A 55,683-nucleotide genomic window follows, 5' to 3' on the forward strand; every position below is an offset into this window, starting at 1 on the left:
TTGCAGGGCAAGCCCGTTTGCGGATCGTCCCAGAGCCAAGCCTGTTCAACCTGCCCTGCTTCCAGCACCTTGCTGGCAAAGCGGTTTTGACGTACCGCATCCCGCATGGCGTACAATTGCTTTCGGATAGCCTGCGGAATGGCCTGCGGCTCTCTGCCTTCCAGCAGTAGCGCGTGAAACAAGGTGCCGAATACCTGTGCCGCTTGATTGGGCTTCTCTGTTTTAGTCGAAAAAAGCTGATTGCGATATTCGGTCAGATCGGAGTTGGCATATCGGGGTAAGCTGCGGTAATCCATAATCAGAGAAGGGTAAGGCAGGCCAGCGAATAGCTGGCCTGCCGGATGATTAGAAGGAAAGGATGGTAAAGAATGGTTGTGTGTGAATGTTGCCCAGCCAGCGCACCTGGTCACGTACCTGCTCAAGTGTCGTGTGCGGCTCAATGGTTTCGCCCTCGTCATCCGATCCGGCCAGTATGGCTACACCGTGAATGGGCTGCCCGTAGCTGCCATAGGAGAAGGCAGGTAGTTGCGGCTCGGCGTATAGGGCTTCATCATCCACAATCAAGGCATCGCCGTTATCCTGTCGGGCGCAGAAGTCAATGCAGCGGCAATCAATAATCTGGTACAGGTCAATCAGGGACGCGCTGGTTTCAACGTGTTCAATGGTCTGCGTAGTCGGGTCAATCTTGATAAGCCTCATCGGAGTTAGCAGTTTGAGAGAAAAATAACAGCCCGGACTGGCGTGTCCCGGACTTTTACCCGCCGGGCCAATCGGGGTACTAGGCACTGATGCATTTTACGCTTCGGCGTTCCGACGGCAAACCGGACAGAGTAAACGGGCCTTCTTGCGATTCTTCAGCTTGCGTTCAAGGTCTTTGCCTCCTGCCCATTCGCGCACAATGGAAAAGGCAATCCCCAACCCTACGGCATGAGCCAGCATCTTGGCTCCCTTCTTCTTGCGGTGGTAGTACAAACGGGCTTCCACATTAGCGGCCCAGCCGATGTAGTGCTGAGCGTGACCCGCAATCGGGGTTTCCAAGTGAATCAGATAAACCGTGCCTTCCATACCTTCCACCGCCTTGATTAACAATAGAAAGGTACGATTATTTTACAAAAAAACCTAGTAAAAGTGTTTAAAATAATGTAAAAAGTTGTGACTTTTTTAGGCGTGGGCTGTCTACTGCTGTCTATTATCTCTTCGTTTATCCCCTTTCACACTGAGTTCATTATTTTAGTGGCTATCGAGATAGTGGTATATACAGCCTCAAATGCTTTTAATTTACTAAGCAGAAGCCAGCCCACTTGGGCTGGCTTCTCTCATTGGGAGCTTATTCATCCGCTACCGGCCCTTCCGGTAAAGCGGCAGGCGGCTCGGGCAACCCTTCCCCGTTGGCGTAGGGATGGTAATAATTATGGGCGGTGGTGATGTTGGCAATATCGCTCAGGGTTTCCTGCCGGTAAATAGGCGTTTCCTGCGCGAACTGCTTTAGCTCGCTGGTCGTCTCCACATCCGCCATTTTATAGCTGAACGTGGCAATGTAATACACGCCCTTCGGCTGAACTTTGGTGTTCTCCTTCTTCTCAGCTACGGCGGTAATGACCACATCGGCCAGCGTCAGATCGTCATAGAACAGGGGTTCAATCAGCCGAAAAATGTTGTCCACCGAAAAGCCGTGAAACAGCACCGCCGATACGGCTCCCTTTCCGTCAATGAAGAACAGTTCGGCCCAGTTCTTCACCCCCATGTTCAGAATGTTGTCCGTGAAGATACGCCAGGCAATGGGTTGGAAGGTGAGCGAGCGGCCCAGCTTCTCGGTGCCGTTGATGTTGAACACGCCTTCCTTGGCATCGAAGCGGTACTGCCGGGGATGCCCTTCGAGGTACTTGTACTTGCTGACAATCTGGCCGGTTACCTCATGAATTTTCTGGTACGGCTTCAGGGTGTTTGCACTTGTTGCTTCTCCGGATGTGTTGGACTTTGCCATAAAGAGTAAAAAGTTTGAAATCGGTCGGCCGAAGCCGGGAATAAAAAGCGGCCCAGTCTATGCCCGCCGGGCCATCGGGCAACTGGCTAGCGGTAGGACTCTAAGACCTGTTCAATCATCTCATCATACATCTCCTGTGAGATAGCGTTGGCGGGAAGCTCAACGCCGTTCAGTCGCACTTTGGTAATCTCTACCTCTGGCCCGTAACCGGGATAATCGTAGTCGGCTGGTTCGCCGGGAGTGTAGGCGTACTCAAAGTCAAAGGGTACTTCTTTTTCCAGCGTCATCGGGCTCAAATGCTTGATTAACAGTATTAATATATTCCTTTTTTACATAAAAACCAAAAATAAATACCGAAAAAAACGTAAAAACAGGGCAAAAAAAGAAGCTGTTTTTGGGGTGTTACCCTTTTATCCCCTTTCCAAAAAATAGCAATGCCAACGTGCTCGAATTGATAGAAGGAGATCGGTTCCTTTGAGGAGTAAGAAGCAGGACAGTTTGTATAAAGGAAAACCCCGCCTTTCTACGAGCGGGGTTGTTCAGTCAGAAAGGATGCTGTGTCGTTCAGCGGAACAATCAATTCCGCTTCGGCGGACAGATCGTTACTCATTGATTTATCAGGCGAACATAGTGTGTATCAAGTGTACCGGGAATAAAGAAACCCTGCCGCTGCAAATAGCGAGTGACGGCACCCGAATTCCACCGGGGCGACCAGTAGCGTGTTGCCGGATAGTGATGCCATCCAGTAGCGGAAAGTTCGCCGTTGTCCCAAACCGTCAGTGTCAGCCGGAGGTTGTTGTCTCCCTCTATATAATGGGCGTTTATATAATGGGCGTTGACCTCTAGCTTCTCCTCATCTTTCCGGCTGATACCAAACAGCGGCTGATCCTGGGCTGACCGGTTAAACGCCAGCCGGAGGCATTCGTACAGCTGCTCGTCGGTTAGTCCGGGGAGCAGCTTGAGGTAAAGTTTTACGTCACGGATCACGTCGGGTGTTTGGGCTAACCCCTGTAGCATCGTAGCATTAACGATACCATTCTGCCGGGCCACTGCTCTTCTCCTTGGGGATCATCCAGCAGAGACGAACGCTCATACGTGCATTCAGCACCCCAGTACGCAGCGATGTCGGCAACTGGTATGAACGTGGTTTCGGAACGGGCTTCCATGACTCAGGTGACAATAATTACGAAATACTAAATCTATTTTACATAAAGGGGTCGGAAGTTATCCCACCCCTTAGCGACGGTACCACGTAAACGTTACATCAAATCCGGGCTGGTGTTCTCCGTATCCGGCTTTTGTAGGATTTTCCGACGGTTGTTGAACTCATTCTGCTCGAGGACATAAAGTTCGCACGTAGCCGGATACTTGTCACGCAGTTGCTCCATTTTCTTCGCTGCCAGTTTGTAGTTTTTAAACTCCTGAGGCTGCTGCTCTCCTGGCAACGATAGCTTACACATGCTTCCATCAGCGGCCAAAAAGAATTCCTGGCCACCCCCATCTTCAAGGTTTATAACATAGTTCATCGGTGCGCACTCCGGGTCTAGGGTTGGAGCGTCACCCGCAAAGGTAATTGGTGAAACGCCATTCACTTCTACATAACCCGTCAGGCTGAACGGATAAAACATGAAGTCATCGTAAAACCTCGCATTTTCGGTATATATGGCCTCTTTAACGTGGGTAAGGGTACCGCCAAAACGGTTAACCTGGCTCAGGTCAAAGTTGACAGGCAGCAATTCAGTCGGGATCAGGTACGCTGAGCAATACGGTAGATTATCCTGCTCATAAATAAGCTCCTCAGCCAGCTTGCCTAATCCATACTCTTCCATCACCGATAAAAAGAGGTCGAGGTCCGTAAACTTTAGCGCTTCCCGTTTCATTACAGTTTTCGTTTAAGCTGGCGATCTGGTTCCTGATTTTTGATCACCGGTCCGGCGGGACCCGGTCTGGTGTCCGGATTCAGGGGCTGTTTCTCGTGGCGAAGACTCTCCGGTTCTTGTGCATTTCTGGCCTGCCTTTCAAGCTGAATCGCCTGGCTGAAAGCAGGTGTTTGCTCCGCCTTGACGCAGGCCCCATGCTCTAGTTTAATCTCCGCCTGCGTTTTAAGAAAGCCGAACGGCTGACGCTCGACGAGCAAGAGCCGGCCGGTAACCTTTTCCGTTTCGGCCACATTCCGCACCTGCTGCAGGGAGCGGGCCATTTGAACCGCTGAATTACCGTTCAACAGCACCTTGCCGGCATCGTTCTGAATGGCATAGCGAAACTTATTACCTTTCTCGACAGCTTTGGTCAGATCCAGGTTAAAGTCTTTGCCGCTGGATTTGTCCACGGCAATCTTTTTCTCCATTTGGGTCACCTCCAGCAACAGTCGGCTCATCATTGACAGGGCCTGGGCTGACTCGGGGATGCTAATCTGAATCTGCTGGCCGCTGCGGCCGATATTGATCAGCTGAGTGCTCAGCTCCTTTTGTCCGAGCGAGTCACCCTCCGAGCGGACAAACTGAGCCTGCACATTTTTGTTAAACAGGTCGATTCGCTCCAGGATTGTATCGCGGCCGGTTTTGTAGGTTGACTCCTCCGGAAGCAGATACGCAACGCGCTCGGGCGTGGCAACCGTTGGTGTCATCGGAAAGCGGGTAGCCGTAAGCTGCTGGACAAACTGAAGATCAAACCGGTGTCCCTTGGCATCGTTATCAAAGCCTAATCGGATCTGCCAGTTATCGGTTTTCTCAAAGGAGCCGATATACCGGGTAATGGTGTTAACCTGCTGGCCGGTGAGCTGGCCACCGGTTGAGAAGTACACCGAATCAAACTCGTTATCACCCCGGATGCAGCGTAATTGCTGGTGGGACAGCACATCGATGGCGCTTTCCATGATATGGAAGTAGGTCGCTTTAGGCGGAGGGTTCGACACAAAAACGCTGCCGTAACGGTCGCTGCCAGGCGCGTGCAGTTTGATGCTCTGGTTACGGAGCTCCAGTCCGGTGACCTCCGTCGACAGCCCGTTGTAATACGGGAAAGCCACGTTCGAGAAGGTGATATACTTCCGATCCGGATTCTCCTTCACCGATTGGTAAGGTTCGGTATGCCCCGTTTCGGGATTCAGGTAAGCGATCTGCGCCACGATCTTACCTGCAAACTCAGGCCGGTTAAGGGTTTGCGGAGCTATATGCCGGGTTGTTAAATAATTATCCGGCTCCAGCGGCCGGATGTCGAACTGCTCTTTGGTAAAGGGCTGTTTGGTGACTGGTTCGCCAAGCCGGCTGGTCACTTTACGGTTTTGGCTGACCTGGTTCGGATCAACTTTCAGATAATCATACAGCACCGCCGTGATGTTTCGAAACTCGTGTTCACTGGGGTGGTTAAACCTTGAAAATACCGTTGATAATCGGTTTCGTATAAAATCAATGATGGTACCGGAATCGGAGAAGTCACCAGCCCGCTGGTAAACCTGCTGGGCTGGCTCCTGCGGGTTCTTAATGATAATGGTGTCGTCATAGCCAGCATGGACCAGTACCGGCCGGTTGCGGCCTTTTTGGACCTGCGGTTCATAGCCATAATGAACGGCTAATTCAATGATCGATACGTTCGATCTCAGCTCCTGAACAGGAATTAAGTTAGGGAATCGCTCCTTTAGTTCATCAAACTTTGTCATTGGTTTAGTCGAAAAGAAATTACCCGATGTGGTGTTTAGTGGTGTTTGATACTTTCTGATCGGGCTTCTCCTCTACTAATCGCTGCATCTGCTCCCGCTGAAAATGGCTGACAGTTGTTTGGCCGGTGGCCACTTCCTGACTCCTGGTTAGGTCAGTCTTGGCACCTTCGTTGTTCTGGGCCAGTTGTTCCCCGTACCGCTGATCCGGTTGTAACTGAACACCCAACGGGCTGATGTCGGAAAACTGAAGTTCTTTCTGGGCGGCTGAGATGCTGACCATTGCCGTGAAGGACTCGCCTTGCTTATCCAGCAGGCCACTCAGCCGGATCGCATGCCCGTTGGCCAATTGCATCTGCTGATCCCGCGTCAGGTCAATACCCAGTAGCTTGGTCGGTAGCATTTCCGGCCGCAGCCGCCACAGTTCTACCGTGTTGGTCTGTGGATCCACCCGCAGGTAAGTTGGCACATAATCCCCTTTATCGGCCAGTAACAGTGGCCGGGATAAGGCACCCTCCTCAACCAGCTCTTTTTTCTCCCTTTCCGACAGCTTCACACCTCCTACTTCATCCGGAATTGTCAGGTTACGCAGCGCCGGCGTGATGCGAATGTCCGGTCCATTTTCAGTCAATACAATGCGCAGACGACCTTCCATTTTCAGTTCATCAGTTAACCAGATGGTGGCCAGTTCGGTCTGCCGTCCGCTGTACAGGGCTTCCTTAAGCTCAGGAAGTTTTGCCAGATGCTCCGGAGGATAGCCTAATTGAGCTAGTTTCGCTTCGATCTGAGCCTGGTAGGGCTCCAACTGCCGGCGCATAACGGCCGCAGCTTCTTCGACACTCAAAAAATTATCGCTTTGCGCAAATTGCCAGGCCTGCTGCCCCTGTAGGGGCGTGGGGGCGATGTTGTCGAGTCCGTCAGCCTGCTGGCGGGCGTACTGTACTGACTGTTCCATAGTTACACGCAGATTGAATTAGAGATAAATGACTACTTCGGTAAATGTAATGAATTCGTTTTTCGTAAATACACATTATGCATTTTTGTTTCAAAGAAGATACACAAGTAGCATATTGTAGTTGTTAGGGTTACTAATATAACCTCACAGCGCGATGCTGGTATTGATTGGTCGGGCGATAAAAGGGCAATAAAAAAGAGCCCCTTTGGGTGGACTCTCGTGTTCTGGTACACTCAGACCAAATTAATGTAGGTCGAACTCGGACGGAATCGGTGTCTCGGATTCGGCCGGTGGAATAATTTTATCGTCGAGGGGCATATAGCCCATCTGACGAAGCTGCTCGCTTAACTCATGGTACTCATCCTGCAGGCGCTTACTGAATGTCAAAACCTTGTTGCTAATCAACAGCAGGTCATTCCCCGAGGGGAGTACCATGGGGGCGCTGCTATTGTCGGACAGTAGAATCCAATCGAGATTATAACCTTGGGATCGATAAAAAGTCAGCACATTGATCAGGGTTTCCCAACTGCCTTTTCCATTTTCCAGACGCTGCATTTTGTAGATCGGGATACCTGCCTTGTCGGAAATATCCTGAAGCGTCAGGTTTGTTTTCAGGCGCTCGCTCAGGTGTGCGCGGAGACTAACTAATCTTTGTGCTACCAGATCTTCGATCATTTCTTGTATTTAATAGTAAGGCGTTCAAGTTCCGATTGAACAAGATTGGCAATATCCTCTTTAATTTTCAAGTAATTAGCGTGGACTTTTGTATCCAATCCCGAATCGTGGGGGGTAAAATTAGTAAAGTTGGGTAACTCCCGAACCCTTTGTTCGCTTTTGAAGTCGGCTTCGTCAATGGTCACCCGGGCGTGAAAGGCTTTGCGCTCACTTTCCTGACCGGCATTATCGGCTACAACGCCTACTACCCAGCCCTGAGAGAGCATGCCGATTTTAGCAGCCGGAGCCATAAAATTCAACTCCGTCGAAATGCCATGACTAGTATCTTCCGATTGAATGTTGAGACTTTGCTTGCGCTGCACATTTTTGCCTAACCGGTTCTGCATGGCTTCGGCCGTCTGACCCGTCACCTGGCCACTGATGACGTTGCCGCAGGTGTTTTTAATAGAATCGGCCTCTATCTTACCATAATCTTTCTCCAGCTGGGAGTAATCCTGCATGCCGATAGTGACGGCTACCCGGTTGCTGCGGCCGGTGGCAATCAGCTTGGCAATCCCTTTAAAATAGATGGTTGGCAACTCATCGACGACAATTGATGAAGGATGTTGCCCTTCTTTGTTAATCAAACTCAGTATCCGGAAGTTGAACAGGCCAAGTGCTGCACCGTAGGTATCTTCCAGTTCACCATTGTTACCCAGGCAAAGAATTTTGGGCGCTTTGGGATTATTAATGTCAAGTTTGAAGTCGTTCCCGCTCATGGTCCAGTAAAGGGCCGGGCTCGCTAACCTTGCCAGCCCAATCTGAGCCGAGGAAATCTGCCCTTCCAACTGGTCCATGGCTCCCCCCTGATAGGCCGACGCAAAAGGAGCCATATAGGCGGCAATGTCAGGCCGGTCCATCAGGATCGGCAGCAGTTCCCGATAGTTACGGCTGACGAGCTCTACCAGGTGTGGAAAAGTGCAGTACTGCCCTTTATCGTATTGACGTAAAAACCAGATTAGCGCCGTGACGTAGTTAATCGGCGATTCTATAAAATATTCGCCCTGTTTGGTGATCCACGTTTTGTTGAGATTCAGCAGCACCGTGCGGGCACTTTGAAAGGCGTGGTCGATACGGGGTAGGTAATCCGGATGGAGCGGGTTGCACCGGTGCGATTTTCTGGGGTCGTCAAAATTGATGCAGTAAAACTGAATGCCTGCCGGCAGCTTTTTCTGATGGCGGAGCATGGCGTTAAAGGCTACCAGCGATAGCGTTGGAAATTTATAATCATACACGTACATGGAAAAGCCTTTAGCGATGTGCTGACGGATGACGCTGTTGATAATGCCGAAGGACTTTCCCGATCCGGGCGTACCCGTGACCAGAGTACCCCGGAAGGGGGCCGACAGGTTAATCCAGCCGCTGCGGGTTTTGCCCTGGTAGGTATATTGGGTTGGCAGGTTTACGGAGTACTCGTTATCCAGTTTACGTTCCTCTTGCGGAAAGGTTTCATTTTCCTGATTGAAGACATCACCCCCCAACGTAAATCCCAGGAGCCGGTTAATGCCTTGTGTCCCCTTTAACAAATACAGCATGCCGGCGAGGCTGGCCACCAGGTACAGGCCGCTGACGGCCGTCAGGTCCATTCTTGCCAGCAGCCAGGCGCTGTTCTGGCGAAGCATCAGCGTACTGCCCAGATAGAGCGTCAGCCCGATGCCAATTGCCCGGATCACCTGAGAACCCCTCAGGCTGGTCGACTTTATACCCCGGCTAGCCGTGCCGTAGGCTCCGATGCAGGCTCCAGCTAGTAACTTCAGGGTCCAGGGTGTGGCGAAAAGTTTGGAGTTAGTCGTTACCTTCCCCAAAATTTGGTCCGATACGGGTGAGGCAAAGCCGTAACCGGCAAAGAAAGAGTGGAGCTCTACGTAGAAGTGCAGCGCCAGCATGGCCAAGCCTGCCCACAGTAGCATCTCCTGTTGTTTGTTGAGTTCACGTCGTTCGTCTCTCATGATAGTCTGGGTTTTTGTCGTGATTTTTTGAGCATTCGTTTCAAGTCTTGTTCACTACTCTGGCTGTTCTCCTCTGCGTTGAGTGCCCGCAGCATTTCCCAGATCAGGCCGTTATGCGTCGGAATGGTTGTCTCCTGGTTGGATTCGGCTTTCTTTTGGGCCAGGTTTGGCGCGTTAGGCGCTATCTCCTGACTGGCTGTGTCTTTTGTTGGGCGCGGCTCATAGGGTTCTCCAAGCGCTATTTTTAAGTTGTTGGCAGTATAATCTTTACCCAGCTCGCTACCGGTGTAGATCGTCCGGCGTTTGGTATCCAGAAAACTGACGCCGAACAAATTTCCATAGGCTCCCTGATGTGGCAGGATCGCCATCCCCAGCCTCTGAAGCTTCCGGTGAAAGTCTCCCCAAGAGCGGCTCTCGTCGAGCCTGAGACCAACTAGCCGGCGGAGGCTGGCCACTTGGTCCCCTTTGATTTTCTTGCCGGCGTTCATCCGTCGCTCCACGGTTTCCCAGGTTGGTCGGTAAGGCAGGCTGCTGGCTTTCATGGCCGGTCCGACGGGCTTGCCTTCCTTATCAATGGCCGAGTACTTCAATCCCCTTTTGCCACCCTCCAATGTAACCTCAACAGCCTGGACGTTAAAAATCTTGAGCAGCTGGTTATACTGGGCAAAAGTGCTGAAGCGAAAGTCTTTCAGAATGCCCTGTACCACGTTAGAGATGTCTCGTTTCAGGTCACCTTCGCCGTAGTGTACCGGTCGGAGCTCTGCCCGCTGCGGTCGTAGAGCAGCCTGCTCGGCAATCTGCAAGCCAAAGTCTTTTTCAATCTGCTGTCGAAGGGTGTTCGACTTTTCCCGCTCGAACTTATCCGAAATTTTCTTGCCGGTTTCGTCTACCCGGACCGAGACAATGTGTATGTGCGGGTGCTCGGTATCGTGGTGCTGATAGACGGCGTAGGGCTGACGGCCGTATCCCATGCCCAGCATGTATTGGTCCGCGATTGCCAGCAGGTCTTCGGGTGGCACCACCTCCCCTTTCGCCAGCGCCAGGCTTACATGAAACGTTGGTAGCTTTACCCGTTCGCTCAGGGATGCCCGGTCTTCAAGTTTGCCGGCAACCATGGCCGGCGTGAGCTGTTCGCTCGACAGCCGAATACCTTCGAAGTTTCGGACGGCCAGGCGCTGGGCCTCTCCTTTTCCAACCTTCTGCTCGTTGTAAAAAACGGCTCCCCCCGGCGAGCCGCCACTGCTAATCCTGGTAATCATAGACTGGCTGATTAATGGAATGGTTTGTGCCACAAACAGCGCTCATCATCTGCCGGAACTGCGCTTCCATCTCCTGAATTCTGGTCGTTATCGCGGACACTTCCCGCTGCAAATCGTGGTAGTCTGTCGTGCTGTTAATGCGCCGGGAAGACTGATTTATGTTGACGCCAATGCGTAACAAATCATTCCGCATTTCACGCATTAACGACAGAGCGACGTCCTGATAGGTCTCCGTTTCGGTCTTCATGGGCAGCGGTTTTTCCAGGCAAACAAAGCGGATAAAGGTGGACATATTCGGCGTTGCCGTTTTTGATTTCAGCTTTTCGAGTTCCTTATATTCATCATGTCGAAAGCGGACCTGAACGAACCGGTCGCGTTTTTCCTGCTCTGGCTTCTGGGGTGCTCCACCCCGGTAATGTTTCTTTTCCATACGTGATTTGGGTTTAAGCGGACCGACTTCGGAGGCCCGCAGGTTCAAGCCCATCAGGGGATGGACTCCGGTTTTTGTCATGACAAAAACACATCTTGCTTTTGCTTTTGCGGCCACGCAAACTTTTTATCGTCTGTGTACCGGATGATTGTCGCCTAAAAAGACGGTTATAAAGCTATAGGACTAAAGTCTTATAGGTTTCTAGCCCAACAAAAGGTGTTAGTACACGTTCCATTCCATGAGCCTATAAACTCATAGGGCTATAAACCTATAATTCTATGAGTCTATAGGTCTATGAAGAATGAAGACTTCAAATGCTTGAACCTATAAGCTTATAAGCCTATAGGTTCATAGTTGACAGATGAGTCAATTGAGGTAATCTCTAAAACCCTATAATCATACTGGTGCATACGTCTTTATGATTATGAGCCTACAGGTGCTGAGGTCTATAGATACTTATATCTAAACACCTATAGACCTTTATGTCTTTAGTTCTATATAGACTTATAAGACTTTATTTATAAAAGCCTATGAAATTAAAGGTCTCTAGTTTTATAGTTTGAAAGATATTTTTATAATTGCCCTTATATTCAAAAGCAACCTCTTCATGTCAACACCTACCTCCCAGCCATTGGCTGAAGGGGCCTATTCCGGCCCGCCTGTTGTCCTCGCTTTCGCTACCCAGAAAGGGGGCATGGGAAAAACCACCTTATCTGTTCTGGTAGCTTCCTGGCTGCATTACCGCCGGCATATACCTGTTGCCATTCTCGACGTGGACAGCTCTCAGTTGTCGGTCTATAACCTGCGCGTTCGGGAAACCGAGCAGCTCGACGAAGAAACCAAAGAGCGGTTTAATCGCCAGGATGTGGACCCGTACCCGATCCTTCGTGGAGAGCCGGCCGGGGTGCCGCAGATGCTTCAGCAGATACCGGCCGACGTTCGTTTGGTGCTGATTGATCTGCCGGGTAACATCGACGTGGAGGGCTACGAGACGGCGCTGAGCAAAGTCGACTACCTGTTGGTACCGATGGAGACGTCTGAATTCTCGGTCACCACGGGATTCAGTTACCTGATGGCCATTCGGCAGGTTGACCTGCTGCCGGTCGATCGTTGCCGAGTAGTCTGGAACAAGTACAAGGACTCTCGGGATGGTGTTCTGGTGGACATGCTGGAGGAGCGCTTTAAGCAGTTCGGGTTTACCTGTTTGCAGAGCCGGATACCTCAGCGGGACTCTTATCAGGACTCCGCTAACCGCTCAACCCTGTTTCCAATGCCTACCCAGTACCTGCGTAACTCAGGACTGAAGGATCTTTTCACCGAAATAGAAAGCCTGCTTCCGGTTTCCACCCTTTCAACACCCGTAGAAAATGACTAAGAGCCGACTATCCACTGTTGCCAAACAAAACATTACCGATCGAGCCAGCAAACTAGCCAATGGGCTCCTGCCGGCAATGCCTCCGGTCGTAGCGCCTGTCCAGCAGGAAGCCAAAGTACCGATTTCTACGCCGACTGTGGAGCCAGCTCCAGTAGTTGAAACAGAAGCAACACCTGATGCTATCCAGTCAACGCCGGCGGTGGAAGAGCAGCCGGCAACCGAAGTGCCCACTGCTGCTAAATCCAGGCCTGAGCGTACGCGCCGGTCGTCAGCGCCGATGGATCTGACTGGGATGGTTAACCAGCCTGTGCCGGCCGATTTGCGCTGCACGAAGATGATCATGCTGACAGATGAGCACCATAAGCTCATGCGGGATCTAAGTTACATCCACGGTAAACCGATGACGGTCGTGTTGTATAATCTGCTGGAGCCTTACCGTCAGGCGTTCGAACGTGATAAACAGAAAGGAGCCTAAGTTATGCTCAGTCAATATTCATGGTGGGATTTTGTCAAATTCATCCTGCTGCTGGCACTCCCATACTACGGTTACGTGCTGTGGAAATATTACCGGCAGGATATCCGGGAGTGGCTAACCAATCGAAAACAACCTACGTCACCGGCCCAGGCCGTGACTGATTCCGATGAGGAGGAGGGTAGCCGCAGCCTTTACCCGGTAACCGGCTATAGCGACGAAGCTCCCGCAGAGGCTGATGGGTCAACGCCAGCCGCCGGCGCGACTGACCAACCGGTTCAGGGAGCGCCCAGCCAGGCTGGGCAGGCGCATCGGCAGGAAGCCTGGACCGAATCCGAAGACATCGACATGAGCGGCCCGGCTGTTGCCGGTACCGAAGATATCTTCGGATTACCCATGGCCGTAGCTGGCGAGAACCCGCAGGAGCAATCCGTCGACGAGCTCATCAGTGCTGCTCAGCGGTTAACGACTAATGAGCAGGGTGGACTCTCTCCGGTCAATCCGGAGGATAAGCCGGCGGCCCGCATAGCCAAGGTGCTGAATAATCAGCTAGGCCTCGACATTCTGGGTGATATGCCCTTTAAACGCTAACTGTCATGAACCTGATGACACTCGATTTCTGGGGAATTGCCGTACTGGCTCTATTTGCCAGTCTGCTCTTTATCGGTTACCGGCTGACGCTGCGGCTAGCCAGATGGTCGGAAGACCTGATTGGTTCGCTGGTTCAGATGAACCTGCACGGTCTGGCCAGGACCTTGCTACAGGTCCTGATTGCCTACGATGAGCATACCTACCAGGGCTCCCGCTTTATCTGGTGGAATCAGGTCCGTGTGCGATTCGCCCTGCTATGGGGAGGCACGCTGCTGCTGACCGGTCTGGTACTACTGCTGCAGATCCGCAGCATTGTCTGGATACCGCCGGCACTGGCCTTCATTGCTTACCGGCTGGTGGTCGCCTGGCAAAACCCGACCCGGCCCCCGATCCATACGCAGGATCCAGTGTTAAAGGATTTGATACAAGATGTCAATGAACCCGTTCGGCCTGGACGCCAACGGCGAACTCAGCCCATAATCCGGCGGTGGGATTATTTGGACGAACTTTTTGCTGAATCCGTCTAAACATACCGTTCCCGGAAGTTCTTAGGCCAGACTAAATAGTCTGGCCTTTTTTATTTTCTGTCAAAAGTAACACATTCTGCATTTTATATAATATATATTAGCTAATTATGCATTTATATGTATTTACATTAAATTTTACTACAATATTTTCAAAGATTTAAGTTTTTTAATCATACATTCATTTAATTTTTTATCATCTTAATATGTGAAATGTTAATTAACATAAATAGCTGTTAATCAATTTATTGAATTGTTAATTGTAGATTTTGAATATTTTATTCGAGGTAATATACAGTAATAGTTTTTTTAACATTACTTTAGATGCATAAAATGCATATTTACAATTATCGGAAGCTTAATTTACTATTTCAACCCTATTTCCTTATGTGCAATCGTATGAAAACTTCGGTTCTTCGGGCAGCCATGGCGCTGTGCCTGATGGGTGTTAATGGATTAGTGCTCGCTCAGCCGGGTGCCGGCAACGGAGCCGGTGCGCTGAGCACAACGGCGACAACAATTCGGAGTTACGCCACATCGGCACAAACGATCGTGCTGGCTTTAGGCGTAGTTATTGGCCTGGTGGGAGCCGTCCGGGTCTACAGCAAATTTCATAACGGTGATCCGGATACTATGAAAGCGGTGATGAGCTGGTTTGGCGCAGCATTGTTCCTGGTGGCGGTCGGTACCATTCTGACAAGCTTCTTCGGCTAATGCTCGAAATCAACAAAGGCATTGGTAAGCCCGTAGAGTTTCGGGGACTAAAGGGTACGTATCTGTACCTGGCAGCAGGCATTGTTATTGGCAGCTTGCTACTGGCTCTGGTCCTCTACGGGTTTTTAGGTCTCAACACCTACCTGGTTACTGCGATTACAATGAGTTGTATTCTGGGTGGGGTTTGGTACTGCATGCGGCTATCGGCTAAGTACGGCGTGTCGGGTCTGCTGAAACTGGAAGCGACCCGGAATCAACCAAAGGCAATTCTGATTTCATCCGCCAAACCATTTGCTACGCTCCGTGAAACTAAACGCCCGAAGTCTCGAAATGGCGCTGCCCTTGTTGGCCGTCGAGAATAATTGCATCGTCTCCAAAATGGCCGATATCACTGTCGGCTTTCGGCTTCACCTTCCGGAGATATTTACCCAGTCGGCCGAGGATTACCGGCAACTGCACGGGGCTCTGGTTAAAGCCATTAAGCTCCTGCCGGTGGGCACCATCATCCATAAACAGGATTGGTTTACCGAAGAAAAGTATCAGGCCAGCCACGATCAGGGCGAAGACAGCTTTCTGACACAAGCCTTTCAGCGTCACTTTGTCGAGCGGCCTTATCTGAATCACGTTTGCTACCTGTTCATCAGTAAGCTGCCCCGGTCGCGCCAAAAACAGAAAAGCAACATGCATAGTCTGACGCGCCGGCGGCTGGTACCCAAAGAGCAGATCATTCCCCGCGAACTGCAACCTTTTTTTGATACAGTGAGCCAGTTTGAACGGATATTGCTCGATGGGGGTATCAAAGCGGACCGGCTGATGGATGAGGAGTTGGTTAGTGGGAAAGGGGATAAAGGGATTATTCCGAATTATTTCCGGCTCCAGCCCGACGGTAGCCAGAAAGTCATTCTCGAAGACTGGGACATCGACGGCCGGGTGCGCATCGGATCTAAAGATGTTTTATGCTTTACGATATCGGACGCTGAGACGCTTCCACAGGCGGTTGATGTGATGGCCGGTTACGGGCCCCTGTCTTCGGATAGCACCCAGTTCGCTGTAGGGAATGTGTTGCCGGTGGGGCTGATGTTGCCCTGCAATCACGTTTACAATCAGTACATCTGTCTGGATGAAGCACAGACCGTGCTGCGGGAGTTCGAACAGACTGCTCGCAATCTGAACTCCCTCTCTCAGTTCTCCAGTGAGAATGGAATAAACCGGGACTGGACTACCCGCTACATCCAGGAGGCCATTCAGCAGCAGCGCACCGTTTGCCGGGCGCATTTTAACGTGATGGTGTGGACTGAAAAACCGGAGCAACTGGATTTCCTCCGGGCCCGCACTTCCTCGGCGATCGCGCAGTTGGACTGTTTACCCAAACAGAATACGATGGATGCCGCACGGTTACTGTGGGCCGGAATGCCGGGTAACGCCGGTGACCTACCGTTCGACGAAACCTTTTACACCTTTGCCGAGCAGGCGGTATGCTTCTTCAATCTGGAGTCTGCCTACCAGTCGTCATTGTCACCCTTTGGCATCCGGCTCTGCGACCGGCATGGCAAACCGGTTTGGGTGGACCTCTCCGACGAACCAATGGAAAAAGGCTGGGTGACCAACCGCAACAAGTTTGTGATTGGTCCGTCCGGATCGGGCAAGTCGTTTTTTATGAATCACCTGGTGCGTCAGTATTACGAACAGGATACGCATATTCTGCTGGTCGATGTGGGACACAGCTATCGGGGACTGTGCGATTTGATTCAGCGAAAAACCCGTGGCAAAGATGGGGTGTATCTAACGTATGAGGAGAACAAGCCTATTACCTTCAATCCCTTCTACGTCGAAGATGGTGTCTATACCATCGACAAAATTACCTCCATTAATACGCTGCTGCTGACGCTGTGGAAGAAAGAAAACGAAAGCTTTTCCCGGACCGAAGAGGTCGCCTTAGGTGATGCGGTAGAGGAGTTTATCAAGCGGGTTCGCAAAGGGCTGGCCGAGGCATCGTTTAATGGCTTTTATGAATACTGCAATGCTGAAGACGGATTTCGGGCGTACCTGGCCGAAAAGAAATACGAAGCCCGGTATTTCGACATTGATCAGTTTATCATCACCATGCAGCCATTTTATAAGGGCGGCAAGTATGACTACCTGCTCAACTCGACGATGAACGTTGACCTGCTCAATAAGCGGTTTGTGGTTTTCGAGCTGGATAACATCAAGGATCACCCGATCCTGTTTCCGGTGGTGACACTCATCATCATGGAAACCTTCGTGGCCAAGATGCGCCGGCTGAAAGGAATCCGCAAAATGATGGTCATTGAAGAGGCCTGGAAAGCGATTGCCAAGGACTCCATGGCAGATTATATCAAATACCTGTTTAAAACCGTCAGAAAGCACTTTGGCGAAGCGCTGGTGGTCACCCAGGAAATAGATGATATCATTGGCAATACCATCGTCAAGGATGCCATCATCAACAACTCGGATTGCAAAATCCTGCTTGATCAGTCCAAGTATCAACACCGGTTTGAGGAGGTTCGGCAGTTACTGGGTCTCTCCGACAAACAGAAGCAGCTGATCCTATCCGTGAACCGGGATCTGGATCCACGACGCAAATACAAAGAGGTGTTTATCGCGTTGGGTTCCCGTGCCAAAGTCTACGCGACCGAAGTAAGCCTGGAAGAGTATGCGGCCTACACCACAGAGGAACGAGAGAAAGTCGAGGTGCAGCAGCGCACGGCCGGCAACGGCGGTGACATTCAGGTGGCCATCGTGGACTTCGCCGACGCACGTCGGATGAAAACTGTGCAACCGGTCTAACACGTACACCTAAACCTTTCCATGATATGATTTTACTCCAACAGCCGGGAGCCGGCACGTATGTCGACTATGGCTTCTACCAGAAGTTTGAGTCGATGGAAGCGGCTATTAAAACCGCGTTTACCGAGGTACTCCAGGGCATGGGCAACCTGGGTGATGTAGCCTCGGCCATTGCGGCTATAGCCGCTACCTTTTATATCGGATTTCGCATTCTGGGCCATTTCGCCCGGGCCGAATCCATTGATGTCTATCCCTTGCTCAGGCCGTTCGCCATTGGTTTTATCGTGCTCAACTTTACCATGGTTACTGACTTCCTGGGCGCACTGATCCGACCGGTGGAGGTGGCCACCCAGAACATGGTCGACATTCAGGTGACGCGCATTCAGCAACTGGAGCAGATGCGTCAGCAGAAGATTCAGGAGCGCATGGCGCAACTCGACGCCGAAATGGGGGAGGAGCTGAGTAACTGGTCGATTGGTCAGTATCTGACACTGGTTATCGAAAAGCAGCGGCTGTATATCCGCGAAGGCTTCGACCTGTTTCTAAAGAATATCTTCTACGCGCTTTTTCTGGCAGCCCGCCTGGTGGTCATGACTGTAAGAGCCTTCTTCCTGATCGTGCTGACCATTATCGGCCCGCTGGCCTTCGCCATTTCCATCTTTACCGGTTTTCAGGACAGTCACCTGATGTGGATTGCCCGGTTCGTGCAGATTTCGCTCTGGCTGCCCATGGCCAATATCCTGGGTACCATCGTGTCTTACCTGCAGGGTAAGGTTATTACGCTTCAGTATCTGGAGTTGACTAATAACGTGCCGGATGAGGCCCAGAGCGGACCGCTAATCTACATTGTCTTCATGATCGTGGCCACGCTGAGCTACTTCACCATTCCGACCATTGCGTCCTACATCATCTCTTCGTCGGGGGTTGCCGGCGCGCTGCAGCGGATGACGAGTTTGTCGACGGCCATGGTAATGGGATCCATGGGAACGGCTACGAGCCCAATGGCCCGGAACGCGGTCAACGGTGTCATGCATGGGGCTGGCCAGGTAGCCGGCGGTGTCGGCTCGGCCGCGATGATGGGGGCAGGCCTGGCCTATGCAGCCGGATCGGCCGCAGCTAAAACGGCCGCTAACTACGGCTCCTTCTACGGGCAAGCCGCCAAACAGGAATTCAACAACATGCGAAACATTACCAAAACGTCTGATTAGTTATGGCCTCCAACGATCAAACCTTTTTCAAGTCGCTACGAAATCTGGAAACCTCCTACCGCAACATCCGGATTTTGGCCTTTACCAGTGTCGCACTGTTCTTTCTGATCACCGTGTCTAGCCTGGTATTTGCCTACCGGGTAAAGACGGATTCGGAGAGCCGCATTTACGTGGTCGAGCAGGGGAAAAGCCTGATTGCAGCCCTACGGAATGATGTACGGGAGAACCGGCCGGTAGAAGCCCGCGACCACGTTCGGCGGTTTCACGAGTTGTTCTTTACGCTGGACCCCGATGCACACGCTATCGAAGAGCATATCCGGGAAGCGCTTCCATACGCAGATGAGAGTGTCAGCCGGCTGTACCTGGATACCAAGGAGAAAGGCTACTACAATCAGCTCATTCAGGCCGCGGCTTCGCAGGAGATTCAGGTTGACAGCATCCAGATCGATCTGAACCAGTACCCGTATCAGTTCCGCACCTTCAGCCGGCAGCAGATTATCCGCCTGACCAATATCACCGTACGCCGGCTGGTAACCACCGGGTACCTGCGCAACGTCAGCCGTTCGATGGAGAATCCCCACGGCTTTCTGATTGAGAAGTTTGCGGTATTGGATAACACGGATCTGGAAGAACGCATGCGCCAATGAAATGGATCCTTACTCCAATTGTACGTCTGGGCGAGTACCTGATGAGCCTCTCTGACCGCACCCGGCTCAGACTGGCCATCATTGCTCTGCTGGTCCTGGGTGGGGGAGGGGTCTATAAGTTCACCCGATCAATTCAGCGCATGCAGGAGCCCCTGCCGAAAGCGACGCCCGAGCAACTGATCAAGCCGATGGAAAGCCTCTTCCGGCAAACTACAGAATCGCTGCTGCAGCAACAGGCATCCCGTCAGGCAACCATTCACCAATTGGATAGTCTCAAAGCGACCTACTCCAGCCAAACTCCGCATAAGCCATGAATACAGCCCTTTCGGCAACGCATACAGAAGTTGCTTTTTTCCGGGAGCGCAAAGCGATGCTGATGTACCCGGTTATTATTGTGCCTTTTCTGATGGCCCTGTTCTGGATTCTGGGCGGGGGCAAGGGCGAACGTTACCTGGCCGAAGAGGCTGCGGCCGACAGGCCCGGAGCCAGCGGATTCAACGCCAGCGTGCCCCAGGCCAAAAACAGCGTTATTCGGACGCGGTCGGTGGAAACTCCAGGTTACGGTTCCGCTCAGGGTGGTCAGGTCCTGTCCAGCTTCACCCATACGCGTCAGGATTCCATTGCACAGGGGTTAAAGGCGATTCCGGCCAGCAGTCCAGCACCGCCAGAAAGACATGCCTCCAGTCTGGCCGCTACGCCGGCGGAAACCAACTTACCAGTACCCGCGATTACGCCGGGCGTCGTCACGCCGGCGGCTCGTCCGGCGCAACGGGCATCCCAGACCAATCAGGCGGCACTGGCAGCGACCTCCGGAGGAAACCGATCCGGAAAAAGCTACTACTACCGCCCCCCTCAGCAAAGCGCTGCAACATCCGAAACCTATTCCGCAACTCAGGCTCCTCAGTATGTCGTCGAGGATATTCATCCTACTCAGCCATCACCGGCAGACGGAGGCCGGCAGTCTGACCAATCGGCTACGACTACGGTTCGGCTCAGCGATAAGCTGGCCACGAGCCGGCTGTCGGATGGGGCAGACAACGAGAGTCCGTTCTACACGGCTCCTACCGGTGGCAATCGCCCCCAGCCAACTCGCGCAGTGCTGAATCCAGGCGAGCATTCCCGCCGGCACATCGCCTGGATGATACCGGTTGTGGTGCACGAAGACCAAGCCATCCGGGAAGGCCAACAGGTCAAACTCCGGTTGCTGAAGGAAGTGACCGTTGAAGGTGTAACGGTACCGGCTAACACTATCCTGTACGCCGTTGGCCGACTGGCCGAGGATCGGCTGATCCTGACCGTGCGTAGCCTGCAGCTGGGAAGTCAGTTGATTCCGCTGGATCTGGATGTCTATGATACCGACGGTTCACCAGGGGTGAATGTGCCCGGTCTGTCGCGTCAGGTGGGCGGCCAGATTCAATCGTCCGCAATTCAGGGCGTCAACCTGCCCGGCGTAGGCGCGTTGGCTAATTCTGTACTCAATTCAGCCCGTATGAATGCATCCAACGCTGTTCGGCAGCCGATGATCCGGCTGCGGGGCGGCTATAATCTTTACCTGAAAGCACAATGAAAACCACAGTACTGTTTCCCTTCCTGCTGAGCGTATGCCTGGGAGAGGTGTATGCGCAGGTCAACTATGTGCAGCCGGGCGTCGGTACGCCGGGCGTCGCCATGCCGGGTCGGTACGCCGATGCAGTCGCCACACCAGTTGGTGTATCGACTTACAGCCAGCCCATTGACCCGGCAACCTTCCGCACGTCGTATGCTATTCACGTGAGCGACACGAAAACCACGCATTTGATCTTTCCTCACGAAATCAAATATGCCGACCTGGGCAGTAAGGATATCTACGGAGAAGCTGTCGAAAAGGCCGGCAACGTATTTCGGATCAAATCTATGAACCGGAGCTTTCTGGGTACCAGCCTAACGGTGATCACCGCCGATGGTAAACTCTATAGCTTCCGGGTGCAATACGATCAGGATCCGTTGGTGCTGACGTATGACCTAAGTCGGCTAAGCCAAACGCCCGAGGTGCCCAAATCCGCGAAAGTGGCTTCCGGATCAGTTGCCAAACTGGCCGATAAGCTAAATACCTTGGGCACGCAGGCCCTGGAGTCTCGCCGGCGTATCAGGCACGTGGGCTACCAGACGCAGGGGATGAAGCTGTATTTGAAGAATATCCTCTATACGGAGGATGTGATGTTTCTGGTGCTGGGCCTGGACAATGACTCCAAGCTGGACTACAACCCCGATTTCATGCGGTTGTACGTGGCGCAGTTGAAGCGGGCGGGCGAGTCGTCAGCCTCACAGGAGGTCATCGTCGAGCCGATCAAGATCTTCGATGACGGTCAGCCAACGATACCTCATCGCCAGACGGTAACGCGCGTACTGGCCATCAACCGGATGACGCTGGAAAAGGACCGCCGGCTAATGGTGCAGGTCAACGAAAAGGAGGGAGCTCGACTGCTGACGCTGCCCATAGGTCCCGAAGAACTAGCCTCCGCCAAACCCCTATGAGAAACGTCGCCATCAGCCTGCTCTTAATTGGTCTGTTGGGGCTGGTTTCCCTGCCTGTGAGCGCACAACTTCACCAGGCAGGGCAGTCTGCTGTAGAGCTGTCAGGCGGTTTCCTGGATGGATTCAGAAAGCCAGTTCAGGATAACTTCGGGTACTTTGCCGGGATCGCCTATAGCCGGTATCGTTCGCGGTATACCTACTGGAAAGCCGGGGCGCACCTCAACGCAAAACAGTATGCCTACGACATCAACCGCGTACCTCTTAACCAGTACCTGGGCGAAGGGGAGATCTATACCCGGGTAGTCGGGCGAGTCAGTCGGAGTGTGGTGGTTAACGCAGGCCTCGGCGTAGCGGGTGGCTATGAACAGATCAATGGCGGCCAGCCGTCGATTGATGGTGCCCGGATTATTAACCGCTCCAGTTGGGTGGCTGGGCCAACCGTAGCACTGGAGGGCGAGTTCCTGGCAAGCGACCGGCTGATCCTGCTGGCCAGAGCCAAGGAATATTACCTGTTCCGGTCTAATGTGGTGCGAACCCGTTTCAACCTGGGTATTGGTGTCAAGTTTATTCTTCCAACCTCTACTGACGAATGAAATCGCTATTCACTGCCTTATTACTGCTGGTGCTGGCCACGGCCTGTCAGCAGGAAAACCTCAGCATTGAAGCACCTTACCGGGTTAAGATCAATGCCTATACGAGCAACTATGTCATGCAAAGCCGGCAGGCACATCGAATCATACTCGACCTCAAAACTGATTCGTACTACCGGCAAACGGGCTATCAACTGGTGTATTACCAACAGGCTGGGCTTGGCCGCCTGTACCGGGACTCTGTGGCCATTCTGCAGCGCGTACCGGTGGCCTTGCCGCTGGGTCAGTCCGAATGGTTGTTTACCCCTGAATCAACGGGGGTATGTCAGGTCATTCTGATTGCACAGCAGGAGCGGGGCTATACTCGCCCGGATACTGTGAGGCTCAACTTTCAAATTGTTCCATAATCCCTTTTCCCGTATTGTTTATGAAACGCTTTTGTATTCTCTTTCTCATACTGGTGGCGCTGTCTACCTCTACCATAATGGCACAGGATGGCGGAGGCACCATTATTAACCTGAAGGGCGATTCCAACACCGAACAGGCCGCTAAACTTGAACTGATTCGGGTGCTACAGGAACGGCTCAACAAACTGACGGTAAGTCAGCTTAACGCCCGGATCATTGTGTCGAAAGGTGTGGTAAATTATTACAAAGTCGGTGAAATTATCCAGATGCAGCAATCCATCTATGCCTATCGCTCCAAATACGTGGGCATGGCTCAGAAGATTGAGAACGGCAATGCGGGTTTTTCGGCCCATGCCGGCAACGGGTTCACCTATAAATACATTGTGCAGCTCAACACGGCGCTGGATAAGGCAAAGTCTATTGGCGATCAGTTGGCCGTAGTGCTCAAGTCCGGCCAGCCGATTCTGTTGCCACCACTTCCGACGTTCAGTATAACTGGGGGAAGCGGTGGCAATGAAGCCAAAGAGATTACGGATCGAATACAGGCGACATTATCAGCCGCCGGCGTCAATTCACAGGAGGACTGGGATAAACTATCGCAGGCCGATCGTGACGCGCTTAGCCAAAAGATTGAGGAACTCAATAAACAGTTCTTCGAAGGCTTGAAGAAGGCAACGGCCGAAGGCAATAAGCAGGTCGTGTCCATTGTCGGCAATGTGGTGGGTTCGCTGTTTGGGGTACCCAACGCCGGCTCGATGCTGGTGGGACTGGCCACCGGTAACGTGAATGCTTTGGCCGGCCTGGTGGGCAGCATCGTCGATAACTTTCAATTACCCGTCGACTATTATGATTCCAATACACTGAAGCTGACGGATTCGGAGCGGTTAAAGATTATTGACGAGCTGCACGTAAGAATGTCGGAGCTTTACCAGCAGGTCAGTGCGCTGGGTGCGAATCTAAGCTCGGAAACCAATAAGCGCTACAACGAACTAAGCCAGCCGCGCAACGAAGCGATTCTCTACGGGCCGAAGAAATAAGTGTCATTCTCGCTTATTAAATACGTTTATAGGGCCTGTAGCTGGAAAAGGAGGTTAAGTGTACGGAAAATTGCAGAAATCGTATTAAACTTTCCAAAACGCGTACTTGAATACTATGAAAAGCATCAGGAAAGGAGTGTTGTGGATTGTGCTGGTAGCCAGCTTCTGGGCTTGTAATAAAGGGAAAGATCCGGAGCCGGCACTGCCCTCATATCTGAGGGTACCGGCGTCAATGGATAGCTACACCGGATCGGGCCTGGTTACAGTGGAGGGGAGCGGACTAAGAATGCGGGCTGAAGGTCCCGAGCAGTTTAATGCTTCGACGAAAACCTATTCAGGTGTATTAGGCGATATAAGCCAGGATGATATCTATATTAATTTCACCGTTGGCCAGCCGCGGCCGTATCAGGAGCGGACGTCGGTACCCAATCAGTACTGGGCGTACGGATCACTCCGAATTATGAACACCCTGACGCCGGGAACCTACCGAATGGGCATCCAGGAGTCACCCGGGCCCAGAGGTGAAATTGCGGATCTGACGATGAACTTACCCGGCCCCCAGGTGTATGTGACCAACTCGGGTAGTTTGACGATTACCGAATCTACCGTCATCAAAACAGAAGGCAGCAGTACGCTCCGACGGGTGAAGGGTACGTTTCAGGCGGTCATGTACGCCGACGGCATTGGCATTCCGACATCTGGACGCAACCCCAATATAAGCGGCACGTTTGATGTACTGCTTCTGGCTAATAACTGACGCTAATACCAAGGACGATATCAGGCTCGTTTGATGTCACACTGTTTGCCATCGGGGTGAACGTGCCGGAGTAGAACCCATAGGTAACAGGTAACGGGCACGGGTAATATGTTGACGCTGTTAAATCAGCCTTGCGATCTCGTAAACTCACAAATGCGCCCCCTCGTATAACCGGTAAGTGGTTAGCTAAACAAGTCTAGAAGTTGAATAAAGGCGGCCAATCGATAATGGAATTGGTCTGATGTGCTAAATTTGGGATTGAAAAGTAAATGGGAGGGCTGCGGAATTTATCCGATTAGTGGATTCACGGAAAACTATTTACGATCAGGTCAAGCTCCTGACGGAATATCTTCAATCATTTGCTAGATTTTCTTTAAATACAGTCTAAACGTAGTTCCTGTATAACAAGCTATAGGCGAATTACTGCACATTCAATACCCTCCCATAAGGCTCGCTTTTGTCAACCACGTTATTCTGCGCATCCAGCACCTGTAGAATGGCCGTATATAAACCGGGCGGTACTGTGGCAGGAATCGTAAATGAACCCGGAAAACCAGAATTCGAGTAATCATAAGGAACTACGCTCGCATAATAGGAAGCATTATCATTAACCGATACGAGCTTTAGGGTAAGATGCTGCGAAAGCTTGTCCAGTATAGCTTTCTCCTGATTTGAGGTAAAGAATAAAGCCACTCCACGCTGTGCCATGACTGGTTCCAGCAGCGAACAAGGATTGGCTTCTTGAACGGAATTTGTAACAAGTGTACCTATAACAGGGTGTGGTTTATCGTCTTTAAGCACATTGAGCCGTAGGCAATCAGGCTGTTTCACCCCTTTGAGGTACACACGCAATACGTACTGACCTGGCGCAAGAGATGAGGGAACAGGCACCTGAATCTGTCGGCCATAAGGCTCAAATACCAAATTCAATAAAGGGTAAGTTCTTCCCTGACTATTTACTAAGTCGAAGCTGAAATCACCTTCAAATAGATTGTAACCCTCAACCGTAAAGGTATTTCCTATGGGTATTCGATAGCCAAAGTATTTTTGTGCTTCATACTTAAACTCAGGCGTTCCTTTGTAAACTAAAAGCGGTTGAGATACCTTTAATATCGTACCATCCTCAAGAAGTAATTCTATTTGATATGTACCAGGTCGGAGCTTCTCGTTGTAAAGGTGAATGCCTAACCTATTAGCAATACGACTAAAGTGTACACCCAACTCCATGTCATCAAGAGGAGTCTTTTTAATAATTATCTTTTCGCCTGAACCCTCAAAGTTCAAGTGCGCTTCTTTAGGCAATTTATTACCGTATAAATTTACCATCGGAATATCGATGCCATATGGGTTTGGATTTTCTTCACCACGAATGGTATAAGAGATCGGTTGTGATAATAACGCTACCTTAATGGGATCTTGGGCAAATGTTTTTACAGTGTAAATGATTGTGTTCAGGCTACCGGACACATCTTTCTTGTCTTTTAACACAATATTGAAGCAGGCGTCACAGCCGAACGCTCTAGGCGCTATATAATCGTTTTTGCCAACCCATTCGGCATTGTCGGTCAGGTCAAGAGCTATGCCTATTCTATCTAAAAGAATGGATGGCATTTTAACCGAAACTATCCTGGTTTTTTGATCAATTGAAATATTTTCCTGTGGGATACCCGCAAAGGAGATCGACTTTAACCGGGGAAGGCCATCGAACAAACGGTCGGGTTCAGGCTCTATACGTCGGCAGGTAATTAACATACCGGCTATAAGCAAAACGCAATATAGTTTGATAAATACCTGCATAGCTGGGCGTAGATAAAGTTCATAGCTTGTTAGTCAAACTACCGTTTAAGAATTGAATTTGATCAGTTCTTATAAAAGTAAATCACGCGACCAAATTCAACGCTCAAACGGTAGTTTACAGATCGATCACTGCACTTTCAACAATTTTTTAGTGATGCCTAAACCATTTACATTTAATCGATAAAATAATATGGACGAAGGCGAACTATCCAGCGAGATAGGATACTTAAAGGTACCCTTAATGTGCATGCTATCGGTCACTTTTTGCAAAATTCGCCCACTCTCATCAATGAGTTCTAAACGAACCCGACTATCGGCTGGAATAGTGAACTCAATGGTTAAATCTTTATCAAAAGGAACCGGGTAAGCCTTGGTTTGGATCCCTTCCTCTTCTTCAGACCAATTCGCAAAAGCTCCTTCCCGACAACTCCCGCAATTTGTATAGATTGTCTGCGAAATTGCCCACTTGCCATTTGAACTCTGTACTAAACAGGCATAAGATCCACCCGTGCTACCAGAGTAACTGAAACTTGTACCAACTGGCGAATTTGTGTTGGCCGATGACATGTTAATCCAGCGGTAAGCGGAGTACGTTCCCTGGCATGTTAAAGTCCAATTACTACCAACTTTGGACATTGTAATTGTTGGTGGTGTGACTCCACCTATTGGACCGGAAGTCGCATTACCTATAGCAGTATTCCAGAGATTTCCAAGTAAGGATACTGCATTATTCCGATCTTCTCTGAAATGTACTTTGTCAGTTATATCCCTATACGAAGTACCATATCCATCAGTTATCACACCTTTGTAGTTGTAGTCTGAAGGATCATAACTAGAATTTGATACAATATCATCCTGTGCGGAAGTGACATCTGTATTGGTTTCGTATCCAGTAGGATTGGCCCCTTGAAAAGATGCTTCAGAAACCAGCCAACGTAGAGAACTGCCATAATCAGTTCTAGTCTGAGCTATCAGGTCTAATAAATTTTGTCGATAGGTTGATCTGTTCGTCCGACCTGAAGGATATTCGTTATCTGCCTCACCTTGATGCCATAAAAGAGCATTTACACCAAAAATTGCAGCATAATACTGTAATGTTGTTTTCAGTGAAAAATATGGTTGTGCAGGTCCAGAATAACTTCCGCCACACCAAACAGACCCAGTATACTGATTTGTCGTATTTGTGCCATTAGCACTTTCTTTCCAGTTTAAGCTACTTGAACCTCCATGGGCAGCATTAAAAAAAGCGATAGGTTTCCCACCAGAAGGGGCTCCACTCTGCAATTGTTGCCCTAAATATGCCCAGCACCATGAATTAGTGCCATTTGGCCCTATACTATTGTATGTACTGAGTGCTGTCATAACGGGATAAGGGGGCAAATTGTTATTGCAGCCATCGGTGTAATTATGGCTGACAATACCATCATAAGTAGTATTAAGACTTGGCAGGCTACTACTTCCTCCTTGAGCATTCGATTGGCCTGAGATCACAAAGACATCGCCAACACCAAAAACAACTGAATTAGACGATCCGGCACTACTGGTACTTATATTCCAAACCCGGACAGCAACCGAATACCATCCAATTGGTAAACTTAACGTTGTCCGGAATAAACCATAGGTTGGGTTTGTCGTTATGGTCGTCCAGGTCTGCTGAGTAGAAAGATAGTGGCTGTCACTAACATCTAACCGGTAAACTTCATACTCAATTCTATAATTGGACAACGATGAACCAATGTATTGTCCTGCTAAAACAACCGATGTATTTGTTGATGTAGATTGATACACACCCGCTACCGGCAACGAAATAGACAATTGAGCCAGGGAGCGTATAGCACAGGCCAGAGCCATTCCTAACAATATAAACTTTTTCATAGTTTGAGTCATCTAATTGGGTGTATATTTTATTTTGTTACCTGTGAGGCAAAATTTGCAACATTGATTAATGGAATATGGGCGTTAAAATGCTGGTTAAGCACCTTTATCGTTTCGTTAGCAATAACCGCATTGCCGATAGCGGAGGGATAGAGGCCATCGGCTGAAAAAAAGTTGCCCTTAGGCGTTCCATCAATCGGATACCCATCATCCGTAACAAAGCCACCCTCATAAATTTTTTCGTAAAGCGATTCCAGGTCTACCACAAGTAATCCATTTTTGCGAGCTTCCTGACGAATTCGATTGTTGTATAGTGCTGGTGATCCGCCTTCAATTTCACCTTGATCGGCTACATCCACATCGGATAACTGATACTCTAAGCCGTTCGGAGACTGTTTGGCCATGTTAAAAAGTGCCTCAGTTGCCTTGGTTGGTAAGAAAATCATATTGCCCCGAAGGAGTTCATACCCCAAAAGACCTTCCCGCGTTCGGGTAATTTTAGCATTTTTAGCAAGCTGGTTAAGCTGACTGATTGAGTACCAGTTAAAATAGGCCAAATGTTTAAAATGGGGTAACGTAAACACAACACCTGCGGCCCCGTTACTCTGTGCTTTCCGGGCAACTACAATCGATAAGGGAGGAGTTTCTGATGAGGCCATTGGCCAACTAATATTAACATGTTTACTTTTGAGATTTACATCGATCCAAGTATCAAACCCAAAAGCAGCCAATACAAGAGAGGGCTGTTTCGCCTTCAAGCTTTCGTCCAGCATTTGCCAGTAGGTATACTTGCTTTTATCAACCTTTGGCTTTAATCGCCATAAGAAGATCATATCATCGGTCCACCGGCGACCATCTTCAACATATACCCAACCGTTATTGTTTGGAGATAACGTACCGCCCATCCCTGCCCAGTCGGCTTTAGGTAGAGCCATATTGCTGACCTCATCTCCAACATAAGGCATAAGCTCAGGTATATCCGAGGAGTTGACGATAGCAGTATTATTCGTTACTTCCTGCCACCTAGGCCCTGTAGAGTTAGGAGAAGCTATCAGATAGCCTGTTCCATTACCATGTTCCGTATCAAATAAAGGAGATCTAAAATTTGTCAAACCCATTTGGTATGCCACCAAGTTAGGAAAGGCAGTTTGCTGGCCCGCTCTGAACAAACCTCCATCCCGCCAACCGGCCGCAAGACCATCGCCAAATACTACAAGTGGAAAGGCTTTGCCCGCTAATTGCATCTTACCCAAATCAGGAATGTTTGTAGGTTGGCTTGGAGGTAAGTTAAACTCCCTCACTTGTACTTTCTTATTGCCTGTAATGAACTCCGGTTCAATCAATCTTTTTAGGAACACGGGCTTAGAGGCTGTTTTCACCTTTGTGCTATCCCACGTATCAGCAGGATCACCGAATTTGTTTTCTTTTGCATACATTCCTTCGCAAATAGCCATACCTGCCAAAATAGTTGCTATGTATGCTGGTCTACTTAACATAATAAATTTTTTCATAAAGTTTAAATTTAAAATTTATACTAAAAATTATATGGGTAAGCAATCAACAGAGAATCACAACTATCTATGGCAAATCACCACTAATAGAAGTAATTTACATGAGTTTTTAGCTACCAATAGTACATTTGGCGATCTTCTTCACATGCAGAAATTGTTGATTATGGACGAAGAACTTAGCTCAAAAAAATCAGAATAGTATTCCCGAATTGAGCGCTATATTTCGGGAATTAATTCAAAGTCTTTTGATCTATATTTATGTAAACTATAAAAATAGGTGGCACAATTTAAAAGAGACTTTAGTGTTTTGAGTTTATAATCGATTGTTAAAAACCTCTAAAAGAAACAAGGTTGAAAGTTATATTTTAAAATGAATTGATCTTTTTACTGGTTTAGCCATTCAATGCGCTAGTAGGGTCACAAATAGTAGGACAGGGCTGACCAAATGCCAGTACCCCATCAGTATCACTGGTGGGCAGGATGTCGCGTCCCTCGGCATCCACAGCTACCAACAGCAATTGGGGATTGGTGTCCTGCTGACCGTAGTAGATGCGGATGGCGGTCCCCCGGCTAAGGAGCTGTTGGAGCAACTCCGCGCTGAAGAGTTCGGCCCGGACGGCATCGGGATGCTCGGCCCGGTAGCGGGCGGTCAGTTCTTTGGCTTCGGCCACCGGGATAAAGCGGCCTGGGGAGGAGATAAAGTTGGTTCCCATTGGTTTATTATTTTTCTAAATGGTAGGAAGGAGTGCGCCAGCTCCGAGATGATGACTGGCATAAACCTAATCGGCTGGGTATTGATGTCAAAATATTTTCGACCAAAGTGGGGTTAGAAACGATAAGGACCGCTTTAGAATCGACAAAGCTACAAAGCTGTTTCCTACCCTGTGAGGGAGTGACGAGCGAGTCGGGTTTGGTGGCCTCGTTGCAGAGGATGATAGACCAATAGGTCGTAGGTGCGCTGATGCGAAGTAAGTAGCCGATTTACTTAAATGTAAGCGAAACTAACAATGCAGTGCCTTTCAGAAGCTACGTATAGGCTCTGGCGTCAGTTTTGATATCCGTAAGAGTAGCACTATTAGTACTACTCCCCAAAAATTAGACCAATCGCAAAGTTGAACTAAAACATGTAAACTAGTGGTCTGATGAAAACCAAACCTAATCGGTCTGCCGAAGCAGCAATACTCCTCCAGCACCGAAGCCAAGCAGACTTTAGCCGAGTCAGACACCCGCTTCGAGGTGCATGTCGACATGATCATTAAGTAGAATCGGAATGCCGACGTAGCAGGACTTTCTGGAGCGGGCTCCCTAACTCTAAAATCAAGCTAAGTCGTAATATAAAAATGTTTATTACTACTTTAAAAAAGAGAAGCGCCTATTCTTCTTAAAAATTATGTAGTATCAAAATTAATTATAAAATATAACTGTTTGGAACATATTATATTCAAAAAGCATTCGTTATATATTTTAATTACCTGTAGATAAAACCCAATTTTTAAAATGCCAGCTAAGTAAATGTTTCAATTATCAACCTTTTTTGCTTATGAGAAAAAATAACACTACGATTATGCTGCTGTTTGTGCTAATTACATTATTCTACAGTTGTAATAATGAAAAGATTGTTTTGCCAGTTCCGTCTTCCGCAATTGAGGGCGTTTATTATGCAGAAAGCTATTACTCTAAATCAGGTGAGGGTATGACCTACCCTATTCTAGGAAAAACTATGATATTAAAGTTAACGAGTGTTAGTAAGGACTCCGTAAAAGTTGAACTTGAAGCCACTCCTAATGGAGATTATTCACCAGGAAGCAACCGAAATTTTGAACGACTTTTCATCAAGCAAGAAATCGAAGCACAACTTATTGCTAAAAAGATGGTTAACTGTATTGGTTATAGTATTGACTTGCCAATCAACCAGAACAATACGATAAATTATGAGAAGTTAAGGCAAATATGTGGAACTGGCTATTCTATTTATTACTATTTTATAACTCCTAATAGCAAAGTAGAAGCCACAGTTCGTTTTATTAAAATGTAACTATCATTCGAAACCTTAGGGAGATTAGTACTTTTCGAATCTAAAGATATGTTCTTTCATTAACTTGGAAGACGTCATACAATGCTCAGACTTGAGAAATTAAATCAGTATTAGTTGCCTGATATTTGCAAACACACATAGCCATACACACCCTAGGAGAGTATTACAATAAGTGGGTCAGATGTAAAGCTTATTACTTTTTGCCTGACCCACTTATTGTAATACTCTCCTAGGGCATAGTGTTGAACTACGATAAAGGTTTATAAATAATATAGGTATTTAGTCAACAGTTCTTATAAGGTGATGCGGCCTTAATGAAGTATCACACGAATTGCATCAACTGTATGTTCCTTGTTTTTGTAGTTAATTACGTGCAAATAGTAGGTGCCACGAGTTAAATCTTCTACGTCCAAAACTATACTTTTATTGTTTAAGAACGCTTTTTTATCAAAAATATCTTTAATTTTAATTGATCTAACTGGCTTTTTAATACTTTCACTGTATAAATCTATTTGATCAGGTAAGGCTTCTATAATCTCTGTATTATCAAAATTAATCTGCAAGCTTGAACTTGCTGGATTAGATGCCAAGCTGTAGCCAGAAGTGGTTGTAAAAGTCGGATACCTACTTGCAGAGCCGCAACTATTTGAGGCAGAAATTGGAAAGAACGTAAAATTCTGTCCAGAACTTAAATTAAACCTGTACTCATAGGTTGAACTAACATAACCATTTATAGAGTTATTTACTGTCCAATTAACAGTTCCATCATTCTCATTCGTGCGAACAATATACCATGTATATGGTGAAACTGTATTGACTGTATTGACTGTGTTGGTTACTCCACTCCCCTGGGTTCCATAGGTCATCACTTGTAAAGTTGGTGCCCCTGCATAAACAATTTTGGATCTAGTTACTACACCACAGCCATTTGTTGTGTTAATAGTTACACCAACGAAGCTACTTCCATTACCTGTAGTAGATACTTGAGTGGACGTATTACCATTCGAACCTAAACTTAAATTACTGCCAGTTGACCAAGTGATAGTTCCACTAGGTGGATTATTAAGTGAAAATATTTTAACTTCACCTGAGCATACATTACTATAACCAATTATATCAAAATTATTAGGAATGGGTCTTTCAACTGTAATTGAGACTTGACTAGTCCTGCCAGATAAATCAGTTAAATACTCCATAGTTAAAGTTCCGCCTGTAGAATAAGTCGCTGCAAACACAGGACAGCCTCCTTGCGAATCATTATTTTGAACTGTCCATCCTGTTGGTTGGGTAATAACGCTATTACAAAACCTGTATATGGCTCCATCTTTTATTTTAACAGAAACCGATTGCTGTCCACATAAAATAACCGCTGTCGTTCCAGCAGCGTAAAATGTACCATTGAGCTCAATACCCACTTGAGCATAGCATACATTAAGATAAAAATATATTAAAGAAATTAGAGTAGCAAGTGTTTTCATAGTAACAATTTTTGAAAGTGAACAGAAATTAATTTAAACTTTTGGAAAATTTACTTAAATTTTCGTATAAGACAATGCTTTAATATAAAGCCTAATTAAGTAAAATTCGAACAATATTATCCACTTTATTCATAATATTTGCGCTTTTAAAGTGTAAATAATAAGTGCCACGAGGTAAATGTCTAACATCTATTTCTACTTTTCTATTTTCTCTAAACGTTTGTTCTTTAATTAAATCTTTCATGTTAACTATCTTAGTAATAGAAGTATTCTTCTCATTAATTAGTACGATTTGTTCTGGGAGAGTTTCAAAATAATCTACTTTGTCAAATTGAATGGTAATTGAATTCTGAGCAGGATTAGGCGCTACAAAATAACTAGACGGAACTGTGAACGTTATTGTGCGACTAGCAGATCCACAAGAATTAGATGCGGCAACTGTTAAGTTTACCGATTGGCCAGGAGTGAGGTTAAACCGGTATTCTCCTTGATTCGGAGAATAGCCATTTATTGAAGAACTAGGGTTCCAAAAAGGTCCAGACGTTAACTGTGCTAATTCAGTATTTGTACGAAGAATATACCACGTGCCAGGCGAAACCATATTAACAGAATAAACTGTATTTGTTTGCCCTGTGCCTTCCGTACCATAAGTCATTTGCTGCAAACCTGGATTACTTACCCATAAATTTTCTCTATTAATTGTTGTGCTCCCGCAGCCAGATTGTAAACTGTAGTTAATTGCATACTTTGATCCTAACTGACCGGAAACAGTTAAGTTAGCTGATGCACCAGTTCCTGAAGAGTTCGCAAATGAAAAGGCTGGTGTAACTGACCAATTTATTGTAGTTCCAGGTGGGACTTCTTGTAAAGTTAACACATTAGTACTACAAAAATAGTTTGATCCAGTTATAATAGAGCCTGTACCTTTTGCACCGTACATACTTTGAACACCAGCAATATCGTCACTGCTTAAATATCGGTGTGATCCAGTGTAGCTAGCATTCATAAGTGCTCCTGAAGCCGTAGAATGATTGAGCCCCAATATATGCCCAATTTCATGTGCTGCAACTGTGACTAAATCGATTGGCTGCTGATTATTATTTTTTATCAGGTCTGTCCAATCTTCATCATCATCAAAATGTAAATCTCCATCAAGTGGATCCGTTGAACCTGGTAATGGTGGAGGGTTTCCATGCGCTAATAAATTTGGAACTATACCATCATAACGTCCATCAAAATTCTGATTGTCTCCATGATTGCCTGTAGTCCACAAAATTCTAATATCCGCAGATGCCTCGTTACACACTTCTAAAAATGCAATATCTGTTTGAGACGCCCATAAATCGAATGCTTGACGAATTGCTTGCCTTTCTCCATCTCCAGCAATATCATTAGTGCCATTTTGAAAGTAGTACGTTAAAATACGATGATTCCAAGATCTATTAATTGAAAAGTAAGCTGATACATTAGTATTTTTCTTGCCTTGAGTTAAATTAGAGGATACAGTTACTGGCCAATCGTCGTATAAAGCACTCTCTTTTTTTGAGCCTTGGCCTAATGTTAAAGACTTTGTTGTAATAATAAGCAAAAAGGCAGTTAAAGCTTTATAAATGTTTTTCATGGTTTTTATTTTAGTTTCTTAATATGTGTCAATTTTAAATAATAGTATTCTTGGCCGCTCCCTTTAAAGGCAGGTATACCATCGTATTTTCTGTATTCACCATCGAATTTTACCTTTAGCCCATCTTTCTTAAGGCTTAATGGTAGATTACAAGTGATGCCTAGGTCTTCTGAATCAATTGTTGCTGTTGGTACCGAAATTATATATGCATTTTCATTTGTATTAAACCAGATAATCCCAGTCGTTGCAGTCACTTTTTTAATTAGTTGACTTTGAATGCAGGAGCTTTCGGTTGTGTTTAATAAAATTTCATCTGAAGGATTATCAGGGTTAATACCTTTATGAAATGTACAAGAGAATGATATTGACAAAACGCCAAAGAATAGATTCGTTACAAAGTGTAGCTTCTTTTTAATTTTACCCTGTTTTATTATAGCAACTTTAGAGAGGATAAACGTTGGCCTAGGTACTCTGAGTTAAATGGTTTAGTTGCCTCGAAATTGCTTCTAAAGTAATCTTCACGATAGTAAATTCCTTTTATTAGCTTTCATTAGCCTAATCGTTGCTTTAAAAACTAAGATATAGCTGACCTAAAGCTGATACTGCGGCAGCTTCACCGGGCGGTAAGATGTTGCACACTTTTACACCCCTAGAAACCAGTAGCAACTGAAGGGCTGTGTACTTAAAGCTGTTGTTGTTGCTGAAAACTACTCTCAGCTGAGTAGCTGCTTCTGGTTTTCTTAAGGGTGGAATAGTAGCCTTATAAGGAAAAGTAGTTGCTTCCATCACTTTTGTTTATCTTTAAAATTATTGGTAGATGTCCACCAGACGGTTTAGCCTCGCCCTTTGACCTAAAGCAGCACCAGTGTGTTGACTAGCTTAAACCTAGTCGTTGGGGTATTAACCTCAAAATATTTTCGACCAAAGTGGAGTTAGCAGCGACAAGCATGGCTTTAGAATCGACAAAGCTGTTTCCTACCCTGCGAGGGAGTGACGAGCCAGCCGAGTCCGGTGGCCCCGTTGCAGATGGTGATTAGCTATTGCCTAATCATCTTTTACCTCATTTTGCTTCACACCAGCATGCTTACATGAGAGGCCGCAACTGACGTAGAGCATATTTTTTGACTTAGTTCAGCTAACAAAAAAGTGGGTATAGCTGCCCGCTTTTTTGTTAGCTGATGGCTTTTTTGCATGGCTATGTACGAGGCTTTTTAACCGCTACATACCATGTATAGACTTATTAGTTTATTTGAAAAGCGGTAATAAGCTCTTAATCACTACTAATCGATGATCCATTCGAAATTACATAATGCTGAAATTCTCTATCTTTCAGTCCATATGTCATATATAAAACTATTGCATCTACAGGGTTACTTTTAAAACAAAAAGGCAAATTATTGCTTTCTTTAAGACCCCTTTTTTGAAAAGGGTTATGGTGTAAAAACTTCCTTATTGCGAATTTTAATTTACCGTTCTCCGCTCTTAAACATGAATCATTGAAAATCACAGCAGGTAAAAATTTGACTTTCAAATCGCCTTCAATTGTCTTAAGAACATTCTTAAATGAAAAATCTGGACCAAATAAAGTTATATTAATACCCCAAATATTTTCATTATAAAGCCTTAGCGAATCCGTAAGTTTAAAATCTGAACAGGCAGTTACTGTTACACATCGTGTCGTGTCTATTTTATAACGTTTTCCAAATTCTTGTTGATCTAATTTATAAAGATTAATTGCTGTGTCTAGTTTTAACGGCATATATATTTTTTTGCCTAAAACATTGAAATTAATTGCCTTCTCATTTGCTTCATCAGTACTACAACCTAAAAGGGTAAAAAAGGCAAGAATAAAAAATGAATTTTTCATAATAAATGAATTATCTTCTTGATTCTCCAGCTACTTTTGTTGTTACCAGTTCGTCAAAATATTCATCTCCTTGTAGGCTAGGGTCTGAGTTCTTTTTAATGTAAAAAAGCTGACCGTTTGTGATTCGTTGATTTAGTTCTTGTATCCAAGTTGGAGTAAGTTGGTTGCGACAAAAAAACCAACAGTTTTGCCAATCACTAAAATAATAATCAAATATAGAAATACCCTGTGCATTATTATCATAATCCATTAATATTTCTTTTGAAGCGATTGATCGAGGAACGTAATGCTCATGTGCGTTTCCCAAATTAATAGACATTTGTCTTCCAAATGTCGCAGCATTCATAATACGTAATATGGCATGCTTGAAGGCGTTACCGGTACATTGTCCACAGCTAGCAGGATTCATTCCATTCGTTAATCCACTAAAATTAGATCCAGTGTGTACCGTAGCCAGAAATCCATCGTGCATATGCCTCATAAGATGAATTCGATAATAATTTTGCCCATCTATATTCCTTAAAAGAGTTCTTTCTTCTTCGGTAATTTCTCCATTTAAATAGGTTGAAGCTAAACCCTCTAACTGCTGAATAGAGTAACCTGCCCACATACTTAATGCTTTTGTAAGGCTTTCAGCAATTCCCCATTCATCATTATCTAGTAAATATTCTTTCTCGGGTAACGTCAACTGTGAGCTGTAAGTATTAACCAAATTAGCCATTACCTGGTTTAAATTACTACCTTCAGGTATAGTTGAAAGTGTTCCTCCTGATCCATAGGCTGCTTGTCCAATCTGTCCTGTAAAATAACTGGAGCCATCTCCTTCACAGTAGCTCTCTGTTGACGTTGTAGTCCATGAACATTGTTGACATTGCTGATCCATTGTTGAAGCAGCAATTCGAGCGTTTGCACAAGGAACCTGAGTACAGGTCATAGTGCCATATAAGTAGTAGGAGCAGTATCCACTTGCTATTCGACCTGTGGAAGGTTTCCCTTTTAACTGGTAAGAAGAAAGCAGTATTTGCGATTTAAACTTTCCATTCTCCATTTTCCAGCCGTCTACAAATTCTTCCGTATACCAGTCACGGACACAAATATAACCGAGAACTCTTGACCTTTGATTTTCTTGCTCTTAATGCTTTTTAGCTTTTCTTGAAGATTTTTGTCAGGTAGGATATAAAGTACATATTTTTGATATTGTCCTTTGGTATCTTTAAAGAAAAGAGCTTTGCGCATCAATCCAGTGTTTGTATTCAATTTATCCTTAAACTCACTCTCTGTACTCTCAATAGCATCGGCTCTTAAGAAATCTTCGGTTTTATATGCTAAAGTTGTAACTACAAAGTTTCTGTTGTTATTGAAATAACCTTGTTGGTAAAAGTCCCACAGAACAGTCTTTTCAATAGAGGAAGCCTTTTTGCCGTTTGATGCACCCTCTGTCTTCTTGAACCAATCTTTTAGCTCTTGCAAATTGATTGGCTCGTTTACATTATCTTTACTTTCAGAAATCGGCTCAATATGTTTTTCACAACTGAGTAAAATGATAGTTATAACTAAAGGTAACCCGAATAAAAGTTGAAACCTTGCTTTCATAATATCTGATTTTTGTTTTATAGTTGAGGTTCAATAGAGCATTTTAAAAATTATTCATTGATGGCTAAAAGTTTTCAGAGTACGATTAAGTACACTTTTTTGTATCACGCATAATCTGAATGTATAACTAACCCTTTATTGCTGACAGATTTTATCTTAAAGTTAGCTGGGTATATTCTTGGTTATGCTCGGTCCGGTAGTGGGTGGTCAGTTCTTTGGCTTCGGCCACCGGGATAAAGCGATCTGCGGAGGAGATAAAGTTAGCTTCCATTGATCTACTGTTTCGCTTAACGATGAGGAATACGAGTGCGCCAGCCCGGCTCAAATCTGCCCTTTGGCCTGATGCAGCACCCGTGTGTTGACTGGCCTAAACCTAGCTGGTGGGGTATTCAGGTCAAAATATTTTCGACCAAAGCGGAGTTAGCAGCGACAAGAATGGCTTTAGAATCGACAAAGCTGTTTCTTACCCTGTGAGGGAGTGACGAGCCAGCCGAATCTCGTGCAGGTGATGATAGACCAGTAATTCGTTGGTGCGCTGATGGGCGGAGTTCTGTTCCAGGGAAGCTGTAATGGTTGAAACTGTTGTGCTAATTAGCTTGCGTTATTCACTGAATAGCTGCACTCAACCGAAGTTGTACCCGCAACCAACTATTGATTTTCCGGTACTCCTAAGCTAATGCCTGCCGTTCGGAATTCAGCCAGTTTTAAGAAATGGTTGACAATGTCTGCCAGGTTTGACTGTGTGGCAGCCTAAATGCAGATTAACGGATTATCAAAAGGAGGCTTTAAGTCTTAAAGGTTTAAGCTGCCATTAGCCTGATTTAGTAAGCTTTTAAAGTTTTGCCAAATTATTTCTTTTGATTCAACTGGCTCTATTTTCCAAATTCGACTCAAACCAGAGATTGTTTCTCGTAGAGAGTCTTCCCGGTTCGTAACCTTGTCTGAAAATGTAAATGGGGCGTCAGTTTCTGTCAAAATTTGCTTGACAGGAATATTGCTCAGCATCGCTTGTCCCTTCTTACTGGATACCATTCTGTGATTTACTGAGAAGAAAAAGCCGGCGTTAACAGCTCTTCGAAGCGGTTCTAGTTCTCCCGAGTACCAATGTAAGATGACTGGATGTGAACCTAACCTTAAGAGTTCAATTAACTCCTCGACTGTTTCACTTGCTGCAGCTCGGCTATGTACCGTAAGTATCTTCGATGCTTGATTTTGCAATAACTTTAAAATCGTTGTAAAAACTATATGCTGAGCGTTGCGAACTTGTGCATCCTTTGAGGTGCCATCTAGGCCAATCTCTCCAATATAACGAGTTGCTGTGATATTCTCCTCAAATACACTTAGCTCTTTTAGCCGTTCAATAGCCAGTTCCGGATGTAAACCTAAGGCCACCCGAATGTTTTTGCAATTAGAAAATAGGTTAGAGTTTGGCTGCCAGAATTTAGGCGCATTGGTTACGGTGATTGTTTTTATAGGAGCAGCGTCTTCCTGCAACACTTGCTGTCGGATTTCAGGAAATAAATCTAAATGACAGTGTGTATCAACATAATAAGCCATTTTGTTAATCGACTACTTCGACATTTTCTAGAATTGCCTCCACCTCTTTTAACCCTCGTAAATATACGGCTAAAGATTGGGCAGGCTCATCTAGGGGGCCTGTTAAGTGAATAGCTGCTTTTAGATAATTAGGATTCTGGCGATTCCTCTCAATCATATACCGAAAAGCCATGACATGTTCGCCTTTGGCCGATTTATTATCCACATTACGGGTAGAAGCATGTAATCGCTCATGAAAAATATCGGTCCTGTATTTCCGCTCTTCTGGTAAGGTCCGGTTATCATCAGACACCTTGGCTGCATGTAAAGCAGCACATCGAATTAGGCAAGGAACACACCGGCCACAATGCCTTTTCCCTTTCCCTTCTAATTTGGCATTGCGAGTAGCCGGGCGACTACAGGACATGGTGTTGACACTTGTAACAAACTCAGGGTCCTGGCTCTCCATGAGCATCTCGCCCTTTGTTTTAAATTCAAACGGATTGATAATGTCTATTTTTAAATCAATAGCGTTAACTAATTGCTGCATCACGCCCAGGTAGTATGGGTGTGTGGTCCGGGTGCTATAGGCACCAATGCGCAGTGGGGTAAGGGGGATGTTCAGTGTGATAAAACCATTTTCAGGTATGTATAAGGATCTGCGCGAAGACCCGGTCTCGCTATAGGGTAGACCTGATGCACATACAACCCCTAACGCAAGGAACAAAAAAGAGCGTCCGCGCTCTGTATTCTCACCCTCAATAGGATCTTCTTCACCATCATAAACCTTTTCAACACGCACAAATGCATTAATTAGCTTTGGATCAAGAGTTGTGTACCGCTTCTTCAGTGCATCTGCCGCTTGATTCCTAAAATCAGAAACCTCGCTGCTTTTAGCATGTCCAACCAGGAGAGGGCGTTTCCCTTCATCTAGCAACTTCATAGCTCCAATAAAGCTATCCATGCCACCGGAAAACAGGCAAACCGTATCTGTATGGTATTCTGAGGGCTTTAGCTTTCTGCGTCTAATTACGATGGATGCGGCACTTTGCCGGAACGTCACGCGCCAAAGGTCTCCAGTCAAAAAGTTTAAAATATGAGTCACTAAGCTCTGATGAGGCTCCCATAAAGCAGGATTATGAACAGGGACGAACAGGTGAAATTGCCGGGTCCACCCATCATCAGAATTTTTATAGCGATTAATCTTAGTGTCTGCTGCATAAGCAGCACAGGCAAGAGCCAAGAGATCTAATGCTGTCGCCGTAGGGTTTAGTCTAAGCGTTCGCAAGCTTTTCAGAAACTGATTCAACAGAATGCGCTGGCTTGGTTGATTCTCCACCTGAATATTAAATGTATAAAAGGCAGAAAATTCGGCGGTAACCACGGTGGCACCTGTATCTTCAGAACCAATCCGTAGTTCTATTCCAATGGTAGACATATAGAATCGTATTAACTGCTGATGATTGAACGAAAGGCGATCTGATAGATGCGCTGTATGGCTTGGTTCAGCGTCGCCAGGTTTTGCATTGACCGAGTCAACTCCGGTACAATAGTGCTATGAATTAATCCTTTGACAATCTGGTAAAGCTGCTCCTCGATTTCGATAGCCCTAGTCACATCAGCTGTGTCTACTGTCTGCGACCGGCCAACATCACAGATCAAGCGGTATACAATACTTTCCTCTAAAAAGATGGCCATCATTTCGCAGACTTGCGCTTCAGACAATTGCCGAAGATCTAAATTAGGTGTTTCATCGATAATTCTCGTAACCGTTTCGGCATAAGCCTGACGAGTCACAGCATCATCTAATAAAGCTGATGTGCCACATACCTGGCTCATAAGGGCTGACAGTACCTCAATTGCCGAACCATTTGAGTATTGAGCCAGGTCTAATCGAGCCAGGGTCTCCCCTAAACCGTCTCGATTAATATCAGTTAGTAGTTGACCAAACCGTGAAACGGCTAGTCCGGACCGACTAAGCCGACGGGCGGCTGTCTTTGGGCCTCCACTGGCTACAGACACGTAATTTTTCAGTACTCGCTTTAACTGGGAGTAATCTCCTGTTTTTACGACCCGGCTAAAGCCTCGCTGGCTTACATTGAAGCGGTTACCAATCTGTTGCTTTTCTGCGTTCTGGTCTTCTCCAGTTTCGTCCTCCTCATCAGGTGATTTCTCATCGTCACCTTCTGGTTGGGGCAGAGGGGCTGGAGGCCCTGCGGGAAAGTCTTCAGGGAGAGACTCTTGCTCATCTAGCCAGTCGGGAACTAAAGGGGTTGTGGGTTTTGGACCGCGTCGATTAATGGAAGTTCCCATCTGGTAGAGTTGGTATTAGCTGCTTAATCAATTCCTTGACCTTCGAATCCGCATCGGGATTCTGCTCAATGTTTTCGTAAAGAATTTTTATGGCTTTCTTGCCCTCTGGGGTTTTTATTGAGGTTAGATTACTGATTACACCTATCCCTAAATCTGTGACCGCAACTGAACTTATTAGCTCAACTAAGGGGAGTTCAAGAGAGGGCTGACGCTGAACCAGGTAAAATAATCCTTCCAGCGGCTTGGGTAGCGTTCGCCAATTTCCAGATTTCAAGACTAGCTTTTTTAACGCATTAAAAAGCTGGCGGGCTTGAGTTGGATCTAAGGCTCTTAACTCTGGTTCATACTTAGCTATCGCAATACGATGACCGCCCACCAGTGCCTCATAAACAGGCACAAGAGCGTGTGGCAAATCATCGGAGGCCTTGAAGCTGACGGCCCGTTCTCTGGAAATGAAGATATATGGTTTTAGATCGAGTGTAGAAAGTGGCGGCTCCAGTTTACCCCACTCTCTTAATTCTTCCTCGCTTGTATTTTCACTGGCGATGCCTTTACGTTTACCAGCTTTACTTTTCTGTTCCTCATTTTCGTCTTTTTCTTCTAGCCCCAGTACCAGTGGGGATCGACCATCTTCGGCTTCAACAACTTCATTGACAATCTGCTCGTATGTTTCCGGATAAAACCTTTCGATCAGCATTAATTTGGCCAGGACCCGTAGCTCTACCCGCTGCTCCAGACCATAAATCTTGGCTACTCGATGGCGGAGGAACAAGGTATTTAAGAAACGCTTTATATTTCGGGGATTACCCCGTAGCTCCTTCGCAAGCGTGCTTCCTAACTGATCGGCTATACGAAGCACTGGCTGTAGGTCATGACAGGGGAAGGTAAGCTGACTGGCAACAAATTCAAAAGATAGCTCTTTATTATCGTAGGGGGTTTGCCGACTGGTTTCAAAAGCAGTGCAGATTTCGGTAATTAACTGCTTGTCTGGTAATAAGAAGTTTTGTAGTAGCAGGAACCTGATATAGTTCTGGGTTTGGAGTTGATTGAGCGAGGGAACCCGTATGGGTATCTGGATGAGCTTTTCCAGATAATGTTTTGTGTATTCAGCCTGAGAAACCGGCAGTTCCGGAAAATGGCGACGAACGGCATATTCAATCATTTGCTCGTCGGCAGCAATTACAAACACGGTACCTTCAACAAAGAGGAAGAGCTTGATGGCTTCGAGTACATCGATCACCGCTGCGGGTAGGCAACGGTCCAGGTCATCTACCAAGATAACCAGGCGCTCCACTGTGGACGCTTTTATTAGTTGCTTAAGCTCATTGCGGAAGGCTTGGATTTGCGCCGGGACAGTGGCTTCTTCAGGCTTTAGCCATTCATCATCTTTGGCTGCTTCTAAAACGTCAATGGAAGTAGCACTGTCCTTATCCTCTTTCTTTCCGAGTACAGTTTTGGTAATGGAAAGTAACTCAGGCAAGCCGGCAATAGCTGCCCACGAAAAGCCGGTGGCCACATTCAACGCTAAGCTACCAGCAACTTTTGCTGTCTTTAACCAATTGATACGTTTTAGCAGGGATTTACCTAAATCCACAACTTGCGTACTCACTGAACGCTTGGCCATCAACTGGTGGACTACAGCCTCCATTAGGGCTGATTTAGTGTCCTGATAGCCTTCATATAGCCATCCATTAAACGTAAAACAAAGTGTCTTTTCATCAGCCGCAAATTCTGCTTCGATGAGGGATAAAACCGAGGTTTTACCCGCTCCCCAGTTACCATGAATGCCAATCGTCAAAGGCCGGAGCTCCTCTTCACGGATAATTTCAACAATGGTCTGAGCTATCCGGCGGTGGCCGAGTAGATCAATAGCTGTTTCTTTATCGTTCCACATTTTACTTTGAAGCAATGCTGGTTCTTGCCAACATAAAATATATTCTTCTTTAGGGGAAAGTTACCTAAACCGGAAGGTAATCGATACCCTACTGAAAGCGGCAAAACAGCCCAGCCCACCCTGAATATTACCAGGCAGCGGCAGGGGTTCGGCAAAGGGATTGTCGACTGCCCTCAGAGCGCGTCTCAGGGTCTCGTGATAATGATAATAGTTCAGATCCGCATTCATCAAAAATGCGTTGACCTGGATAGGCAGTAGTGCTTGGTCCACACCATTTATATAACTTCTGAACCATAATTCTGCTTTAGGCGAAGTCACTACCCGCCCTTCGGCATTGGCATCTTTCAGAAAGGGTAATTAATCACCAAAATAAAATGGAAAGGTCTGCCGAATGGTATCCTTTTGAATAGCCTGAACCTGTGTGTAAACATTCTTAATCGCACCGAACTCGTTGTCACCCGACACCTGATAATAGTTGACTATATCGACTGGGTCCTGCCACCGTAGGGTGATGCAGTATTCCGGAAAAGACGTATAGCGATCTTTTTCAAGGTATCTACACACTACTCCTTGATCGGCACTAGGCCGTGTACCGTACACTGGGCCGTAACCTGCTCGCCGGTGGGCAGCGAAGCGATCAGCGTATATGTTCTTCCGGCGATAATTGAGAGAGCGCTAGCCTCAATACAGAGATACTGCCGTTGGGCATCGTACCGGAGCAAAAACGACCGTCCGAAATACTTCGCCGTCATCCGCAGCAAGTGGGGTCGCATTCCATTGCATCGGATTGGCGATAATGAAAGAAGGAAGACATTGAAAAGGTTTTGAAACCTATGGTTTTTTTAATACGCCTATCTTTTTGAATGTCTCCACGATTTTCGGTAAGGCATCTTCACCAATTTCACGGACTAATACCTTACCGTCAGGAGAAATCAATGTGAAGGTTGGATAGTTTTTGATGTTCAAACTAACAAGAAAACTTGATGGTGTTTGAGCTGTCGAGAGCTCAGCGACTTGCGGCCAGGTAATATCAAATTTGGCTAATTGCTTCTGTGCACGGGCTTGTCCTGCGGTATTATACTCATAATCTATGCCAACGAACTGTATTTTTGCCGGATCAACCTGTGTATAAAGCATTTTTAAAGCAGGCATTGAACGAATACAGGGCTCACACCACGACCCCCAGAAATCAAGCAAAACGTATTTTTTATCGTCCAGGATATGTTGAATAGTTATCAAGGAATTGTCAAAAGATTTACCTTGAAGAGTTGGAATGCGGTTATTGACCAAACCTCCTTCTCGATTTTCCTGATAACCTTTGTATATAAGCTTTACTATTGAGCCCTCTCGATTACAAGATATAACCGTAAATACGTGGTTATCAACAACTGCTGTTTCCCCAATTTGCGCTGGCGCTTCTTTGTGTTCATACTCTTTCTCCGCTATCTGAATCTTCAAATAGGGCAGTCTATAATCGTCGGTATGACCTTTTGGTGAGAATAGTAGAGTAACTTTAAAGTTACTTTCCCCAATCCGAAACACTCCTTCCCGGTGTACGAATGGTACAGAGTAGACAGTGAGTTTCCTATCAAGATCAGTTGGATGAGAATAAGCCAAATCATAAGGCTTAACTCTTAAAAACGTATATTTACTGATAATCTCTCCTCTGTTAAAAGATTCATAACGAACTTTAACAAGCGGGGCCAAATCAAGCGTATCTCCCCGATAATATTTTTCTGTAGTCAGGGTATCGAATTCATATACTGTATCATTCGTGAAATCATCATCATTATTAGCATCGACCACAACAACTTTTTTTCCTCCTTTTAAACCGGAGAAAACACTGACAAAGGATTTAATTTTATTAGGCGACAATAAATTTGTGTCGATGTTATACTGCTGTATGTCTGATAAAAACTGTTTTGTATCGCGTTCGCCAGCTTTATAATTATCAAACCAGTACTGAAATTTATCAATAACGAAGTAGCCAATTTTGTATTCAGTACAGCCAAAGCGTTGGTTGGGCATACTTTCCCTTTTTGAACGTGAAAAGGGGAACGTATATCGTGCAAAGAGGTTTTTGGAATTTATAGTAGGAGCGACATGAACTGTTATACTGTCTTCCTGTTGTGCTAACAACGGGCAGGCACAAATAATAATGCCTATCAGGGTTAAAATTGTTGTTTTCATAAAATTTAGAAGTGCCTTGTAAAATGCTTAAACACATTTTACAAGGCAAATTAGTTGAAACAAATACATTCAACAATGCATGATCAGAGCAATAAAATAGCTCTATTCGAGTCTGGTTATTGGCTACAGAACTTAAGGTCTCCTAAACCACTGTCACACGAACATGACCCAGTCGGTCCATCAGTGCTCTTACACGAAGTGCCCCTACATGTGATTGTTCTGCCTCCACCGCAATCTGCCGTCACCTCAGCAAGCATGCCGCCAATAACATTCCGTTGTTGTTGCGCTGTTAGTTGAAAACTTTTAAATTTTTCCATGTGTGTTAGTAAGTTTGGACAACTGCACTTTAACTAGTTTCATTATTCACACTTAGACCAGAGCATCTACTCACTATCTGAATAAAGAGTAATAAACTAAGTCTTACTGAATGGATAATAAAAATATCATCTGTGTGATTGCCCTGTTTTTAGTTAAACAATAACGCATGAGTGCGAGTCCGAACCGCAACTACATGACCCATCAGGACCTGGATTCCCTTTACCAGCTCCGTCCTGAGCTGTACAAGTGCCTGCCCCCGAACAACTAATAGTGGTGCCATCGTTACATTTGGCAGTTGCTTCTCCCAATCTACCGCCCATCACTTGTCTGGCTTCCGCCTGACTTAATGAGTAAACCATGAAACTTGTCAACTTTTTCATCGTAAAAAAATTTAGAAGTGAACTGATTTATTATGATTTGGCCAAATCCACTATTTATTGTTTATCACCTCATTAAGACGAGACAATAACGGCACTATTTCTTTTAAACTATACTGTGCTGGCATCTTCCAGCCATCCACAAACACCGTTGGTGTAGCTTCAATCTGGTTGACTGCGCACCAACTTTGGTGATGAGCCACCAAGTCGAATACATTGGCGGGAGCATTCATTGAGACAAAACCCATTGCCCACTGCGCCGGGTCTTGCTGGGTGTTAGCAAACCAGGCATCTAAAGCCGGCAGGCGTTGGTCGGGCGGCAGAGCCAGCACGGTTTTAGCTACCACCCGGCGGGGGTCATTGGGTGCATCGGAGATGGTGAACACTAAATTTACGTTTAGCAAATCGGTGTCGGCCAGTAGTTCATTTAATTCTTTGTGAAGGCGAGTACAGGGGCCGCAAACTGGGTTAGTGGCTACGGTCATTGTGTGCGGGGCAGTAGGCCGGCCCAATTGAACAACGGCTTCGGTTGGTATGTGGCCGCGAAGTTCGCGTTGTTGATGCAGTAGAGCCGTAAATAAAGCTGGGTTGCTTTTAAACCGCATCAGGTCTTTCTGTGCAAGTTTTAAGGACAGGGCATCGGCTAGCGGGCGTTTGACAAACACCCAGAGTAGCGTCGGCAGCAGTAATCCCGCAAGCATTATTCTCACCACTTGGCCATTGATGGTCCACAGAGAAGCGTCTGATATCCAGTAGGTTAAGGCTTCAGTCCAGAGTAGTCCCAGCACCGTCAGGCACAACACGCACCACTGTTTCAGCACCTGACCCTGATACCAGAGCGAGACGAACGTCAGTGGTAGGGCAGTTAGTGCCAACCCGAACAATACCGCCTGCACACCTGCCAGCAGTGTTTGGTTGCCCGTCAGCCCGGCCAGTACCAGTGCCAGCCAACCTCCGGTAAAGTAGACAAACCCAATTTCTGACAGGCTCACTAGTCCGCCCAGCGTGGCTCCTGGCGAAGTCAGAACCGAGTGGCAATTGGCCTGCCGTCCTAACTGGCACAGTTGTCGCACCATTGGGTTATTCTGGTCGAGCGAGAACGCTAGAAGTAGTCCGCACACCACCGCGCCCGCCAAATGCAGTCCTAATCCGACCAGCGTCGCAGATTGTAGGGGCAAGGCTCCAAAGCCTGAAACTGACACCATAAAAATGCCCATCAGTAATATTGGTAATCGGAGGGACTGCCACCGTTCGCGCCGGTGCTTGCGAGCAAAATCGGCCTCACCAGCTAGTTCGTTGGCTTCAGCCATCAGCACTACGCCCGACCAATGTTTGACGAACTCTGCTAGCGGTTCCTGTCGCCAGCTTCCGGTGACGTCTTGCCACTCCACAATTCCGTTTTGTAGGGAACGCACTACAGTGAACATTCCCTCCTCTTCAAGACGGTGTACCATAAAGGGCGTGGGCACCTCGAACAGTTGGTCGGCGGTGAGCCGGGCGGCTAAGTTTTCTACCTTTAACGTATTAAGCGTTTGGCTAAGGGCTAGCAGGCTAGGGTAGTCAGGGTGGCGTTGTAGGGTATCTGCTATAGTATTGTGCGTTACCCGAACCTTTAATAGCCGCAGCAACGTAAGCAAAGCGGCAACCGGATTTTCGCGTGCGACAGTGAAAGCCATTGGTAAAAGCGGTTTTATTTCGAGTTTGTATACACAGCAAAGTGTGAAACTATTATGAAAATGTAATTTAAAGCTTATTTAAAATACCGAAGCATTCGGTTGATGTTGGATAAATAAAAGAATGACTCATGGTATGAAATACCACATTCGTAATCTTTACTGAGCTGTCTCGACCATGTTTTGCTCACTTTGGGGATCACAGATGGTAGGACAAGGCTGGCTAAAGGCTAGTACCCCATCAGTGTCACTAGTAGGCAGGATGTCGCGTCCCTCGGCATCCACGGCCACTAACAGCAGTTGGGGATTGGTGTCCTGCTGGCCGTAGTAGATGCGGATGGCAGTCCCCCGGCTAAGGAGCTGTTGGAGCAGGTCCGCGCTGAAGAGTTCGGCCCGAATGGCATTGGGATGCTCGGCCCGGTAGTGAGCGGTCAATTCCTTCTGGGGTGGAGATAAAGTTGGTTTTCATTGATCTACTGTTTCTATTAAGAAGAGTAATACGAGTGCGCCAGCCCGGCTCAAATCCGCCCTTTAGCCTGAAGCAGCACCAGGTGTTGACTGGCATAAACCTAGTCGGTGGGGGATTAACGTCAAAATATTTTCGACCAAAGCGGAGTTAGCAGCGACAAGGATGGCTTTAGAATCGACAAAGCTTATCAGCCTACCCTGCGACAGAGTAACGAGCTTGTCGGGTTTGGTAAATTCGTTGCAGATGGTGATTGACTAGAAGTTCGTTGGTGCGCTGATGGGTGGCAAACAGCCGTTTTACGTACATACGGGCGACACCGACGATATACTGCCTTTCAGGAGTTCCGTATAGGCTACGGCGTCAGTATTGATGATTTAAAAAGCCGACCAATTGTTTCATGTTGTATAGAGGCAAACCATCAAGCAGCACCAGCTTTTGGTCGGGGCTAACGTTCCTTCAGTACCGGCCTGGACACCGGGTAGCAGTTGCAGCGTGTTCAGCAGGTCATTTTCCCCAGCAGGGCAGGGGCTTTGCGAACCAGTTCAAGCGGAATGCTGAACCGTCCCGCTATTAAGGACGATTCTTTTGGTCTACAAGAAGATTAAAGTTAAACAAATGAGTTAAATAAATCGGCCAATTCCTGATGAATAGTCATTATGTCCATAAGGTCAGGACTAAAAGCTACCGTTTACTACATGCCGCAGTTGGTAAAACAGCTTTTGTAGCAAACGGCTATCTTCGGTAATAATCTCGGCCGATGCAGCCATACCTGTCTTGAACGTCAGCGACTGCCCATAAGTTGTTTCCAAGCCCTTCGGCAGGAGAACTTTAGCCAGAAATACACTGTCTTTCAGCGGCACTTCGTTAATGGTGGCGATCTGCCCCCGCACCGCTCCATACTCCTGATACGGATAGCCGGCAAACTTAACCAGGACAGCCTGACCAATCTTTACCTTCCCGAAGTTATGTTGTGGAATCCTTAGTTCTCCAAAATAACCGGTGCCGGCCGGAGCGATGTAGAATAACTCCTGATTGCTGCTCAGGTGCTGATTCTCTTGTAAGACAGACGGGAAATAAACACGACCTCCCATCGGCGCGGTAATTATATAGTTCATCTTCCAGGCTTCGGCCGCACTTTGCAGCGTGTTCAGGGCGTGCAAAAAATTGTCCCGCTGCTCGGCTACTACCTTATCCAGTTCCAGAATTTCTTTTTGCTTGGCCCGTTGCAAAGTCAGATTCGTTATCAAAGCGGAAGCCGTTTGTTGATACGGAAATTTACGGGCCAGGTTCTTACTTTCTTCCCGTTTCAACTCCAGGGGCGCAATAACCTTCTCGGCCGCTAGCCGGCGCTGCACCTGGTAATCCTCCTCCGAGAGTTCTATATCGCGCTGCTGTAACGCTTGCTGTTCTTTCAGATTCTCCGACAGGGCCTGCAAATCCGCTATCTCCTGCCTGAGCAACACCTTCTTTTTACTATAAAAACCATTGGACAAATAAGCTTGAAGCTGAATGTAGGTTTGCTCAAAGGTCTGAAAAGCCGGTTGTAACTCGCCTAGTTGATGATACTGCGCTAAGTTCAAAGCGGGTAAGGCTTCCAACTGCCCTCGTTGCGCCAGCGACCAGGCTTGTCTCAACGTCTGCATCAGCCGCAGAACCTCTTCGTGGTCGGCCGTACTTTCCAGATAAGCCAGTGTTGTCCCCCGTTGCACCATAACTCCTTCCGAAGCAAATAGCCTGACGAGCTTTCCCTCCGTGCGCGAAACAAGCGCTTTGGGAGCGTTGGCCGTTGTAAGCAAAAACGACGCTTTAATGAGCGTCGGATAGCGAATCAACCAGGCTCCGGCAAATACCAGTACCAGCACGGCAAACACCAGGCTAATACCCCAGCGCAGCAGCCACCGGGGCGGCCGGGATAGCACTTCCTGTACTTCTTCCGAGCGCAATTCGATAAATTCAACAGATTGAGCCATGACACAGCGTTGTTATATCCGAAGTTACTAACTACCCAGTTCCAGTTGGTTTCTGACCAATTGCCAGTAATCGCCCCGACGCGCTACCAGTTCTGCGTGGGTACCCACTTCCGTAATCGCTCCTTTATCCAGCACCACAATCTGATCGGCATGGCAGACGGTACTCAGCCGGTGCGCGACGATAACCACCGTGCGGCCGGTAAAGAACTCGTCTAAGTGCCTCATGATGATAGCTTCATTATTGGCGTCTAAGGCGTTGGTCGCTTCATCGAAGAAAATGTACTGCGGATCTTTATACACGGCACGGGCAATCAGCAGCCGCTGCCGTTGCCCCTGACTGATGCCGTTTCCTTCGGCCCCAATTTTGGTATGATACCCCGACGGCAGCGAGTCGATGAACTCGCGCAGATTTGCCACCCGTACGGCATGTTCCAGCCGCCCGGCATCAATGCGGTCTACACCCACGGCAATGTTGCGGGCAATGGTATCCGAAAAGATAAACCCGTCCTGCATGACTACCCCGCACTGACTCCGCCACATCGCATGACCTACGTTGCGCAGGGCCGCGTCGCCCAGCCGAATTTCGCCCCGGCCGGGTTCATAGAACCGTAGCAGGAGTTTGAGCAGCGTTGTTTTACCGCTGCCGCTCATGCCGACGATGGCCGTGGTTTTACCTTCCGGTATGGTTAGGTTAATGTTGCGGAGCACCGGCTCATTACCTGCTCCGGAATAGGTAAACGACACCTGTTGCAGGGCTAATCCTTTGCCGGTAGGCAGTTGGTCCAAGTGCGGCTGGTCGGCCGGCTCCTCGTCGGTAAGCGTATGGATCTCATTGAGCCGCTCCAGGCTGATTTTGGCGTCCTGAAGCCCCTGGGTGAAACCGACCAGTTGCTCAACGGGGCTGTTCATCTGCCCGATAATGTATTGCACGGCCAGCATCGCGCCAAGCGTCAACTGTCCATTGATTACGGCCTGCGCAGCCAGAAACGTAATCAGAATATTTTTGCCTTCGTTAATGGCGAAAGCCCCACCCGTCTGAATCTGGCTCAGGGCCAGCCCACGCATCTGTAGACGGAACAGCCGGACCTGCAAGCGCTCCCACGTCCAGCGCATGGTCTGCTCGGCCCCGGCCAGTTTGATCTCCTGCATCCCCTGAATGAGCTGCACCAAGTTGCTCTGGTTTTTGGCCGCTACGTCGAAACGCCGGAAATCCAGCTTTCGGCGATACCGAAGAAAAAGGACCACCCAGCCGACGTACAGCCCACTGGCCACCATGAAAATGCCGAAGATGCTGAGATTATACATCGCCAGCACCATACCGAAGATGACGAGGTTGACCAAGGAAAACAGCACCGTCAGCGTTTGCCCGGTCAGGAAGGCTTCGATGCGGTGGTGGTCACTGATACGCTGCATAATGTCGCCGAACTGCTTGGTATCGAAGAACGACACCGGCAGGCGCATGAGCTTGATGAGAAAATCGGATAAAATATTGAGGTTAACGCGGGTGCTGATGTGCAGCAGAATCCAGCTACGGATAAACTCCACCGACAGCCGCCCAATCATCAGCATCAGTTGCGCCCCCAGCACCAGATACACAAACGGCAGGTTCTGCGTATTGACGCCGATGTCGATCACCGACTGAGTCAGGAACGGAAACAGCAGTTGCAGCCCGCTGCCGACGGCCAGCGCCAGCACCAGTTGGACCAGCAGCGGTTTATACTGCCAAAGGTAGCTCAGCACCCGCTCAAAGCCGTAATGGGTGGCGGGTTCGTCCTCCTGCGCAAAAAAAGCCGGGGTTGGCTCCAGCAGCAGCGCTACACCCTCTGTGTGCTCATCTGTCCGGGCTGATAACCAGCCCTGGCAAAACTCATCAGCCGTGTAGGTAATTAAACCCTTGCCCGGATCAGCCACATAAACGGTACCCAGACGGTCACTCGATGTCTTTGCCCGCGAAGGGGAGACAGGCGAATCTTTCGGTGGAATGACAACTTGTGCATCGTTTACCGGAAAGCCCTGTATTGTTGGCCGGATGAGCGGCTCGGGATCATATCCGGCCGGGGCTTTACGGCCACCCATGATCCGGTTCATCCAGGTTTTGCCGACGCCTTTGATAGCATACACCACCACAAAGTGATTTTGCCGCCAATGCACGATACCGGGTAACGGGGCTTCTTCGGCCAGTTTCTCAGACCAAATCTGTACACCCATGGACCGGAACCAGTGGCCTCGGAAGCCTCCGCAATGCCCAGCAGCGACATCCCCTCCTTACGTATCCACCCGAGCAACCCCGTCTAGGAAAAGCGGGTTTTGTAGTGCTGGGGGTATAACTGCCGCAGGTCTTTGTGGTTGATCGTCAGGATGTGTTCCAGCACATACTTCAGCCACTCATAGGCATTCACCCCATGCGCCTGACAGATGGCAAACAGCGAGTAGATGCCCGCTGCCCGCTGAGCGGCCGCATGCGAGCCGGCAAACAGATAGTTCTTGCGGCCAAGGGCGATCGGCCGGATGGCATTCTCCACCAGGTTGTTGTCCAGTTCCAGATGACCATCCTGTAGGTAGGCGCACAGCCCATCCCAGCGGGCCATACTGTAGCTGATGGCTTTGCCCAACTGACTGCGCGGCAGGCTGCTTTGGGCCTGCTGCGCCAGCCACTGACCCCACTCGTTGAGCACCGGCAGGGATTGCGCCAGCCGGAGTTCTTTGCGCTGGGTCGCACTCAGTCCCTGCTGCCGCGCCTGGGCTTCGACGGCGTAGAGCTGCTGAATATACCTCAGGGCCACCTCCGCTCGGGGAGCATCACTGCTGAGCGCCCGCTCGAACTCCCGACGCGCGTGCGCCAGACACGCCAGGTGGGTCACGCCGGCCTGCCGCCCATACTGGCTGTAGACTCCATAGCCGTCACTTTGCAGATACCCCACAAAGCCCCCCAGCAACTCACGCGGACCCTGGGCCGAGCGCGTAGGCTGGTAGTCAAACAATGTGGTCTGATCCAGCGGACAGTGATAGACCCAGTAGTAGCCCTGATGGCAGGCCCCTTTCCGCTCGCTCTCCAGCACCCGGATCGGCGTCTCATCTACCTGTAGGTACCCTTTGGCTTTGGTATCGGCTTGTAGCTGTTCATACAGCAGGTACACCCGCTCCAGCGCCTGGCGCGTCCAGCCCTCCAGGGTAGAGGCTGCCAGCTCAATGCCCCAACGCTGGAAGCGCTGCCGCTGGCGGTACAAGGGCAGGTGGTCGAGGTACTTATCCACCAGCAAGCCTGCCAGCAGCCCCGCGCCGGGAATGCCTTTGGCAATCACCCGCTCAGGCAAGACCCCGATCTGCACCGGCCCTTCTTTGCTAGCGGCCATGTACTTGTAGCGGATGTAGCGCCGGATGAAGCAGCGGGCCGGCACACACTCCAGTTCGTCGGTGATGTCTTTGCCGATGCAGATAAGCCCCCTGAGATCACCCGCAGGAAAAATCTCGATCTCCTCCACCGGCAGGTGGGCCGGCAAGGGCAGCCGACCCGGATGAGGACGCCTGGCGGAGTTCTGGCGCAAGTGCTGCTGTTTTTGGGCGAGCTGTTGCTGCTGAGCATCTGACTCGGGTGGTGGCTCTAGCGGCAAACTGACCGAAGGGTGTTGAAAGCGCTCCCGCTTCTGGCCAAACAGCATGCGCCGATACTGCTCGACTTGGGCTTGGAGCCCCTCGACCTGCTGCTGGAGCTGGACCAACTGGCGTTGCTGCTGAGCAATCAGCGTTTGCTGTTGCACCAGCAACTGCTGCTGCTCAGCCGGGCTTAGCTGGTGGAGGGGAATGGCCATAGGCGAAAATAGCCAAAAAACAGCAGCTTTGCCAGGTAAGTGGCTGGTTTAGCCGCTGACGGGGTGGCGCATGCGCTTTTTCTGGCGGAAGGTCAGCAACTGAATGCCCTCAACCATCAACACCAACTCGGGCCAGCGCAGGAGTGTAGCCGCCCCGCTGGCCACTGGCCGAGCAAAGCGACCCTGCTCCAGGCGCTTGCTGTAGAGGACAAATCCACCCGGCTCCCAGTGCAGCAGCTTGAGGGTAGTTCGGCTGCGGTTGAGAAAGACAAAGACCTCTCCGCTGGTAGGCTCACGCTGGAGTCCCTGACGCACCAGGCCACAGAGCCCGTCGATGCCCTTGCGCATATCACAAGGGGCAGTGTAGAAGAGATAGGTCTGAGCTGAACTCAGGCTGAACATGCGTCAAGCAGGGTGACTAAGGAGCGCAGCAGGCTAAGTTGGGGGCCGGGTAGTTGGATGCGTACCCCGTTGGGGTAGATTACCTCCAGGGGCAAGGCCGTGGGCTGGGGCTCCAGGGAGAGTGCTACAAAAGCGGGGGGCGGAGCAGCGGCTTGGCGAGCTTTGCGCTGCCAGTAGTAGAACTTGGCCGGGGAGATGCCGGCCTGTTGGCAGAAGTCGGCCAGCGAAAGGCCACTAAGGGGGAAAGCCTCAATCAGGCTGAAGAGTTGCTGAGTCTGGTCAGTAGCTAAAGTAGGCATGGGTGTTTTTTAGCCAAAAGTAGCGGCCCCGTAGGCAGCAGAAAAGACGGGGTTCGTCGGGTGGTTACT

Annotated in this window: 54 protein-coding genes (1 of these 54 cut by a window edge); 17 read left to right on the top strand and 37 right to left on the bottom strand. The window is 48.0% G+C overall.

Annotated features, from left to right (window positions below):
* The 13 genes from ABD931_RS26890 to ABD931_RS26950 all read right to left on the bottom strand — a co-directional run.
* Positions 1-296: the start of a PD-(D/E)XK nuclease-like domain-containing protein gene (locus tag ABD931_RS26890; RefSeq protein WP_345271133.1), read on the bottom strand. Its footprint begins 328 nt before the window's first position; only the first 296 of its 624 coding nucleotides appear in the window; its start codon is at positions 294-296; its stop codon lies off the left edge, out of view.
* Positions 297-345: 49 nt separating this feature from the next.
* Positions 346-699, bottom strand: coding sequence for a DUF3846 domain-containing protein (locus tag ABD931_RS26895; RefSeq protein WP_345271134.1), 354 nt, complete (start codon positions 697-699; stop codon positions 346-348).
* A gap of 96 nt (positions 700-795) precedes the next feature.
* Positions 796-1,065, bottom strand: a complete 270-nt coding sequence (locus ABD931_RS26900) for an endonuclease (protein WP_345271135.1) — start codon at positions 1,063-1,065, stop codon at positions 796-798.
* A gap of 262 nt (positions 1,066-1,327) precedes the next feature.
* Positions 1,328-1,984: a hypothetical protein gene (locus ABD931_RS26905; RefSeq protein WP_345271136.1), complete on the bottom strand. Its 657-nt coding sequence runs from the start codon at positions 1,982-1,984 to the stop codon at positions 1,328-1,330.
* Positions 1,985-2,070: 86 nt separating this feature from the next.
* Complete coding sequence (locus ABD931_RS26910) at positions 2,071-2,271, bottom strand: hypothetical protein (RefSeq protein WP_345271182.1); 201 nt, start codon at positions 2,269-2,271, stop codon at positions 2,071-2,073.
* Positions 2,272-2,590: 319 nt separating this feature from the next.
* Positions 2,591-3,001 carry a hypothetical protein gene (locus ABD931_RS26915; protein WP_345271137.1) on the bottom strand — a complete coding sequence of 137 codons (411 nt, stop codon included), beginning with the start codon at positions 2,999-3,001 and terminating at the stop codon, positions 2,591-2,593.
* A gap of 242 nt (positions 3,002-3,243) precedes the next feature.
* Positions 3,244-3,864, bottom strand: a complete 621-nt coding sequence (locus ABD931_RS26920; protein ID WP_345271138.1) for a hypothetical protein — start codon at positions 3,862-3,864, stop codon at positions 3,244-3,246.
* The gene (locus ABD931_RS26925; protein ID WP_345271139.1) at positions 3,864-5,639 is read right to left on the bottom strand and encodes a toprim domain-containing protein; all 1,776 of its coding nucleotides are present in this window, start codon (positions 5,637-5,639) and stop codon (positions 3,864-3,866) included. The genes ABD931_RS26920 and ABD931_RS26925 overlap by 1 nt, the downstream gene beginning before the upstream one ends.
* A 19-nt stretch (positions 5,640-5,658) precedes the next feature.
* Positions 5,659-6,591: a DUF3945 domain-containing protein gene (locus tag ABD931_RS26930; RefSeq protein ID WP_345271140.1), complete on the bottom strand. Its 933-nt coding sequence runs from the start codon at positions 6,589-6,591 to the stop codon at positions 5,659-5,661.
* Between the two features lie 243 nt (positions 6,592-6,834).
* Positions 6,835-7,266: a hypothetical protein gene (locus ABD931_RS26935; RefSeq protein ID WP_345271141.1), complete on the bottom strand. Its 432-nt coding sequence runs from the start codon at positions 7,264-7,266 to the stop codon at positions 6,835-6,837.
* Positions 7,263-9,254, bottom strand: a complete 1,992-nt coding sequence (locus ABD931_RS26940; RefSeq protein ID WP_345271142.1) for a YWFCY domain-containing protein — start codon at positions 9,252-9,254, stop codon at positions 7,263-7,265. The genes ABD931_RS26935 and ABD931_RS26940 overlap by 4 nt, the downstream gene beginning before the upstream one ends.
* Positions 9,251-10,513 (bottom strand): relaxase/mobilization nuclease domain-containing protein, encoded by a 1,263-nt coding sequence (locus tag ABD931_RS26945; RefSeq protein WP_345271143.1) that lies wholly within the window; start codon positions 10,511-10,513, stop codon positions 9,251-9,253. The genes ABD931_RS26940 and ABD931_RS26945 overlap by 4 nt, the downstream gene beginning before the upstream one ends.
* Positions 10,497-10,943 (bottom strand): plasmid mobilization protein, encoded by a 447-nt coding sequence (locus tag ABD931_RS26950; protein WP_345271144.1) that lies wholly within the window; start codon positions 10,941-10,943, stop codon positions 10,497-10,499. Before ABD931_RS26950 ends, ABD931_RS26945 begins: the two co-directional genes overlap by 17 nt.
* A gap of 607 nt (positions 10,944-11,550) precedes the next feature.
* Between ABD931_RS26950 and ABD931_RS26955 the strand changes: the two genes are divergently transcribed.
* The 16 genes from ABD931_RS26955 to ABD931_RS27030 all read left to right on the top strand — a co-directional run bounded on the left by ABD931_RS26955 (position 11,551) and on the right by ABD931_RS27030 (position 24,587).
* Positions 11,551-12,318, top strand: coding sequence for a ParA family protein (locus ABD931_RS26955; RefSeq protein ID WP_345271145.1), 768 nt, complete (start codon positions 11,551-11,553; stop codon positions 12,316-12,318).
* Positions 12,311-12,793 carry a hypothetical protein gene (locus ABD931_RS26960; RefSeq protein WP_345271146.1) on the top strand — a complete coding sequence of 161 codons (483 nt, stop codon included), beginning with the start codon at positions 12,311-12,313 and terminating at the stop codon, positions 12,791-12,793. Before ABD931_RS26955 ends, ABD931_RS26960 begins: the two co-directional genes overlap by 8 nt.
* 3 nt (positions 12,794-12,796) lie before the next feature.
* Complete coding sequence (locus ABD931_RS26965) at positions 12,797-13,381, top strand: hypothetical protein (RefSeq protein WP_345271147.1); 585 nt, start codon at positions 12,797-12,799, stop codon at positions 13,379-13,381.
* A gap of 5 nt (positions 13,382-13,386) precedes the next feature.
* On the top strand, positions 13,387-13,908 hold the full coding sequence (locus ABD931_RS26970; protein ID WP_345271148.1) for a hypothetical protein: 522 nt from the start codon (positions 13,387-13,389) through the stop codon (positions 13,906-13,908).
* Between the two features lie 396 nt (positions 13,909-14,304).
* Positions 14,305-14,619, top strand: a complete 315-nt coding sequence (locus ABD931_RS26975; RefSeq protein WP_345271149.1) for a DUF4134 domain-containing protein — start codon at positions 14,305-14,307, stop codon at positions 14,617-14,619.
* Positions 14,619-14,981 (top strand): DUF4133 domain-containing protein, encoded by a 363-nt coding sequence (locus ABD931_RS26980; protein ID WP_345271150.1) that lies wholly within the window; start codon positions 14,619-14,621, stop codon positions 14,979-14,981. The genes ABD931_RS26975 and ABD931_RS26980 overlap by 1 nt, the downstream gene beginning before the upstream one ends.
* A complete protein-coding gene (locus ABD931_RS26985) occupies positions 14,923-17,427 on the top strand; it encodes a TraG family conjugative transposon ATPase (protein ID WP_440590450.1) in 2,505 nt (834 codons plus the stop codon). The genes ABD931_RS26980 and ABD931_RS26985 overlap by 59 nt, the downstream gene beginning before the upstream one ends.
* A gap of 26 nt (positions 17,428-17,453) precedes the next feature.
* Positions 17,454-18,635 carry a TraJ family protein gene (locus ABD931_RS26990; protein ID WP_345271151.1) on the top strand — a complete coding sequence of 394 codons (1,182 nt, stop codon included), beginning with the start codon at positions 17,454-17,456 and terminating at the stop codon, positions 18,633-18,635.
* Between the two features lie 2 nt (positions 18,636-18,637).
* Positions 18,638-19,282: a conjugative transposon protein TraK gene (traK, locus tag ABD931_RS26995; RefSeq protein ID WP_345271152.1), complete on the top strand. Its 645-nt coding sequence runs from the start codon at positions 18,638-18,640 to the stop codon at positions 19,280-19,282.
* Positions 19,279-19,596, top strand: coding sequence for a hypothetical protein (locus ABD931_RS27000; RefSeq protein ID WP_345271153.1), 318 nt, complete (start codon positions 19,279-19,281; stop codon positions 19,594-19,596). The genes traK and ABD931_RS27000 overlap by 4 nt, the downstream gene beginning before the upstream one ends.
* A complete protein-coding gene (gene traM / locus ABD931_RS27005) occupies positions 19,593-20,849 on the top strand; it encodes a conjugative transposon protein TraM (RefSeq protein ID WP_345271154.1) in 1,257 nt (418 codons plus the stop codon). Before ABD931_RS27000 ends, traM begins: the two co-directional genes overlap by 4 nt.
* Positions 20,846-21,796 carry a conjugative transposon protein TraN gene (traN, locus tag ABD931_RS27010; protein WP_345271155.1) on the top strand — a complete coding sequence of 317 codons (951 nt, stop codon included), beginning with the start codon at positions 20,846-20,848 and terminating at the stop codon, positions 21,794-21,796. Before traM ends, traN begins: the two co-directional genes overlap by 4 nt.
* Positions 21,793-22,389: a conjugal transfer protein TraO gene (locus ABD931_RS27015; RefSeq protein WP_345271156.1), complete on the top strand. Its 597-nt coding sequence runs from the start codon at positions 21,793-21,795 to the stop codon at positions 22,387-22,389. Before traN ends, ABD931_RS27015 begins: the two co-directional genes overlap by 4 nt.
* Positions 22,386-22,793 (top strand): TraQ conjugal transfer family protein, encoded by a 408-nt coding sequence (locus tag ABD931_RS27020; RefSeq protein WP_345271157.1) that lies wholly within the window; start codon positions 22,386-22,388, stop codon positions 22,791-22,793. The genes ABD931_RS27015 and ABD931_RS27020 overlap by 4 nt, the downstream gene beginning before the upstream one ends.
* 20 nt (positions 22,794-22,813) lie before the next feature.
* A complete protein-coding gene (locus ABD931_RS27025) occupies positions 22,814-23,830 on the top strand; it encodes a hypothetical protein (RefSeq protein WP_345271158.1) in 1,017 nt (338 codons plus the stop codon).
* Between the two features lie 115 nt (positions 23,831-23,945).
* On the top strand, positions 23,946-24,587 hold the full coding sequence (locus ABD931_RS27030; RefSeq protein WP_345271159.1) for a hypothetical protein: 642 nt from the start codon (positions 23,946-23,948) through the stop codon (positions 24,585-24,587).
* Positions 24,588-25,007: 420 nt separating this feature from the next.
* Here the strand turns inward: ABD931_RS27030 and ABD931_RS27035 are convergent, their stop codons facing one another.
* The 4 genes from ABD931_RS27035 to ABD931_RS27050 all read right to left on the bottom strand — a co-directional run bounded on the left by ABD931_RS27035 (position 25,008) and on the right by ABD931_RS27050 (position 30,483).
* A complete protein-coding gene (locus ABD931_RS27035) occupies positions 25,008-26,384 on the bottom strand; it encodes a hypothetical protein (protein ID WP_345271160.1) in 1,377 nt (458 codons plus the stop codon).
* 126 nt (positions 26,385-26,510) lie between these two features.
* Positions 26,511-28,259 (bottom strand): T9SS type A sorting domain-containing protein, encoded by a 1,749-nt coding sequence (locus tag ABD931_RS27040; protein ID WP_345271161.1) that lies wholly within the window; start codon positions 28,257-28,259, stop codon positions 26,511-26,513.
* Between the two features lie 29 nt (positions 28,260-28,288).
* Complete coding sequence (locus ABD931_RS27045; protein WP_345271162.1) at positions 28,289-29,770, bottom strand: SGNH/GDSL hydrolase family protein; 1,482 nt, start codon at positions 29,768-29,770, stop codon at positions 28,289-28,291.
* Positions 29,771-30,162: 392 nt separating this feature from the next.
* Positions 30,163-30,483, bottom strand: coding sequence for a hypothetical protein (locus ABD931_RS27050; protein ID WP_345271163.1), 321 nt, complete (start codon positions 30,481-30,483; stop codon positions 30,163-30,165).
* A gap of 827 nt (positions 30,484-31,310) precedes the next feature.
* Here ABD931_RS27050 and ABD931_RS27055 point away from each other — a divergent pair.
* Positions 31,311-31,805 carry a hypothetical protein gene (locus ABD931_RS27055; RefSeq protein WP_345271164.1) on the top strand — a complete coding sequence of 165 codons (495 nt, stop codon included), beginning with the start codon at positions 31,311-31,313 and terminating at the stop codon, positions 31,803-31,805.
* Positions 31,806-32,116: 311 nt separating this feature from the next.
* Here ABD931_RS27055 and ABD931_RS27060 read toward each other — a convergent pair whose 3' ends face one another.
* From ABD931_RS27060 to tnpA, 20 genes are all read right to left on the bottom strand, one after another.
* The gene (locus ABD931_RS27060; RefSeq protein ID WP_345271165.1) at positions 32,117-33,283 is read right to left on the bottom strand and encodes a hypothetical protein; all 1,167 of its coding nucleotides are present in this window, start codon (positions 33,281-33,283) and stop codon (positions 32,117-32,119) included.
* 91 nt (positions 33,284-33,374) lie between these two features.
* Positions 33,375-34,904, bottom strand: a complete 1,530-nt coding sequence (locus tag ABD931_RS27065; protein ID WP_345271166.1) for a matrixin family metalloprotease — start codon at positions 34,902-34,904, stop codon at positions 33,375-33,377.
* A gap of 5 nt (positions 34,905-34,909) precedes the next feature.
* Positions 34,910-35,275, bottom strand: coding sequence for a hypothetical protein (locus tag ABD931_RS27070; RefSeq protein ID WP_345271167.1), 366 nt, complete (start codon positions 35,273-35,275; stop codon positions 34,910-34,912).
* Positions 35,276-36,174: 899 nt separating this feature from the next.
* Positions 36,175-36,771, bottom strand: coding sequence for a hypothetical protein (locus tag ABD931_RS27075; protein WP_345271168.1), 597 nt, complete (start codon positions 36,769-36,771; stop codon positions 36,175-36,177).
* Between the two features lie 10 nt (positions 36,772-36,781).
* Positions 36,782-37,819 carry a hypothetical protein gene (locus tag ABD931_RS27080; RefSeq protein WP_345271169.1) on the bottom strand — a complete coding sequence of 346 codons (1,038 nt, stop codon included), beginning with the start codon at positions 37,817-37,819 and terminating at the stop codon, positions 36,782-36,784.
* Positions 37,820-37,830: 11 nt separating this feature from the next.
* On the bottom strand, positions 37,831-38,364 hold the full coding sequence (locus ABD931_RS27085; protein WP_345271170.1) for a hypothetical protein: 534 nt from the start codon (positions 38,362-38,364) through the stop codon (positions 37,831-37,833).
* A 792-nt stretch (positions 38,365-39,156) separates the two neighbouring features.
* Positions 39,157-39,921, bottom strand: a complete 765-nt coding sequence (gene qatD / locus ABD931_RS27090; RefSeq protein WP_345271171.1) for a Qat anti-phage system TatD family nuclease QatD — start codon at positions 39,919-39,921, stop codon at positions 39,157-39,159.
* 4 nt (positions 39,922-39,925) lie between these two features.
* Positions 39,926-41,338, bottom strand: coding sequence for a Qat anti-phage system QueC-like protein QatC (gene qatC / locus ABD931_RS27095; RefSeq protein ID WP_345271172.1), 1,413 nt, complete (start codon positions 41,336-41,338; stop codon positions 39,926-39,928).
* A gap of 11 nt (positions 41,339-41,349) precedes the next feature.
* Complete coding sequence (qatB, locus tag ABD931_RS27100; protein WP_345271173.1) at positions 41,350-42,213, bottom strand: Qat anti-phage system associated protein QatB; 864 nt, start codon at positions 42,211-42,213, stop codon at positions 41,350-41,352.
* The gene (qatA, locus tag ABD931_RS27105) at positions 42,197-44,107 is read right to left on the bottom strand and encodes a Qat anti-phage system ATPase QatA (RefSeq protein WP_345271174.1); all 1,911 of its coding nucleotides are present in this window, start codon (positions 44,105-44,107) and stop codon (positions 42,197-42,199) included. Before qatA ends, qatB begins: the two co-directional genes overlap by 17 nt.
* A gap of 60 nt (positions 44,108-44,167) precedes the next feature.
* Positions 44,168-44,335 (bottom strand): DUF4249 family protein, encoded by a 168-nt coding sequence (locus tag ABD931_RS29345; protein ID WP_370469359.1) that lies wholly within the window; start codon positions 44,333-44,335, stop codon positions 44,168-44,170.
* A 335-nt stretch (positions 44,336-44,670) separates the two neighbouring features.
* Positions 44,671-44,880, bottom strand: coding sequence for a hypothetical protein (locus ABD931_RS27110; RefSeq protein ID WP_345271175.1), 210 nt, complete (start codon positions 44,878-44,880; stop codon positions 44,671-44,673).
* 58 nt (positions 44,881-44,938) lie between these two features.
* A complete protein-coding gene (locus tag ABD931_RS27115) occupies positions 44,939-46,297 on the bottom strand; it encodes a TlpA family protein disulfide reductase (protein ID WP_345271176.1) in 1,359 nt (452 codons plus the stop codon).
* 748 nt (positions 46,298-47,045) lie between these two features.
* Positions 47,046-48,668, bottom strand: a complete 1,623-nt coding sequence (locus ABD931_RS27120) for a cysteine peptidase family C39 domain-containing protein (protein WP_345271177.1) — start codon at positions 48,666-48,668, stop codon at positions 47,046-47,048.
* A 156-nt stretch (positions 48,669-48,824) separates the two neighbouring features.
* Entirely contained in the window at positions 48,825-49,100 is a 276-nt protein-coding gene (locus ABD931_RS27125; RefSeq protein WP_345271178.1) for a hypothetical protein, read from the bottom strand.
* 708 nt (positions 49,101-49,808) lie between these two features.
* Entirely contained in the window at positions 49,809-51,104 is a 1,296-nt protein-coding gene (locus tag ABD931_RS27130; RefSeq protein ID WP_345271179.1) for a beta-barrel domain-containing protein, read from the bottom strand.
* A gap of 27 nt (positions 51,105-51,131) precedes the next feature.
* On the bottom strand, positions 51,132-53,312 hold the full coding sequence (locus tag ABD931_RS27135) for a peptidase domain-containing ABC transporter (RefSeq protein WP_345271180.1): 2,181 nt from the start codon (positions 53,310-53,312) through the stop codon (positions 51,132-51,134).
* A gap of 83 nt (positions 53,313-53,395) precedes the next feature.
* Complete coding sequence (gene tnpC / locus ABD931_RS27140) at positions 53,396-54,913, bottom strand: IS66 family transposase (RefSeq protein WP_345271181.1); 1,518 nt, start codon at positions 54,911-54,913, stop codon at positions 53,396-53,398.
* Positions 54,914-54,961: 48 nt separating this feature from the next.
* A complete protein-coding gene (gene tnpB / locus ABD931_RS27145) occupies positions 54,962-55,315 on the bottom strand; it encodes an IS66 family insertion sequence element accessory protein TnpB (protein ID WP_345271087.1) in 354 nt (117 codons plus the stop codon).
* Positions 55,303-55,614: an IS66 family insertion sequence element accessory protein TnpA gene (gene tnpA, locus ABD931_RS27150; protein ID WP_345271088.1), complete on the bottom strand. Its 312-nt coding sequence runs from the start codon at positions 55,612-55,614 to the stop codon at positions 55,303-55,305. Before tnpA ends, tnpB begins: the two co-directional genes overlap by 13 nt.
* Between the last annotated feature and the right edge of the window lie 69 nt (positions 55,615-55,683).

Source organism: Nibrella viscosa (assembly GCF_039541875.1).
In the GTDB taxonomy this organism is placed as follows: Bacteria; Bacteroidota; Bacteroidia; order Cytophagales; family Spirosomataceae; genus Nibrella; species Nibrella viscosa.

Coding starts and splice junctions, on each gene's coding strand:
- ABD931_RS26930 (WP_345271140.1), bottom strand. CDS start 6,591: ATGGAACAGTCAGTACAGTACGCCCGCCAGCAGGCTGACGGACTCGAC.
- ABD931_RS26955 (WP_345271145.1), top strand. CDS start 11,551: ATGTCAACACCTACCTCCCAGCCATTGGCTGAAGGGGCCTATTCCGGC.
- ABD931_RS26980 (WP_345271150.1), top strand. CDS start 14,619: ATGCTCGAAATCAACAAAGGCATTGGTAAGCCCGTAGAGTTTCGGGGA.
- tnpC (WP_345271181.1), bottom strand. CDS start 54,913: ATGGCCATTCCCCTCCACCAGCTAAGCCCGGCTGAGCAGCAGCAGTTG.
- tnpA (WP_345271088.1), bottom strand. CDS start 55,614: ATGCCTACTTTAGCTACTGACCAGACTCAGCAACTCTTCAGCCTGATT.
- ABD931_RS27015 (WP_345271156.1), top strand. CDS start 21,793: ATGAGAAACGTCGCCATCAGCCTGCTCTTAATTGGTCTGTTGGGGCTG.
- ABD931_RS27115 (WP_345271176.1), bottom strand. CDS start 46,297: ATGAAAACAACAATTTTAACCCTGATAGGCATTATTATTTGTGCCTGC.
- ABD931_RS26895 (WP_345271134.1), bottom strand. CDS start 699: ATGAGGCTTATCAAGATTGACCCGACTACGCAGACCATTGAACACGTT.
- ABD931_RS27120 (WP_345271177.1), bottom strand. CDS start 48,668: ATGGCTTTCACTGTCGCACGCGAAAATCCGGTTGCCGCTTTGCTTACG.
- qatD (WP_345271171.1), bottom strand. CDS start 39,921: ATGGCTTATTATGTTGATACACACTGTCATTTAGATTTATTTCCTGAA.
- ABD931_RS27000 (WP_345271153.1), top strand. CDS start 19,279: ATGAAATGGATCCTTACTCCAATTGTACGTCTGGGCGAGTACCTGATG.
- ABD931_RS26970 (WP_345271148.1), top strand. CDS start 13,387: ATGAACCTGATGACACTCGATTTCTGGGGAATTGCCGTACTGGCTCTA.
- ABD931_RS26965 (WP_345271147.1), top strand. CDS start 12,797: ATGCTCAGTCAATATTCATGGTGGGATTTTGTCAAATTCATCCTGCTG.
- traK (WP_345271152.1), top strand. CDS start 18,638: ATGGCCTCCAACGATCAAACCTTTTTCAAGTCGCTACGAAATCTGGAA.
- ABD931_RS26945 (WP_345271143.1), bottom strand. CDS start 10,513: ATGATTACCAGGATTAGCAGTGGCGGCTCGCCGGGGGGAGCCGTTTTT.
- ABD931_RS27020 (WP_345271157.1), top strand. CDS start 22,386: ATGAAATCGCTATTCACTGCCTTATTACTGCTGGTGCTGGCCACGGCC.
- ABD931_RS27055 (WP_345271164.1), top strand. CDS start 31,311: ATGAGAAAAAATAACACTACGATTATGCTGCTGTTTGTGCTAATTACA.
- qatB (WP_345271173.1), bottom strand. CDS start 42,213: ATGGGAACTTCCATTAATCGACGCGGTCCAAAACCCACAACCCCTTTA.
- traN (WP_345271155.1), top strand. CDS start 20,846: ATGAAAACCACAGTACTGTTTCCCTTCCTGCTGAGCGTATGCCTGGGA.
- ABD931_RS27065 (WP_345271166.1), bottom strand. CDS start 34,904: ATGAAAAACATTTATAAAGCTTTAACTGCCTTTTTGCTTATTATTACA.
- ABD931_RS26910 (WP_345271182.1), bottom strand. CDS start 2,271: ATGACGCTGGAAAAAGAAGTACCCTTTGACTTTGAGTACGCCTACACT.
- traM (WP_345271154.1), top strand. CDS start 19,593: ATGAATACAGCCCTTTCGGCAACGCATACAGAAGTTGCTTTTTTCCGG.
- ABD931_RS26900 (WP_345271135.1), bottom strand. CDS start 1,065: ATGGAAGGCACGGTTTATCTGATTCACTTGGAAACCCCGATTGCGGGT.
- ABD931_RS26915 (WP_345271137.1), bottom strand. CDS start 3,001: ATGCTACAGGGGTTAGCCCAAACACCCGACGTGATCCGTGACGTAAAA.
- ABD931_RS27135 (WP_345271180.1), bottom strand. CDS start 53,312: ATGGGTGTACAGATTTGGTCTGAGAAACTGGCCGAAGAAGCCCCGTTA.
- ABD931_RS27080 (WP_345271169.1), bottom strand. CDS start 37,819: ATGGAGAATGGAAAGTTTAAATCGCAAATACTGCTTTCTTCTTACCAG.
- ABD931_RS27050 (WP_345271163.1), bottom strand. CDS start 30,483: ATGGGAACCAACTTTATCTCCTCCCCAGGCCGCTTTATCCCGGTGGCC.
- ABD931_RS26925 (WP_345271139.1), bottom strand. CDS start 5,639: ATGACAAAGTTTGATGAACTAAAGGAGCGATTCCCTAACTTAATTCCT.
- ABD931_RS27130 (WP_345271179.1), bottom strand. CDS start 51,104: ATGGCTCAATCTGTTGAATTTATCGAATTGCGCTCGGAAGAAGTACAG.
- ABD931_RS26935 (WP_345271141.1), bottom strand. CDS start 7,266: ATGATCGAAGATCTGGTAGCACAAAGATTAGTTAGTCTCCGCGCACAC.
- qatA (WP_345271174.1), bottom strand. CDS start 44,107: ATGTGGAACGATAAAGAAACAGCTATTGATCTACTCGGCCACCGCCGG.
- ABD931_RS27030 (WP_345271159.1), top strand. CDS start 23,946: ATGAAAAGCATCAGGAAAGGAGTGTTGTGGATTGTGCTGGTAGCCAGC.
- ABD931_RS26960 (WP_345271146.1), top strand. CDS start 12,311: ATGACTAAGAGCCGACTATCCACTGTTGCCAAACAAAACATTACCGAT.
- ABD931_RS26975 (WP_345271149.1), top strand. CDS start 14,305: ATGAAAACTTCGGTTCTTCGGGCAGCCATGGCGCTGTGCCTGATGGGT.
- ABD931_RS26940 (WP_345271142.1), bottom strand. CDS start 9,254: ATGAGAGACGAACGACGTGAACTCAACAAACAACAGGAGATGCTACTG.
- ABD931_RS27060 (WP_345271165.1), bottom strand. CDS start 33,283: ATGAAAACACTTGCTACTCTAATTTCTTTAATATATTTTTATCTTAAT.
- ABD931_RS26920 (WP_345271138.1), bottom strand. CDS start 3,864: ATGAAACGGGAAGCGCTAAAGTTTACGGACCTCGACCTCTTTTTATCG.
- ABD931_RS27040 (WP_345271161.1), bottom strand. CDS start 28,259: ATGAAAAAGTTTATATTGTTAGGAATGGCTCTGGCCTGTGCTATACGC.
- ABD931_RS26950 (WP_345271144.1), bottom strand. CDS start 10,943: ATGGAAAAGAAACATTACCGGGGTGGAGCACCCCAGAAGCCAGAGCAG.
- ABD931_RS27035 (WP_345271160.1), bottom strand. CDS start 26,384: ATGCAGGTATTTATCAAACTATATTGCGTTTTGCTTATAGCCGGTATG.
- ABD931_RS27045 (WP_345271162.1), bottom strand. CDS start 29,770: ATGAAAAAATTTATTATGTTAAGTAGACCAGCATACATAGCAACTATT.
- ABD931_RS26905 (WP_345271136.1), bottom strand. CDS start 1,984: ATGGCAAAGTCCAACACATCCGGAGAAGCAACAAGTGCAAACACCCTG.
- ABD931_RS27085 (WP_345271170.1), bottom strand. CDS start 38,364: ATGAAAGCAAGGTTTCAACTTTTATTCGGGTTACCTTTAGTTATAACT.
- ABD931_RS26990 (WP_345271151.1), top strand. CDS start 17,454: ATGATTTTACTCCAACAGCCGGGAGCCGGCACGTATGTCGACTATGGC.
- ABD931_RS27075 (WP_345271168.1), bottom strand. CDS start 36,771: ATGAAAAATTCATTTTTTATTCTTGCCTTTTTTACCCTTTTAGGTTGT.
- ABD931_RS27025 (WP_345271158.1), top strand. CDS start 22,814: ATGAAACGCTTTTGTATTCTCTTTCTCATACTGGTGGCGCTGTCTACC.
- ABD931_RS29345 (WP_370469359.1), bottom strand. CDS start 44,335: ATGAATGCGGATCTGAACTATTATCATTATCACGAGACCCTGAGACGC.
- ABD931_RS27110 (WP_345271175.1), bottom strand. CDS start 44,880: ATGCGACCCCACTTGCTGCGGATGACGGCGAAGTATTTCGGACGGTCG.
- qatC (WP_345271172.1), bottom strand. CDS start 41,338: ATGTCTACCATTGGAATAGAACTACGGATTGGTTCTGAAGATACAGGT.
- tnpB (WP_345271087.1), bottom strand. CDS start 55,315: ATGTTCAGCCTGAGTTCAGCTCAGACCTATCTCTTCTACACTGCCCCT.